Below are 55934 nucleotides of genomic sequence, written 5' to 3'. Positions count from 1 at the left end.
TCCAAAGCAAATCAAGAACAATGGTTTGAAAAAGGATGAATTAAAGATTGAAGAGAGCGCTGTACGCAATATGATTCGCTACTACACCCGTGAAGCTGGTGTGCGTTCCCTTGAAAGAGAAATTAGCAAGATCTGCCGTAAAGTAGTTAAGCTTTTGCTCTTGAAAAAAGAAGCTGCGCCAATTGTTGTCAATGCAGATAATTTAGAGAAGTTCTTATCTGTCCGCATGTATGACTTCGGTTTGGCTGGTAAAGAGAATCAAGTTGGTCAAGTGACTGGTTTGGCGTGGACAGAAGTAGGCGGCGATCTTCTGACAATTGAGGCTGCAACGATGCCCGGTAAAGGTGTTATTACTCGTACCGGCTCGATTGGCGATGTCATGAAGGAGTCAGTCGAGGCTGCACGTACTGTGGTTCGCTCTAGAGCAAAACGTCTGGGTATCACAGATGAGGCATTTGAGAAGAAAGATATCCATATTCACTTCCCTGATGGCGCAACTCCTAAAGATGGCCCTTCAGCTGGTATCGCAATCACTACTGCGTTGGTATCCGTATTTACAGGAATTCCCATTCGATCTGATGTGGCCATGACTGGTGAAATTACTTTGCGTGGTGAAGTGCTTCCGATTGGCGGTTTGAAAGAGAAACTATTGGCTGCTCATCGTGGTGGTATTAAGTTGGCCTTGATCCCTGAAGAAAACGTCAAAGATCTGATTGATATTCCAGACAACGTTAAGAATGCGATAGAGATTGTGCCAGTTCGCTGGATTGATAAGGTTCTTGAGCTTGCTTTAGAGCGCATGCCAGAAGCGCTGCCTGATCCTACTCCTGAAGAGTTGGCTAAGAAAGTCACTGAGGCAAGTAAAGCCAGTGAAAGTGTCTCTTCCGGAGATATTCTTAAGCACTAAACTTAGTTAGGCAGAGGCCCGGTTATTCATCAATGCCACCCTGTAGTTTAGGGTGGTTTTGACGGGTTTCATGCGAAAACCTTCGCTTAGGTTACAATCTCACCAGTAATATTTTAGGGCGCTTAGCTCAGTTGGTAGAGCGTCTGCCTTACACGCAGAATGTCGGGAGTTCGAGCCTCTCAGCGCCCACCACCCATTTAGGTTTACTGGGTGCTTTAAAAAAGTAACGATTGCTCAAATCGTAGATGAATTTACTTCTTTTTTGCTAAAAGTAGTAGAAATATCTCCTGATTCTTCCAATTGACGCCCTCTAATTATTTTCTGCTCCATCAGTAGATTCTCTAGCTGTCATACATAGCTTGAAGAAGGGGTTTTGAGAATCTGGTTCTCATTTCACTGATAAAAATTGTCTTTAAATTTATAACCGATTCTCCTAGGTGAATAGTTTTTAAACCTGTATAAATGATTTCGCAAAATAACTTCACCCTAATTAGAGAATTTTTACTATTAATAAAAAACACGCTCTTTTAATAAATTACACTGCCAACTCTTACCATTGGGGTTGCTATGGCACATCAGTAGAAATTTTTGATACGCTGATTGAAAAAGGATATCTAGTAGAAACTATTAGCGTATCTGAGATTGCATCATTAGATCTTTATAGGTTTGATTCAAATGCTATTGATAGTGGTAAGCTGCTAATAAAAATTTTGCAAAAAAATGAAAGAATATACCGCTTAATTTTGGCGACTGATGTAGTAGTTGTTAATGGTGAAGGTACTCTTCATGGAGCTAATCAGGCTCCCGTTAATCTGCTGTATTTGATTTTTATTCTAAAAAGATACCTTAATAAAAAAGTACATTTAATTAATACTGCAATTTTCCCTAATAGCCTTACAGATTTTTCAGGAGACAATAATACTGCTGCAGTTATAAGCCAGCTCTATATGTTTTGTCTTCAAGATCTTGACTTAATTGCCACAAGGGATGAGTATTCGGCCTCAAATCTCAAGGCATTGAAGCTTAATTGTGTTGATAGCTTCGATTGTTTGCCACGTTTCATAGCAAGAAATCAATTAGTGAATAGCGCTACTAGACATCAAGGATATTTGATCTCTGGCGGAATAGCGCTTTCAAAAAAACATTGTGAAACTTTAGCTTTTATTCTTAACTCAAAAATTGATTTAGATAAGCCAATCTATTTTTTAAGTGGCGCAAAATCTTTACCAGTAGATTCTGATAAAACACAGTTTGAATGGTTTCAAAAGCATCTTCCAAATCTTAAATGGCTATATGCAAACTCAATGCAAGAATGGCTGTCTTTTATTGCTAGATCAGAATGGATAATTTCAGGTCGATTTCATCATTCTTTGGCAGCAGCAACCCTTGGAACACCATTTTTAAGCTTATCTTCCAATACTCCAAAGATTAAGGCTGCGTTGGCAATCTTAGGGTTACCCAACCAAATTAGCTTGGAAAATGAAGTTGAGATTAAGAAGACAGAAAATGAAATTTCAAAAATTCTGGTCGACCCCCGGTTTGCGTCGACAGAGAAGGTCAACATGGTTATTAAGTTGGCAGAATCTAACTTTATTGGTATTTAGACATGTAGTTTATGCAATCCCTTTTAATTGACGCAATAGCCATTGATACCCTGACATCTGTGGTTCAATTTCGAGCCGGGACGCTATGATATTTGAAACCACCTTCAGCTGGTTTATCCTTATTGATGCAGGTTTGCCTTGCGTCAGAGGCTAGAAGCTGACTAGCATTAACCCTAAACCTTTGCATAATAAAGCCCCTAAATACCCCGATAGAGCCTCTCAGCGCCCACCAAATATTCACCATCTATAGCCTTTTCTTGGCTTTCTGATTTATATCTCCCGTGCCTAGTAAACTCTTACTATCCCTGCTTATTTCTAATCTTTACTAGCGATCTAATTCATGTTTGATACCGTCCGTAAGCATCAAAAATTACTTCAGCTCGTGCTGATGTTGTTCATTGTTCCGTCATTCGTCTTTTTTGGTATTTCGAGCTATTCCAGCTTCATGGACAAAGAGACGGATTTGGTCAAAGTCAACGGCAAACCGATTACTGCGCAAGAAGTCGATAACGCTGCTAAGCGACAGGCTGAACGTGTTGGCGGTAATTTGCAAATTGCCCAAAGCTTGCCATTTAAACAGGCCATCTTGAATGAATTGTTGCAACAACGCATTCTCGGTTTTGCTGTAGTAGATCTTCGCCTGCAAGTTGGTAAAGAAGCTCTGATTAAGAGTCTGCAAGGCACTCCTCAAATTCGTGCCCTCTATCGTCAAGATGGCAGTTTTGATGACGTTCGCTTCAAGCAACTACTGGCTAGCAATGGTTTAAATGAAGAGCAGTTTTACGCAAGTCAGGCTTTTGATTTAAAGATTGGGCAATTAGTTAACTCTGTCGCACGGACTGAGATCGGCACGCCGAAACTATCTGAAATTGTTTCTACGCTCTATGAAACAGAGCGTCAAGTTCAAACCCTGTCGTTTACTGCTAAAGACTATTTGAGTAAAGTGAATCCCAGTCAAGACGAACTACAGGCTTTCTATAACGCGAATGCTAAGTTATTTGAAAGCCCTGAGTTTATTGACGTGGAATATATCGTTCTGAAGGCCGATCCCAAAGAAGATGCCAAAGCATTTAGTGAAAAGGCTGACCAATTTGCTAATATGACTTATGACCAATCTGATAGCCTGAAACCTGCTGCTGATAAATTGAAATTATCGATTCAGACGCAAAAGGGATTGGCCCGCTCTGGCCTCACTGGTGTTTCTAGAGAACATCCACTAGCAAATCCAAAAGTGGTCCAGTCATTGTTTGGTGATGAGGCATTGAAGAACAAACGTAATACTGAGGCGTTACAAACTACCCCTGGTGTTTTTGTTTCTGCTCGGGTAGTCACATTTCATCCTGCACAAATTTTGCCTTATCAAGATGTTGCCGCTGAAGTGAAGCGTCAGGTTAGTCAGCGTGCTGCAGAAAAATTAGCGGTGGCTGCTGCCGCAGAAAAATTTGGCACTTTACAAAAAGACCCAAAGAATTCCAGTGGCTTTGCCATCCCATTTTGGGTTTCACGTAATAAGCCCACTAATTTAGTTGGACCAGCATTAGATGACGTCATGTCTATTCATCCTGATCAATTTCCCAAAGTGGTTTCTGTCAGCGTTCCGGGTGTTGGCGCAACCTTATATCGGGTAGATCAGGCGCGACAGCCTACAGACGTAGATGCCAAGATTCACAAAGCTCAAGCACAGCAAATCCAGGCTTTAGCATCTCAATCTGAGTTTGCTGGTTTTATGGCTTACTGGCGTAATGCGGCTGTTGTAAAAGTGATCAACCCATTGAAGCCGCCATCAACTGGTGCTGGTAGTTAGCTCTAATAGCTAGCTATGAAAGTAGATCCAGAACGTTTGACTGGTCTTTACTGTGATGGTTGGAGAAGTTTTTGATATGGGGCCATAGCGCCCCATACGTTTTTAAAGAGGATGGCTTGTGCCGCAACATTGGGGTGAATGTTATCCGCTTGAAATAGTTCTTTATTGGCTGCAACGCCATTTAAAAAGAAGGGTAATAATTCAACCCCTTCTTGGACTGCGAGTGTTGAATAGAGTTCTTTGAATTGTTTGGTGTACTGTTGCCCATAATTGGGCGGTATTTGCATCCCTAATAGTAAAACCTTTGCACCAGTTTTTTTGCTCAATACAATCATTCTTCGAAGGTTATTTTGTGTTTGCTCAATTGATAGTCCGCGTAAGGCGTCGTTTGCGCCGAGCTCTAACAAAACCATTCCTGGTTTTTTAGACTCTAGGAGTGCGGGTAGGCGATTGAGACCCCCCGAAGTAGTTTCTCCGCTAATGCTGGCATTAAAGACTGTCCAAGGACTAGATTGTTTTTGTAATTGCCCTTCAAGAAGCTTGACCCAGCCTGACCCTTTGGGTAAGCCATATTCAGCTGAAAGGCTATCACCCATGACCAAGATCACAGGATTGGCGTGAATCGCTGTGGCAATGGGGATTAACAGGCAAAATAAGCTTATTGATAGCAATTGCTGTTTTTTGCAGGTCCACCAACTTTGAATCATTTATGAGCATTCCAACAAAAGTATTGAGCGCAAATCATCTCGGAAAACAAGTTTCATCTAGCGATGGCTCATTGACCATTTTGCACGACATTTGTTTTGATATTACACAGGGAGAAAGTGTCGCCATTACTGGAGCCTCAGGATCCGGTAAAAGTACCTTGTTAGGCTTGCTGGCTGGACTGGATCTGCCAAGCTCTGGAAACGTTTACCTGATGGGTCAAGACCTCAATACTCTAGACGAAGATGGACGGGCAAAGCTTCGCGCTTCCCATGTGAGCTTTGTATTTCAGTCCTTTCAGTTGTTATCTCATTTAACTGCCTTAGAAAATGTCTTATTACCAGCACAGATGAGCGGTCGCAAGGATGCTAAGGCTGAAGCGGTGGCTTGGCTTGAAAAGGTGGGTTTACAAGAACGTCTCAATCATTTCCCTAAAACCTTATCTGGCGGTGAGCAGCAACGGGTAGCCCTTGCTAGAGCCTTTATTGTCCAGCCTGACATTCTTTTCGCTGATGAGCCGACTGGCAGCCTAGATGAGGCCAGCGGAGAGAGGGTGATTCAGTTACTCTTTGAGCTCAATCAAGCCAGTCAATCTACCCTCATATTGGTCACCCATGATCCCGCCTTGGCCAATCGGTGCCAGCGCCAGCTACACCTTCAGGGTGGTCGCCTAGTGTAGGCAAAACCTTATAATCTAGGGATGTCTTGTTTCCATTTTTTGCCTGGCGCTGATGCGCTTTCCCCATTTCGTCAACAACGACTTTTAGCCTCATTAGCAGCCCAAGGTATTGAGCTGGAGTCTATTGAAGCCCAGTTTCTTCACTTCATTTGGTCTGAAGCACAACTGAACAGTCAAAATCAAGGAGCCCTTGCAAGTTTATTGACCTATGGCCAACCCTTTATTTCGAAAATCGGTGAAGGCAAATCTTGGTTTGGTTTAGCCAATAGCGGGCCCAGAGGTGAGCACAGCGCAATTGTGATTCCCCGTTTAGGCACGGTTTCTCCTTGGGCAAGTAAGGCAACGGATATTGCACAGCAATGCGGCTTACCTATATTACGAATCGAACGCGGAGTTCAATTTTCCTGGAAGAGTAAAAAAGGATTAAACCCAGAACAGTTGCAATCTGTTTTGACTGCAGTACACGATCGCATGACAGAAACAGTGATTGATGCGGTTGAGGCTGCAAATGATCTTTATCAAACTTTGGATGATCGTCCATTAAGCCGTATTCTTGTTCTGACCGAGGGTCGTTCGGCTCTAGATCAAGCCAATCAAGAATTGGGCTTAGCCTTATCAGATGATGAAGTTGCCTATTTAACAGAGAACTTTGTACGCCTTGAGCGTAATCCTAGCGATGTAGAGCTCATTATGTTTGCGCAAGCCAATAGTGAGCATTGCCGTCATAAGATCTTCAACTCCACTTGGACAATTGATGGGGATGATCAAGCGCGGTCTTTGTTTGCCATGATCCGCAATACACATCAACTTCAACCAGAAGGGACGATTGTTGCCTATTCTGATAATTCAGCAGTCATGGCAGGTTGTGAATCTGAAACTTGGAGTCCTCAAGGCGCTGATCATCGCTACGAAAAAGATACGCGCTTGGTTCATACCTTGATGAAGGTAGAAACTCACAATCATCCAACAGCAATAGCGCCTTTCCCTGGTGCCTCTACTGGTGCTGGCGGGGAGATTCGGGATGAGGGTGCCACTGGCGTAGGCGGTCGTCCTAAGGCGGGATTAACTGGCTTCTCAGTGTCAAACCTCAATATTCCTGGCACTGATCTTCCTTGGGAGAGCGAGCAATACGGCAAGCCTGAACGGATTGCCACACCTTTGCAAATTATGATTGATGGCCCACTAGGTGGTGCTGCATTTAATAATGAATTTGGTCGTCCAATTTTGGGCGGCTACTTCCGGGTATTTGAGCAAACCTTAGACGGTACGCGTCGCGGCTACCATAAGCCCATCATGATTGCAGGTGGTATTGGCAGTATTGATGCCATACATACTGCAAAAAAAGCAATTCAATCTGGACATTTGTTAATTCAATTGGGTGGTCCAGGCATGCGGATTGGCATGGGTGGCGCAACTGGTAGCTCAGTAGCTACTGGCACCAATACAGCAGATTTAGATTTTGATTCAGTACAGCGCGGTAATCCAGAAATGGAGCGACGTGCACAAGAAGTGATTAACGCCTGCCGAGCATTGGGTGAGAAGAACCCCATTGTGTCTATTCATGATGTTGGCGCAGGCGGCCTATCTAATGCCTTCCCTGAGTTGGCTGATGGTGCGGGTTTAGGCGCCACCTTCAAGCTGCGCAGCGTTCCGCTTGAAGAGAGCGGTATGAGCCCTGCTGAGATTTGGTGTAATGAGTCTCAAGAGCGTTATGTACTCGCGATTGAGGCCAAAGACCTCGATTTATTTAAATCTTTTTGCGAGCGTGAACGCTGCCCATTTGCCGCAGTTGGTGAAGCAACTACCGAGCGTCAATTGCAATTAGTCGATTCGAAACATCCGTCAGGTACAGATGCTGCACTGCCGATCGACATGCCGATGGAAGTTTTGCTGGGTAAGCCACCTCGCATGCATCGTGATGTGAAACGTGTTCACCAAGAATTTACAGAACTTGATGTTACTGATACAGATCTAGCGCAATGCATTGCTTGGGTGCTACAGCAACCTACAGTTGCAAGTAAATCGTTCTTAATCACTATTGGCGATAGAACTGTTGGTGGTTTAAATGCTCGCGATCAATTTGTAGGTCCATGGCAAGTACCTGTTGCAGACTGTGCTGTCACTTTGATGGACTACAAGGGCTACCGTGGCGAAGTGATGTCTATGGGTGAAAGAACCCCATTGGCAGTTATTGATGCCCCAGCAGCAGCGCGTATGGCAGTTGGTGAGGCGTTGACCAATTTATTGGCAGCAGATATTCGTCGTCTTGAAGATGTCAAACTATCTGCTAACTGGATGGCTGCTTGCGGTGCACCAGGCGAAGACGCGAAGTTATATGACTCTGTTAAAGCTGTTGGTATGGAATTGTGTCCCGCCTTGGGTATCTCTATTCCAGTAGGAAAAGATTCATTGTCTATGGCAACCGAATGGCGTGATGGTAGCGAGTCCAAGAAAGTGGTCGCCCCTGTTTCTCTCATTATTTCTGCATTTGCTGCTGTTCAAGACGTTCGCAAAACAGTAACGCCATTATTACAATTAAAAAATCAAGATGGGTCAGTATTAGAAACTGAGTTGATTCTGATTGACCTGGGTCGCGGTCAGAATCGTATGGCTGGCAGTATCTTGGCACAAGTACTCAATCAATCTGGTAAGTCAGCGCCCGATTCAGATCATCCAGAAGATCTCAAGTCATTTGCTAAAGCGATGATTGAATTGCGCAAAGAAAATAAATTGCTTGCCTATCACGATCGTTCTGATGGTGGCTTGCTGGCTTGTGTAGCCGAGATGGCATTTGCATCGCATACGGGTGTTTCTATCAATGTCGATATGATTGCAGTCGATGCAGGTCAAGAGCCTGATTACGGTGATGCGAAAAACTGGTCGCAGCAAGTATCTGGTCGTCGACATGAACAAACCATACGCGCTCTATTTAATGAAGAGCTCGGCGCCGTTATTCAAATTCGTAGGGAAAATCGCGATGAAGTCTTTGCAATTTTGCGTCAATTAGGTCTGAGTGCTTATAGCCATGTGATTGGCAAGCCTAATACCAATGGGCGGATTGAGATTTGGCGCGATGCTAAGAATATCTTTGCAGAACCGCGTGAAGTATTGCAAAAGTTGTGGAGCAATACGAGCCATCAAATAGCCCGTTTACGCGATAACCCAGCCTGTGCGGACTCTGAATTTGCACTCTTGGATAACTTATCTGATCCTGGCATGTCGCCAAAGCTTACGTTTGATGCTGCAGAAAATATTGCCGCACCATTCATCGCAAAAAATGCGAGACCAAAAGTAGCCATTTTGCGTGAGCAAGGCGTTAACTCCCATGTAGAAATGGCTTATGCCGTCAATTGGGCTGGATTTGATAGTTACGACGTTCATATGTCAGACCTACTCAGTGGTAAGGCGAAGCTGGATTATTTCCGTGGTCTTATCGCGTGTGGGGGATTTAGCTATGGTGATGTTTTAGGTGCCGGTGAAGGTTGGGCAAAAACCATTTTATTTAATCAAAAATTACGAGATCAATTCTCCGACTTCTTTAATCGCCAAGATAGTTTTGCCTTAGGCGTTTGCAATGGCTGCCAAATGATGAGCAATCTTGCAGGGATCATTCCTGGTGCTGAGGCTTGGCCGAAGTTCACCCGCAACCAGTCTGAGCAATATGAAGCCCGTTTAGTCATGGCAGAAGTGCTCTCTTCACCTTCGATCTTTACTCAAGGCATGGAAGGTAGCCAACTCCCAATCGCAATTGCACACGGCGAAGGATTTGCCAATTTCAGTCAACAGGGAAGCTTAGATCAGATTACCCAGGAGGGCTTAGCAGCATTACGCTTTGTTGATCACCAAGGCAATCCAACCGAGATCTATCCAATGAATCCCAATGGATCGCCAGGGGGCTTAACTGGAGTCACTACCGCTGATGGTCGCTTTACAGTGATGATGCCTCATCCCGAGCGGGTATTTAGAGTAGTACAAATGAGTTGGTACCCACCAGAGTGGTTGGATACGCCAGATGGCGCTAGCCCTTGGTTGCGTTTGTTCCGCAATGCACGTCGCTGGGCTAATTAAACCCCACTAGATGATGTTGATGGAGCCAGTGACCTTTTCAGAAAGTGGGGGAGTACGCTATCTGCATTTTGGAACTGAACTCATTCAAGGGGCAATGCGTATTCGAGATCCTGATGAAATCTATCTTGAATATAACCAGCAAATGATGGCTTGGTTACTATTTTTAGAGACCAAACCTGGTATGAAGGTGGCGGAATTAGGTTTGGGTACGGGTGCATTGGCAAAGTTTCAACATCGTCACTGTCCGGCAGTAAAAACAACGGTAGTTGAACTCAATCCTGCGGTCATAGTGGCTGCTCGATCTATGTTTTTTATGGCGAATGATGATCGTAGGCTGGAGACACTGCAGGCTGATGCTAAGACGTTTGTTCAATTGAACCGATATAAGAATCAATTTGACGCAGTTCAGGTTGACCTGTATGACGCCATATGTGATGGACCTGCCGCAAGCTCATTGGAGTTTTATCAAGGTTGCTTTGACATTCTAAATAGTCCTGGCGTTATGACGGTGAACTTGTTCTCACGTCATCAAAGTTTTGATATCAATCTTCAGAATATCTGTGAGGCCTTTGATGACCGTGTTTTATTGTTTCCAGAATCGCATGATTGCAATGTTGTCGCAATCGCATTCAAAGGTCCTCAGTTAGAAGCTGAATGGCAGGATGTTTCAAAACGTGCAAAGCTCATTATGGAAAAGACGGGCTTACCCACCAATAAGTGGGTAACTGGTATCAGTCGCGAAAATGCACGCCAAGAAAATAAACTCTCGATTTAATCGTTCGGCATCTAAAAGAAAAAGGCGATCGCTTGATCGCCTTTTTCTATTTTCCAACTTCTTGCTAGCTTGGGATGTTGAGTATTACACCGCTACAGTATCAGCAACGTCGCTAAATGACTTAATCTTATCAAAGCTCATATATTTATAAACATCGCCAGCCTTAGCATCAAGCGCTTTTACTTGTTCCAAGTATTCAGCAGGAGTGGGTAAGCGACCCAAGAGGGCGGCTACAGATGCTAATTCGGCAGATGCCAAATACACACGGGTATCAATACCTAAGCGATTAGGGAAGTTGCGGGTAGAAGTTGATACCGCTGTAGAACCCTTACGAATCTGCGCTTGATTGCCCATGCACAATGAACAACCTGGGCTCTCCATGCGTGCACCAGCCGCGCCCAGCATGCCGTAATAGCCTTCTTCCATCAAGATCATCGCATCCATCTTGGTAGGAGGTGCTACCCATAAACGGGTTGGCATATCTTTCTTGCCTTGTAATACCTGTCCAGCAGCGCGGAAGTGGCCAATGTTTGTCATGCATGAGCCAATGAAGACTTCATCAATCTTATCGCCAGCAACTTCAGATAATATTTTCACATCATCTGGGTCGTTAGGGCAGGCAAGGATAGGCTCTTTGATTTCATCGATATTGATTTCGATGATCTCGGCATAGTCTGCATTCGCATCAGCTTTCAGTAATTGTGGATTTGCAATCCAAGCTTTCATGGCTTTAATACGACGTCCAAGAGTACGCTTGTCTTCATAACCATTGGCAATCATCCACTTCATCAAAGTGATGTTGGACTGCATGTACTCAATGATAGGTTCTTTATTCAGGTGAACGGTGCAGCCGCCAGCAGAGCGTTCAGCAGAAGCATCAGACAATTCAAAGGCTTGCTCCACTTTCAGATCAGGTAAGCCTTCGATTTCTAAAATGCGACCAGAGAAAATATTCTTCTTACCTTGCTTCTCAACTGTCAGCAAACCCTTTTTGATTGCGTACAAAGGGATTGCATTTACTAAGTCACGCAAGGTGATACCAGGTTGCATCTTGCCTTTAAAACGCACCAATACCGACTCAGGCATATCTAATGGCATGACGCCAGTAGCAGCTGCAAAGGCAACTAAGCCTGATCCAGCAGGAAAGGAAATGCCGATTGGGAAACGGGTGTGGCTATCGCCACCAGTACCGCAAGTATCGGGAAGGAGTAAACGGTTTAACCAACTGTGAATCACACCGTCACCTGGGCGTAATGCAACGCCACCACGATTTGTCATGAATGGTGGTAATTCGTGTTGTGTACGAATATCCACTGGCTTTGGATAAGCGGAGGTGTGACAAAAAGACTGCATGACCAAATCAGAAGAGAAACCCAAGCAAGCCAAGTCTTTTAATTCATCACGCGTCATCGGACCGGTGGTGTCTTGTGAGCCAACAGTGGTCATACGTGGTTCGCAATAGGTTCCAGGACGAACGCCTTGACCTTCTGGTAAGCCACAGGCACGACCCACCATCTTTTGGGCCAAGCTGAAACCTTTGTTGTTATCAGGCGGACTCACTGGGAGGCGGAATTCAGTGGAAGCAGGTAAACCCAATGCCGCGCGAGCTTTAGCTGTCAAGCCTCTACCAACGATCAATGGAATACGTCCACCCGCACGGACTTCATCCAAAATTACTGGGGATTTAAGGGCAAAAGTAGTGATCTCTTGACCGTTCTTAAATACTTTGCCTTCGTAAGGGCGGAGTTCAATCTCATCACCCATATTCATTTGCGATACATCCAATTCGATTGGGAGTGCGCCAGAATCTTCCATGGTATTAAAGAAGATTGGAGCAATGTTGCCACCCAAACAAACGCCACCAAAGCGCTTGTTTGGTACGAATGGAATATCCTGACCAGTCCACCAAAGAACAGAGTTAGTTGCAGACTTACGTGATGAGCCAGTACCCACCACATCACCAACATAAGCAATTTGATTGCCTTTTTTCTGGAGGGTGGCGATTTGCTTCATCGGGCCGCGAACACCAGATTCATCAGGCTCGATACCTGGACGTGGGTTCTTTAGCATGATCGTTGCATGCAAGGGGATATCTGGACGACTCCATGCATCAGGCGCAGGAGAGAGATCGTCAGTATTGGTCTCACCAGTGACTTTGAATACTGTGAGCTTCAGGCTTTCTGGAACAGCAGGGCGACTCGTAAACCACTCTGCATCAGCCCAGCTTTTCATTACTGTTTTAGCGTTAGCGTTACCTTTTTCGGCTAGCTCATGCACGTCATTGAAATAATCAAACATCAAAAGTGTTTTCTTGAGGGCTTCGGCGGCAGCTGTACCGCATTCGGCATCCGTCAACAACTCTACCAATGGTTTGATGTTGTAGCCACCAAGCATGGTGCCCAACAATTCAGTTGCTTTGACACGCGAAATCAAAGGAGACTTTTCTGTTCCTTTAGCAACGGTATCTAAAAATTCTGCTTTGACCTTAGCGGCATCATCAACCCCTGCTGGAACGCGATTGGTAATAAGCTCTATTAGTTCAGCCTCTTTACCTGCAGGAGGACTTTTGAGTAGCTTTACTAATTCAGCAGTTTGATCCTTGGTCAGGGGAAGAGCTGGAATCCCAAGAGCTGCTCTTTCAGCAACTTGTGCGTTATAGGCTTCTAACATTGTGTTTCCTATGAGGTAAAAGTAATCAATAGAAAGGCCAAAAGGGCATTTTCACCCGAATCTTTCAATTATAGTGACTAATTCAAGTCTTATATAAGAGTTTAAACCCTATTGATCATCAAAACCGACCGTTTTGACCAAAACTAGATCACTTGCTCTTCTTTCAGAGCCCAAACTAGAGCAACAACCCAACCAATGAGTGACCATCCTAAAAACAGGTTTAAGGCAAATATGGCCCCTGTGTTGGCCCGTTTCTTATTAAAAGCGATGGCAAAAGGCAAAAAGTACAAAAGGGATAGCAGGGTCATTAGGACCGAAAATAGAAGACGCATGGCGCTTATCTTTCACGAATCCAAGTCTGGGTTCTGCCCAGCAAGGGAATTCCAATGTAGGCGCGCAGATCTAACTTGGTCCCTTGGTCCTTAAGCTTCATCTCAGCGCGGTAAATTTCACCATCGTCTGGGTCCAATATATGACCGCCAGAATAGGAATCTCCCGTCTTTTTTAGGCCAGATAGAATTTCCATCCCAATGACTGCTTTGCCTTTACGGTAATCAATGCATTTTTCGCAGGTAGGGAGCGCACTTGGATCTAGTAATTTGGTAACCACCCCTGAAAATAGGCCATTCTTCTCGGTGATGAGGACAATAGCTGCCGGCTGATTGGTGTCATCGTCAAAAGTCTTCCAAGACCCTGCAATCGAGTCTGTTGTCTGAGATGAGATGACATTGACCCCTAGACACAAAATACTTGCGGCAAAGAGGAAAAATAGAGGTTTTTTCATAGATTTTTTCAATATAACCTTCTTTAGATTTCTGTAAAAGAGGATTGCTATCGTTATAATTACTTTTTCCAACAGAGCTTAAGCGATGACTAAATACGTTTTTGTCACTGGTGGTGTGGTTTCTTCTCTAGGGAAAGGAATCGCAGCTGCCTCGCTTGCCGCGATTCTTGAATCCCGCGGCCTGAAAGTCACCCTCCTAAAATTAGACCCTTATATCAACGTTGATCCTGGCACGATGAGTCCTCTCCAGCATGGTGAGGTTTTCGTGACTGAAGATGGCGCAGAGACTGATTTGGATTTGGGTCACTATGAGCGTTTCGTATCGGCAAAGATGCGTAAAAGCAATAATTTCACTACTGGTCAGATTTATGAGTCAGTAATCAGTAAAGAGCGTCGCGGCGAATACCTTGGCAAAACAGTTCAGGTTATTCCGCACATTACAAATGAAATTCAAGCTTTTGTAGAGCGTGGCGCTAAAGCAAGTCACGATGGCAAAGCGGATATTGCTATTTGTGAAATTGGCGGTACTGTGGGTGATATTGAATCACTTCCTTTTTTAGAGGCTGCGCGGCAGATGAGCCTGCGTTTGCCGACTCATAGTTGCGCATTTGTGCATTTAACTTTGGTGCCCTACATTAGCAGTGCGGGTGAGTTAAAAACCAAGCCCACTCAACACTCGGTTCAAAAATTACGTGAGATAGGCATCATGCCAACGGTATTACTTTGCCGTGCTGATCGACCTATTCCAGATGATGAGCGTGCCAAGATTTCTTTATTTTCGAATGTGCGCGAAGAAGCAGTGATCTCGGTATGGGATGTCGACACGATCTATAAGATTCCAGAAATGCTTCATGCCCAAGGTATGGATGATTTGATTTGTCGTGAATTACAAATTGATGCAAAACCAGCCAATCTGGCTGTGTGGGCTAAATTGGTTTATGAGTTGGCCAATCCCAAGCATGAAGTGACTATCGGCATGGTTGGTAAATATGTAGAGCTAACTGAATCCTATAAATCTCTCATCGAGGCTTTACGCCATGCAGGTATTCATACGCATACTCGCGTGAACATTAATTACATCGACTCCGAAGTGATTGAAAAAGATGGGGTTGACTGCCTTAAAAAGCTTGATGCAATTTTGGTTCCAGGCGGCTTTGGCAAGCGTGGTACAGAAGGAAAAATCGCTGCAATCCGTTATGCCCGAGAAAACCATGTCCCTTATTTAGGTATTTGCTTGGGTATGCAATTGGCCGTGATTGAGTTTGCGCGTCACGTGGCAAACATTACGAAAGCCAATAGTACTGAATTTGACCCCGACACGGATAGCCCTGTTGTTGCTCTCATTACTGAGTGGCTGGATAGAGAAGGGCGTGTTGAGAAGCGCACCAACGATTCTGATCTTGGTGGTTCCATGCGTCTTGGTTCACAACGTTGTCCAGTAAAAGCGGATACCTTAGCGCATCGCATCTATGGCGCGGAGGTCAATGAGCGTCATCGCCATCGCTATGAAGTAAACAATATCTATGTACCAAAACTTGAGCAGTCGGGTTTGATTATTTCTGCGCGTACTCCAAACGAGTCTCTGCCAGAAATGATGGAGCTTCCAGAATCCATGCATCCCTGGTTCTTTGGCGTGCAATTTCACCCAGAATTCACCTCGACGCCGCGGGATGGTCACCCTTTGTTCTCAGCGTTCATCAATGCCGCGCTTGCGCATCAAGATGCTGCATTAAAACAAGTTGCCTAAGAGGAAACGATGAGCAAATTTAAGCTTTGTGGTTTCGACGTTGGTCTAGAGCATCGATTCTTTCTGATCGCAGGCCCTTGTGTCATTGAGTCTGAACAATCGGCCATCGATATCGCTGGTCAATTAAAAGAAATTACCGCTACTTTAAAGATCCCATTTATTTACAAGTCTTCCTTTGATAAAGCCAATCGCTCATCAGGAACTTCATTCCGTGGCCTAGGTATGGAAAAGGGTCTTGAGATATTGGCGAAGGTAAAAAAGGAAATTGGCGTTCCGGTACTAACAGATGTGCACGATATTAGTGAAATTGCAGCGGTAGCTCAAGTGGTCGATGTCTTGCAAACACCAGCATTCCTGTGCAGACAGACTGACTTTATTCGCGCTTGCGCCCAAAGTGGTAAGCCAGTGAATTTCAAAAAAGGGCAATTTCTTTCTCCCCATGAGATGCTCAATGTCATTGAAAAAGCCAGAGCGGCGGCAGCTGAGAGTAATCTGCCGGATCAATTTATGGTCTGTGAACGCGGCGCTTCTTTTGGTTATAACAATCTAGTTTCCGATATGCGTAGCCTTGCCATCCTGCGCGAGTCCCATGCGCCCGTGGTATTTGATGCGACTCACTCGGTGCAGTTACCAGGTGGCCAAGGAAATTTTAGTGGTGGTCAGCGTGAATTTGTTCCCGTGTTGGCACGTGCCGCCATAGCCGTTGGCATTAGCGGCCTCTTCATGGAAACCCATCCAGATCCTGCAAAGGCATTATCTGATGGGCCTAACGCTGTGCCACTGAATCGTATGAAAGAATTATTAGAGTCACTAGTGGCAATCGATACAGTGGTTAAATCTAGCGGCTCTTTTTTAGAGAATAGTTTTCAGTAATTAAGTAATTTTTAATACGCCCCATTTCAAATTGTTTTAAGGAGAAGGTGCATGAGCGCCATTGTTGACATCATCGGTAGAGAAGTTCTGGATTCACGCGGTAACCCAACAGTAGAGTGCGATGTATTACTCGAGTCTGGTGTAATGGGTCGTGCAGCAGTTCCATCTGGAGCATCCACGGGTTCACGTGAAGCTATTGAACTACGTGATGGTGATATGTCACGTTACTTAGGCAAAGGCGTTCTTAAAGCCGTTCAAAATATCAATGTTGAGATTGCTGAAACTATTCTTGGTTTAGATGCTAGCGAACAAGCCTTCCTAGATCACACCCTGATTGATTTGGATGGTACTCATAACAAAGCTCGGCTTGGTGCTAATGCAACGCTGGCTGTTTCTATGGCAGTAGCTAGAGCTGCCGCTGAAGAAGCAGGTTTACCTTTATATCGTTACTTTGGCGGCTCTGGTGGTATGCAATTACCTGTGCCGATGATGAACATTGTGAATGGTGGTGCGCACGCCAATAACAGCTTAGACATCCAAGAATTTATGGTGATGCCGGTAGGCGCAGAAAACTTCCGTGATGCCCTACGCTGCGGCGCTGAAATTTTCCATGAGCTTAAAAAGATTATTGGTGCTCAAGGCATGCCGACAACAGTTGGCGATGAGGGGGGCTTTGCACCGAATTTCAAGAGCAATCAAGAGTGCTTGCAAACTATCATGAAGGCTATTGAGGGTGCCGGCTACCAAGCTGGTGAAGATGTTCTCTTGGCTTTGGATTGCGCCGCTAGTGAGTTTTATAAAGACGGTAATTACCATTTATCTGGTGAGGGCCTGCAACTAAGCTCAAGCGAGTTCTCAGACTACCTAGGCAATTTAGCGGACCAGTTCCCAATTGTCTCCATTGAAGATGGCATGCATGAGAGTGATTGGGATGGCTGGGCTGATATTACCCAGAAGTTGGGCAAAAAGATTCAGTTAGTAGGCGATGATCTCTTCGTAACTAACACCCGCATCCTCAAAGAAGGTATTGAAAAGGGAATCGCTAATTCGATTTTGATCAAAATTAATCAAATTGGCACCTTGACTGAGACCTTCGCTGCTATTGAGATGGCTAAGCGCGCTAATTACACCGCTGTGATTTCTCATCGATCAGGTGAAACTGAAGACAGCACGATTGCCGATATCGCTGTTGGTACTAATGCTGGACAGATTAAGACGGGTTCCTTGTCACGCTCAGACCGGATTGCTAAGTACAACCAACTATTGCGCATTGAAGAAGATTTGGGTGATGTAGCAAGCTACCCTGGGAAGTCTGTGTTCTACAACTTGAAACGCTAAGCATTCAGTTTTTATGCGCATTGTTATCTACTCGATGCTGGTATTGCTGATTGCAATTCAGTACCCACTTTGGTTGGGAAAGGGTGGATGGTTAAAGGTTTACGAGATGGAAAAACAAGTAGAGCTTCAAGAGGCTAAAAATAGCCTCTTGGCTTTGCGTAATGCAAAGCTTGCAGGCGATGTCAAAGATTTAAAAGATGGAACCCGTGCCATTGAGGAGCGCGCTCGGGTTGAGCATGGTCTTATTAAAGATGGTGAGTTTTTTGTGCAAATTCTGCCTGCTGATAAGTCTTCAGGTACTCAAGTTACCAAGCAATAAGATTTCAATGGCCGCTTGAGGGCGGTCTGGTGGCGTCACTCAACAAATCTGTTTTAAATACTTGCAGACAATCTACCGCATCAAAACGGTAAGGTTTTGCACAGAAGTCACAGATGGTTTCTACAGAGCCTTGTTCTGCCAAGATGCTTTGCACTTCCTCTTCACCCAACATTCTCAAGATATCAGCCACTTTTGTACGAGAGCAACGGCACGCAAAGCGAATAGGGCGTGCGGGAAAGCTCCTGACGCCATTCTCTGCAGACTCTTCAAGGAATAAGCGTCTCAAGATGGTTTCTGGAGGAAGAGTCAATAGTTCTTCATCAGTAATTGTTTCGCCTAAAGTTTGGATGCGTGACCAGCCTTCTGCAGCGACCTGAGGATCTAAGTGAATATGGCCCCCAGAGTTTGGAAGACGTTGTAATAAAAGACCGCCAATATGACTTTCATTCGAGGCCAGCCAAATACGGGTATCTAACTGTTCAGAATTTTGCATATATAGCGCTATTGCTTCAGCTGCGCTAGCAACAGGCTGAAGTACTTCGCCCTGATACTCTTGAAGGGCGACTATGCCTTGATAAGGCGCTTGGCCAGGCTCACGGTCTGCAGGATCTAGAGTGATCACAAGCCTGCCTGAATTACCGGCATCTAGTAATTCTCCCAAGCTTGCGCCTTCGGGTATTTCGGAGGGATCAACTGATAGTTTTACAGTGGCACGCATTGAGAGGTCGGATTTACATTCGACCACGAGTAGCTGAATAGGGCCCTTACTTTGAGCCTGGATGATGAGGGTGCCATCAAACTTTAAACTGGCACTCTGGAGTGTTGCAGCACCAACGAAGTCTCCGAGGATGCGACGTACCGCCGGAGGGTCGTTACGACGCTCCAAAACTGCCTGCCAGGCAGTGCCGATAGAGACAATTTCCCCGCGAACTGGGGCACCATCACACATAAATACAAGCAATTCATTCATAGATCAAAGTATCCATGTTTTTTGATTTGGGTGCCCATTTGGCCGACCTGAGATAATACTCACTATGCATATTCGTACACGATTCGCCCCCAGTCCCACGGGCTTCATTCATTTGGGAAATCTTCGCAGCGCACTCTATCCTTGGGCTTTTGCGCGTCACAATCAAGGCGATTTCATTCTTCGCATTGAAGATACGGATGTTGAGCGCTCCACGCAAGAGGCCGTAGACGTCATCATTGAAGGTATGGCGTGGTTAGGCATGGATATCGACGAAGGTCCTATCTATCAAATGCAGCGTATTGATCGTTATCGTGAAGTGATTAAGCAAATGGTGGCATCTGGATTGGCATATCCCTGCTATATGAGTGAGGATGAACTCAACAAACTCCGTGACCAGCAGATGGCTAATAAAGAAAAGCCGCGTTATAACGGATTGTGGCGACCAGAGCCAGGCAAAACTTTGCCGGCCATTCCGGAAGGTGTTCTACCGGTGATTCGTTTTAAAAACCCGCTTGGTGGATCTGTAATTTGGGATGATGCCGTCAAAGGTCAAATTGAAATTTCGAACGACGAGTTAGATGACCTAGTCATTGCGAGGCCGGATGGCACTCCCACCTATAACTTCTGCGTAGTGGTGGATGACTTGGATATGAAGATTACTCACGTCATACGCGGTGATGATCATGTGAACAATACGCCACGCCAAATCAATATCATGAAAGCTCTCGGCGGGACTCCGCCTGTCTATGCCCATTTACCCACAGTCTTAAACGACTCTGGTGAAAAGATGAGCAAACGCAATGGCGCCATGAGTGTGCGGGATTATCAAAAAGCAGGGTATCTACCGGACGCTATCTTGAACTACTTGGCGCGTTTGGGCTGGTCACATGGTGATGCAGAGGTATTTACTAAGGAGCAATTTGTCAATTGGTTTGACCTTGATAGTCTGGGTCGCTCACCAGCTCAACATAACCCTGAAAAGCTCCTTTGGCTTAACCATCAATATATTCAAAATACAGATCCAGCTAGCTTGGCACTAGCAACGAAGCTTTTTGCTCATGAACTAGGTATCGATACTGAAAGTGGTCCGAACTTTATTCAAGTGGTTGCTTTATTAAAGGATCGCGCCAATACCTTGATTGAGATTGCGGAAGGAGCAAAATTATTTTATCTGCCAGCGCCGCAACTCAATGCGCAACAAATTGCAGAGAATATTCCTCAATCTGTAGTTCCTGCATTAAAAGATTTGATTGAAGCCATTCAAAATGTAGAGCCAAGTAAAGAAGCTTATAGCGCTGCATTCAAACAAGTCCTAGCAAAGCATCAACTCAAAATGCCAGCCTTAGCAATGCCTGTTCGTTATGCATTATTTGCAACTACTCAGACTCCAGCCATTGATTCTGTATTAGTCGTTTTAGGTAAAGAAGAGGCTGTAAATCGGCTCTCGAAGGTCGTCCTGTAGACAATTTGCGTGCTTACGCAAAAATAGGCTAAAATCTTGGATTGTTTTGATTGTCTTGTGGTTTTATTGCGAGATTTCGGGGGTATAGCTCAGCTGGGAGAGCGCTTGCATGGCATGCAAGAGGTCAGCGGTTCGATCCCGCTTATCTCCACCAAAAATTCAAGACATTTGTAGTTTGTAGTAGTCCAGGTCCCCATCGTCTAGAGGCCTAGGACATCACCCTTTCACGGTGAGTACGGGGGTTCGAATCCCCCTGGGGACGCCAGATCTTTTTGGTAGTAGTTTTTTTGATTCACTTGTTGTAATTTGGAGCGGTAGTTCAGTTGGTTAGAATATCTGCCTGTCACGCAGAGGGTCGCGGGTTCGAGTCCCGTCCGTTCCGCCAAATTCATTAAAAAAGCCCTTGTTGAAAGGGCTTTTTTATTTTTCCATAATTGTTTAGGGCATTACTGGCTAGTAGGAGAAGTGCCGAGATAATTGCCACCATCAGTAGGTCCTCCAGCATTACCAGGTTGAATGGAAGATTTGCTGCCTTCGGCATGACTAATGACTTGCTGATTATTCGAAGATAGGACGTTACTCCTCGCGACTGATGTACTAGCGCCACTACTTGTGCTAGCTGAGGTCTTACTCGAAGTAGGTGTGGTACCTGTAACACCATTGCTGCTCTTCGAAGCAGACAATGTTGATGTTGTTGGATTAGCTTTAGTTGATGCAGTAATCGCTGCAGCTTTAGAGGCCGCTGCAGTTGCTGCAGCTTTAGAGGCAGCTGCAGTTGCTGCAGCTTTAGAAGCCGCTGCAGTTGCTTGCTGCTGCGCTTGAGTTTGCGCTGCGTAAACAGGTATTGATAACGTAAGTAAGGTTGAGATTAATACAAAAGCTGGTAAAGATTTCTTGATGATCTTCATAGTGACCTCTAGTCGGACTTAATATAAATTGGGGTTTTCAAAGTTCCCACTTAATCTTTGCAACAGTATCAGAGTTTTTGCGTGAACAGTGCGGGCATCTATCAATTCGTATTCCACATCTCGAAATTTTAATAATCCCTGAAGGCCTGAGTTTTGTAATAATTTTGCTTGATTGTAGGCGCTTGTCGCAGTTTCAAGACGTTCCCGAGCAGACTGATATTGTAAGTAAGTTTGATTAATTTCAGTAACAATTTTTGATTTTGCAGCTCTTAAATTTACTTCTTGCTCTGTCACGCTATTTGAGGCCGAGATTACGTCAGAATTATTTAACATGCCATTACCCAGAGGAATAGAGAGTAAAAAGCTTAATGATTTTTGAGCTCCATAGCCAACTCCACTTGAAGTGTATGGGGGTGTTTCGGTGTAATAAATCCCCGGCAAGAAATCTGTATTTTTGCTAGCCCTCACAACTTCTAAATTAGCGTTAGCAGATTCAACAAAGGCTTTATTAGAAATGATCTCTACTCTGTTGTTTTGTGCCTGCTCAACGAGTTCCTCAACTTTAAATTTTTGTGGTGCTATGTTGAGCGTGCCTAAGGGAAGAGGCAACTGCTGATCTTGCGCTCCAAGTAACCCTAATAAACCATATGAGTAGTATTTCAAATCATTAGCAAGAACTTTTTGAGCTGCTTGGAATTCCGCTTTTTGAGCTGTTATATCTGAAGACTTTATGGTGCCTAGCTTATCAAGGGCAAATTGATAGGACTGCCATAGTAATTTTGTTCTTAGCGCATCGATATAGTTAAAAATTGCTTGAGTTTCAAGAGTCCTAGTTTCAACAACCGTCTCTGCTAACAGTCGGTTTGCTTCGGCTTGAGCATAAGCCTCACGGGCAGAACGCTTACCCCAACCCTCTACAGTAACTGTAGCCCCAAAAGTATTCGATGACGGATTGGTATAGCCAGTATAGGGCGCCTGAGTATAAATACTACCGCGTGCATAAGTTAGGATAGGACTTAAATTCGGCATTCCAGCTTGTTTGGCAGTGGATAACGCAGAATCTGTATTTAATTTCTTTACTTTTAAGGAAGCATTTTTTTCATTAAGTTCACTAAGGTAAGCACTTAATGGAATAGCTTGATAGTTCGTATCGGATGACTTGAAAGGAGGGAGTGTTTGTCCATAAGAGAAATGGGACAGAAGGCAGGTTGAAACAAAAATCCCACCAAATACCAATTTTATCTTAATAAGCTTAGCCTTCATGTCGATTTTTAATGATGAGAATGGGGGATTCAAGATCGTAATGATTAAGCGCTTCTTCCTTTTGGATAGATAGCCCAATAAATTTAATGACTTCGTTGGCTACGACTTCCCGTTCATTATCCACAGTAATCATATGGTATGAGTTACCCAACCAGATTACTCGACAGGTTTCAGAGGCAATTTTGCTTATTAAGAAGTCAGGATTTTTAGGTGAAGCAGTTTCATCATCAATAGCATGGATGATTAACACGTCTGATGTAATGTCTTCGAGATTTTTTTTCGTAGCTGCAACTAATTGCAAGGACTGATAGAGGTGTTTTGCCGGAAGATGAGCTGCTCCTAGCTCGCTTACAGAATTAGCCATAACGGCTTTTCGAATGTGTCGGCGTAAATCTTTATTTTTAACGCCAAATGGTTCAGATTCCTTGTAATGCCAATTTCGAACTCCTAATTTATATATAAAGGATAAAAACGGGTAGTACCAGGGCACAGACCAGCCATCAAAAAAAATGACTGTGGAAAGCAGCGAAAGGCATTTTATATTTGCATTTCTTTCAGAAACCGCTAGGGCAAGGGTAGCCCCCATGCTTAACCCAACAAGTGATACTGATTTGTAGCTAGAATTTAAATCATAAACAAGCTGATCTACCGTTTCAATCCATTCTTGATAGTCTTTTAAACCAGTGTGTGCAGAGTAGCCGGGTATTCTTGGGATTACGTAGGAGTGGTCAGATTGACGTAAGAGTCTAGGAATAACACCCATCTCCAATTCAGAACCACAAAGACCAGGTAAAAGAATCACTACGTGACCTGAATTACCTTGATAGAATGTTTCGTAACGATCTTGCTGATCTATTGGGACTGTCATTGGGTGTTTCGGGTACCTATATATATAACGTCATTATTACTCATGAAAATACAAAATTCGAAGCGTTGGGCAAGAAATGGGCCTCAAGCCTATTTTTTGGCTGTATTTGGAGTGTTTGTGGCTTTTTCCATACGCTATAGCTTGCATACATTTTTACAGGCCAATCTCCCGATGACCTTTTTTATTCTGAATACGATCTTGACAGCACTTTTTTTTGGTTTTCTGCCAAGTGTCGTAACAATTATTCTTTCTATTCCCTTAGCCTTTTTTTTCTTCGTTCCACCTTTTGACTCATTTGATATGCCAACACCCCAGGATTCTTTTGTATTTATCTCTTACATCTTGATAGCTTTTATTGCCGTTGGAATTGTTGAGTGGTTACAAAGAGAGCGATATAAGGCGATATTATTAACCCGCGTAAGTTACAGTAATTTTCAGCTTTTAAGCGATGCCAGTAGAAGCTTGAAAAATGCAATGAACCTCATTTCAAAAGATAAAGAAACTCAAAATAAGCTTTGAAGATCACTCTTGGCACTCACTAGGCCATAAATAGGTGACTTTTATGCTGCAATGTGTCAGAATCGAAGGATGTACAAGATATTGGCCATATTTCTTAGTTTTGCGACACTGCCTGCAGGCGCTGCCGGCTTGGGTTTTAATCCTTTTGAAAAAGCTTCACCTACATCTCCAGGTGGCGCTCAAAGTGGCCGTCCAGCCAACCCATCTGCTGCACCGGCTCCAAAACCTCCTTCACCATTAGTTGTGCCACAGCCAAAGCCGGTAACTCCTCCAGTAAATAACACCGTGCCACAACAATCTAAAAAATAACATTTATTTTTTAGATTTGTCGGCATTTAAATTGGTAGATGGTTTTACTGCTGTTATGTAAAGCGGCTCTACTGCAGGCATGAGTTCTGACAGTTGCTCAATTCTGGTTTCACCAGAAGGGTGGGTCGACAAAAACTCTGGCGTACCTTTACCTTGAGTTGCCTTATTCATCTTTTGCCAAACACTAATGGCAGCTTGTGGTTTAAAGCCAGCTCTAGCAGCCAGTTCCAGTCCAATTGCATCCGCCTCTGATTCGTTTTGTCTAGAGTTAGGTAATATCAAAATATATTGAGCCGCTTGATTGGCTGCGCTAATCGCTGAACCATAAGCTCCTGCCGCAGCCATAGCAATATTAGTAACAGCGCTCTGAGCCATGGCCTGTGATAAACGTTCTCGACCATGTTCACGCAAGGCATGGGCAATTTCATGGCCCATGATGGCCGCAATCTCATCATCAGTCAGATTCAGTTGTTCAATTAAGCCCGTATAAAAGGTGATCTTTCCGCCCGGTGCGCAAGTAGCATTCAGAATCGGCGCATTGATTAAAACCAATTGCCAATTCCACTGGCGGGTATCGTCACGAAAGACTCCCGTTTGAGAAATTAATCGGTTGGAAATTGCCTTAAGCCTATCGTATTCAGGGCCAGACGTAAGCAGAATATTTTTTTCTTTGGCTTTTTGATTCTGCTCGTTGTAACTAACAGCAGACAAACGATCCACTTCAGAAGCAGATACTACTAAAAACTGAGACCGGTTTACACCTACCGCTCCTGACCTGGTGGTATTAGCACAGGCCAAGAGGAGTGAGATAAGCGCAAGAGTAGTAAGTACCTTAAAACAAACTGCCGTTAGTTGCATCTACAGGTCTTATTTTTTTGGAGAGGTAATTGAGGCAGCCATGGCATCGTAATAAATGACTTTAACTTGCTCGCCAACATTCACATCAGCTAAAAGAGCGGGGTTCTTGACCATCACGGTAGTGATCTTGCCGCTAGGGCCCTTAACAGAAACCAATTTCTTATCACGATTGACTTCGACTATATCGGCAATGATGGTGGTTTTGTTGGAAATGGTTTCGGTAGGCTTTTCATTGCCTTTAGAGGTTGTTACTGTATTAGTTTCAACTTTGCTACGAACGCCATCACTCTTGGTTTTAATCAATTCGATAGCTACTGCTAATTGATAGGTAACGCTGAGACGATCCCCTTTTTTGATTTGATCAAAATTGGTGATTTCAGAGCCGGCAACAAATTTTGATTCTCCTTCTTTATTTTTGAAGGTGATAGTGCGCGTCTTTTTGTCTACTTTTAAAACATTACCTTCATAGAGTAGGTAGCTGTTATCCACTACTGCGGCATCGATTACCATGGGCTGATTAGCAGATGAAGGAGAACTACCGGCTTGAGCAAAAGCAGTGCCTAAGCCTGCAAGGCTGACTGCAAGAGCCAGGGAGATTTGGATAAATTGAGTATTCATTGTTTTTCTTATGGGATAGCGTTTAATTTCAATATTAGCCTACTTTCATTAACTATTAAGCTCTAATCAAGCCCTATTGCATTTCGGGAAGAAAATTGGCTTCTTTGTTAAGATTCGTTATCAGTTCTTCATTCTTCTAAAGGTTTGCGATGCCACAATTTGCTGCTAACTTAACCATGCTATTTAATGAGGTACCATTTTTAGAGCGCTTCGAAAGAGCCAGTAAAGCCGGATTTAATGCGGTTGAGTTCCTTTTCCCTTACGCCTATTCTGCTGCAGAGATCAAACAACAATTAGATCAACACCAACTGACATTAGTGCTGCATAACCTGCCAGCTGGAGATTGGGATGCAGGAGAGCGAGGCATTGCGTGTCATCCTGATCGCGTAGAAGAATTCCGCCAGGGTGTTGCTAAAGCCATTGAATACGCCAGAGTATTAGGAGTTCAACAACTGAATTGTTTAGCTGGGAAGACCCCTGTGGGAGTCGATCCAAAACTTCTTCATGCAACCTTAGTAGAAAATCTTCGCTATGCTGCAGCGGAGCTCAAAAAAGCAAATCTTCGTTTATTGATCGAACCAATTAATACCTTTGATATTCCTAGATTCTTTTTAAATACTACCAAACAGGCTGCAGATATTTTGGCTGAAGTTGCTGCCGATAACCTCTTCATTCAATACGATATCTATCATGCACAGCGCATGGAAGGTGAGCTAGCAAATACCATTGAAAAAAATCTTTCCAAAATTGGCCATATTCAACTAGCTGACAATCCTGGTCGCAATGAGCCTGGCACTGGAGAAATCAATTACCCATACTTGTTCAAGTTCCTTGACCGAATTGGCTATCATGCTTGGATAGGTTGTGAATACAAACCTGCCACCAATACTGAAGCGGGTCTTGGCTGGATGAAGCATCTCAATTCATAAAAAACGATTTATAACGGAGACTCTATGAGCAATCAATTGAAATTAGGATTTGTTGGTTTAGGTATTATGGGTGCCCCTATGGCTGGGCATCTTGTGAATGCAGGACATCAGGTATTTATTAATACTCGCACCAAGGTTCCTGCCGATCTTGCTAGCTCTAAAGCCATTCAGTGCAAAAGCCCTAAAGAGGTTGCTGAGAGTGCAGACATCATCTTTACGATGGTTCCCGACACTCCAGATGTTGAGAAAGTCCTATTTGGCGAGAACGGAATCGCCTCTGGATTATCCAAAGGCAAAGTTGTTGTCGATATGAGCTCTATTTCGCCAATCGCAACGAAAGAGTTTGCTAAAAAGATTAATGCCTTGGATTGTGACTACCTGGATGCCCCGGTATCTGGTGGCGAGGTTGGCGCTAAGAATGCCACTTTATCCATCATGGTTGGTGGTGATGAGTCTGTATTTAACAAGGTAAAGCCGATTATGGATTTAATGGGCAAGAACATTAACTTAGTTGGCGCTAATGGTGACGGTCAAACTGCTAAGGTAGCTAATCAAATCATTGTTGCCCTCAATATTGAAGCTGTTGCTGAGGCACTATTGTTTGCATCTAAAGCAGGTGCTGATCCCGCTAAAGTTCGCCAAGCATTGATGGGCGGCTTTGCGAGTTCAAAGATTCTTGAAGTGCACGGCGAACGTATGGTCAAGCGTACTTTTGACCCTGGATTCAGAATCGAGTTACATCAAAAAGATTTAAACCTAGCGCTCAATAGTGCTCGCGCTCTTGGAGTTTCTTTACCTAATACCGCGACTGCGCAAGAATTATTCAATGCTTGTGCGGCTCATGGTGGCAAAGCCTGGGATCACTCAGCGATGGTCAAAGCCTTAGAGAAATTAGCAAACTTTGAAGTAGGGCAAAAGTCTTAATTTGCATGTCTTCAACCCTGCTGGTTTACCTTCACGGATTTCGCTCTTCTCCTCGATCTAATAAGGCGGTGATGACGGGCGAAGCTGTGAGGGCTCTAGCCACTAAAGCAAATCCATATGAATGGTATTGCCCTCAGTTGCTGGCCTCTCCGAAGGAAAGCATGGAGATGGTGATTTCCCACATTGATCAATCTATGGCTGATCGTGTTGTTGTGGTTGGTTCATCTCTGGGCGGTTTTTACGCCAACTATCTTGCAGAGAAGTATGGCTGCAAAGCGATCGCCTTGAATCCTGCGGTACATGCAGCACGTGAGCTTGCACCACATGTAGGGATGATGACTGCATATGATAGCGATGAACCTTTTGATTTTCGTCCAGAATATATCGACGAACTCAAGGCGCTACAGGTTGAGAAAATTTCTGATCCATCCCGTTATTTTCTAATAGCGGCTAAGGGTGACGAGCTTTTAGACTGGCATGAAATGGTAGACTTCTATCCAGGTGCCCAGCAACTTGTTTTGGAGGGTAGCGATCATGGAATTGCAGACTATGCCGATCACCTGCCCAAAGTTCTTCAGTTCATTTCCACCAAATAAGCCCTTTTATTGATTGCTTGCAGCTTCTTCTGTAAGATGATCTAAACGATCGTAGCTACTTGCTGCGACCTAGAAAGGAGAGTTTGTGCTGAGCATCTTGAAATTGGACGCAGGTGGAATTCCCCAGGGTTGGGTTAACGCTGAGGATGCAACAAAGCACTACGCCGACAGTAGTGTCTTATGGACCCTCGGTGATCCCATTATGAGAATGCGCGGTGGCATTTCTCGCGCAAGCGGCTTGCAGTCAGTGATAGAACTTCACTCCATCATCGCCATCAAAGGAACATCAAAGATTAATTTATTTGATGTTGTTCCAGTGATTACTAAGCACAAATTATTCAAGCGTGATCGAGGCTTATGCGCCTATTGTGGTGTTGCAATTCATGAGAATCACGCTGAGGCAGAGCACATCATTCCCAATAGTCGGGGTGGTAAATATTCTTGGATGAATTTAGTCATATCCTGTCGCCCTTGTAACCAACGCAAAGGTAACCGTACGCCAGAACAAGCGGGCATGGGTCTGCTTTATACCCCCTATATGCCTAGTCTCTATGAGGACATGATCCTTAAAGGCCGTAATATTTTGGCTGATCAAATGGACTTTCTGGCAGCCAATCTCCCTAAAAATAGCCGCTTGCTAGAGGGCTTCTCCTGAGACATGGTTTAGTGCCACAAAGTTTTAGCCCAAAAATCCGCACACACTCGTTGCGGATTATTTTCTTTGCGATTCTGCTTTCCTTAATAGGGCATCTACTGCTTTTTTTCGGTATGCCGTTTATTTCATTCGGAAACCCCCCAGAGATTGCTGAAGATCTCATCATTAATACCGAGCTTAAGCTTGAACCTCCCAAAAAAATTCAAATGGTTAAGGCGCCGAAGAACAGGGTTGCTAAAGATAACTCATCAATGAGCCCGCTCGATAGCAACAGTGCAGATGCAGGAGAGCAGGGTGGAAGCTCTAATCAAACGGGCGTTGCTTTCAAATTGCCAGGATCAGGTATTCTCTACTACGACGCTTATGTGGATGGTCAGCAATATCAAACAGCAGAAATTGATTGGATTGTGGAAGGTAACTCCTATCGACTCTATATCAATATTCCTTATGCCTTTGTTGGCCCCTTTGTTTTTGAATCTAGAGGTTCGGTCGATGCGTATGGGATTGCGCCCGCGATTTATTGGACGCAGCGGGGAACCAAGCCACCACGTTATTCACGCTTTGATCGTGATGAAAAGGGAGGGGGGCAAATGTACTTCTCAGAAAAGCCTGAATTTACCCCTACTATTGTTCCTGGCACCCAAGATCGTTTTAGCCTGATGTTTCAATTGGCTTCACTTTTAAATGGCGATAGCAAAATAGATGAAGCTGGTAGCATTCGCTCGATACCTGTGATTGATTACAACACCCTAGAAAATTGGCAGTTTAAGAGTTATGGAGAGGCTCTCAATGCTGATATCCCTAGCCTTGGAAATACAGTCAATCGGCGTTACGCCTTGATGCAACGAGAAAAAGACCCATACAAGCGTCAGGTAGATATATGGCTGGCAAAGGACTTGGAGTGGCTCCCCGGCAGAATTCGCTCACTGGAAGCCAATGGCCGAGTATTAGAGCTGGTATTTAAGCAAAAGAACCCGATTTCAGAAGGTAAATCGCTCTAATCGTTAGGATCCTGGCTTTGTACTCTGATTTTGGCCGTTGTGTCCCAATAAGGCGCCCATCATCGTGTACAAAGCTGCCCCTGACATGGATACGGCAAAGATCCCTGAGAAAGAGATGATGATAGGCAATATGCGCCATTGCTCAGATAATTTGTAATCTCCATAACCGACGGTTGTATACATTTCACCTGCAAAGTAAAAGGTCTGGGGATTGGTCGGGAATACCTTTAAGGCTACACAGATATAAGCCCAAACTACGATTTCGCTTAGATGAATGGCGATGACCAATAATATGGCTATGAAGTAAGACAAAAAGCTGGCGCCAAAGATTCTGCGTTTTGTCATGACATCATCAATCCAGTGAAAAGCTCCAGCAATGCCGAGAACAGCTACTGAATGAACAGCCAGCATCAAACAGGCAGATACAACCATAATCCAAATTTGACCATTGCCCATATCAGCATTGATCTCGCCAAAAAGAGTTGTAAAGCTGGGTAGGTCGGTATTGTTAAATAGATTGATCATGTTAGTTTAGTTTGAATTTCCTACAGAAATATCTTATTTGACATAATAATGATTATACGCAAATATGTTAAATCAAGAAGCGGCTGACCGGACCTTGGCGGGCCCTGGATATGGCTCCTTATAAAGGCGCTGCCAGCGTGATTTGAGCCCATCCGCTATCCAAGGCTTCTGGTAAATCTCCGCAATATCTATGGCTGAAAAACCATTCAAATTACGCATGCGTAGGTCAGCGCCTTTATCAAGCAGCAATTTGATTAGCTCCTCATTGCCTGCTTGAGTGGCCATCATCAATGGTGTGGTGCCATTCGGAGCTCTAGAATCGATCATCGCTCCGTTGGCGATTAAAAATTGAGCCACATTCAATTGACCCTTTGCACAAGCATAATGCAACGGTGTCCAGCCAATATGATCAATTTTGGCCTTATTTTGCAGCACTAAAGTCTTAACCACTGGTAAATCACCTTCTATAGAGGCCAACATGAGGGGCGTTTCACCAAAAGAATTGGATAGATCTACATCTGTTTTCTTATCTTTGAGTAAAAAATCAATCACTTTTGCGGATTTATCTCGAATGGCGATGACGAGCATTGGATCGCCTTTAGAATCGACTGCATTTGGACTCACACCAGCCGCAATGAGTGCTTTCACCTCTGAGATGTCATCAAATTTGGCTGCTTTAGTGAAATTGGCAATTTGCGCTTCACTTTGCCCATAAGAGTTGATTGATGCACTCAAAATAGCTAATAAAGCTAATGATTTAAAAGTAAACTTTGACATTAATTAGCCACTCTATCTATCTGAAAACATTGATAAAAATTATCACTTGTACTACTAGCAAGCTTCTCTATGGGGACGCCCTTAAGATTGGCAATAAATTCACCAACTTTAGATACCCAAGCAGGTTCATTAGTCTTGCCACGATAAGGAATTGGAGCTAAATAAGGCGAGTCTGTTTCTATGAGCATGCGCTCTAAAGGAACCTGTTTACAAGTCTCTTGCAGGTCTTTAGCACTCTTAAAGGTGACAATGCCCGAGAAGGAGATATAAAAGCCCATATCCATCGCTTTCCGGGCCACCTCTAAGCTTTCGGTGAAACAATGCATCACTCCACCAATCCCATCAGCACCCTCATCCTTCAGAATATTGATGGTGTCTTCGGAGGCAGAACGTGTATGAATAATTAACGGTTTCTTGGCTGAAAGTGCGGCCCTAATGTGGGTTCTAAAGCGCTCTCTTTGCCACTCCATCGATTCATAGCTACGCTCGCCCATGCGGTAGTAATCCAAGCCAGTTTCACCAATGGCAATTATTTTGGCTTGCTGTTTAGCTGTTTCAACCAAAAATTCGACGCTTGGCTCGGGGGTATCCTCATAGTCGGGATGAACACCGACGGAAGCATATAAATGCGGGTGATCCTGAGCAAGCTTCAAAACATTCGGAAAATCTGGCAAATCAACTGAAACACAGAGCGCATGACTGACTTTAGCTGCCTTCATATTTGCTAAGACTTCCGGCAAGCGGGCTTGAAACTCCGGGAAATCCAGATGGCAGTGTGAGTCGATAAACATACCTACATTTTAGTCTGCCTGAGAACCCTAACCTTCAAAGACTTGCTGATATTGAGAAAGTAATGCTTCTAGTTGAATGCGGCTGGCGAGAGGATGATTTTCTGAACGACAAGCTTGCACTAGCGATTTCCAAAACTGATGGAGTTTGAGGCTTCTGGCGCTTTGCGCCAGACCCTTCAGAGTTACAAGATGTTTGGGGTAATAACGAGGACTTCCACCCTGTGAAACCAACTGGAGATCTGAAACCCAACGTTGCATAGTAGCTAGTAAAAATGAATATTGCGCTTTATGAATCTTTTCAGCTGTTTCTAGCCAGGCAATCCGACCGCCCTGTGTCATCGATTGCAATAAAATACGAGAAGCCGCAATGGCGATAGTTAGCTCATCTTTATCGTCTTGATGATGACGAGCGATTAAGGAATCCAACACAGAATAGGGTGCCCCGCCCTGCTCGTCATAGATCGTTTCGATATCCCCATCAATGACTTTAAACCCTGCGATCTGTGGTAGCTGATCTTTTAGCCATGCCAAGCCCTCGCTGCGATTTGGGCGAGGTGCTGTCAACAATCGACAGCGTGATCGTATGGTTGGTAAGACTCGATCAACACGATCCGCTAATAAGATAAAAATAGTATTGGCCGGAGGCTCTTCTAGTGATTTCAATAGAGTATTAGCTGAATCAGAGCGCAGCATTTCAAGTGGGTAAATTAAGATGATGCGATTGCCACCCCGATGCGAGCCTATTGAAAGACTTTCGATCGCACTACGGGTTTCTTCAATCGAGATATTTTTCTTTTCTTTTTTCTCGGCTGGTTCACTATCAGAATCGTCGCGAGCAACTTTGCCTTTTTTTGTTACTTCATCTGCCTCATAATCAGCTTGGGGCAAAAGTTTGCGGTGGGTTTCCGGTACCAAAGCAATAAAGTCAGGGTGGTTGCCAGTATTAAACCAATGACATGCTTCACATTGATTACAGGGCTTGCTCGATCCTGGACTGGATTCGCACAGCAAAGCTTTTGCTAATTCAACTGCAAAAGCAAATTTACCAATACCTGATTGACCATGTAACAAAATCGCATTGGGAAATTGCTGAAAGTCTAATCCTTCCCATAAGGGTTGCAGCCATGGTGCAACCTTACTATGTTGCTTCGCCGGAAACATCAAGTCATTCATTTAGAAGTTAATCTTGAGAGCTTGTAAGCCATTCCAAATAGCCTCTGGCGTTTGGGTCGCATCAACTAAGTGAAAGCGCTGAGGATCTTCTTTAGCCCGTCGCAGATATTCTTGGCGTACTTTTTCAAAGAAATTCAGATCCATTTTTTCAAACTTATCCGGCGCCCTTACTTTAGAGCGACGCGCCTCTGCCACTTCGCCAGGTAAATCAAACAAGATGGTTAAATTGGGTTGAAGTAATGCACCGTCTTCACGACCTTGTACCCATCGTTCCAGGTCATTTAATTTCGCGATGCTAAGACCTCGGCCGCCGCCTTGATAAGCAAAACTTGCATCGGTGAAGCGATCTGAAATCACAATCTTTCCGGCCGCTAGTGCCGGCTCAATCACTTGCGCTAAATGCTCTCGGCGGGCTGCAAACATTAAGAGCGCCTCAGTTTCTAGATTCATCGGTGCATCCAATAGGAGTCCACGCAATTGCTCGCCTAAGGGGGTTCCACCTGGTTCACGAGTCACCACCACTTCATGATTTGGGTAGCACTCTTGCATCAGCTTGCAGAATGCATCGATATGCGTACTCTTACCAGCACCATCAATACCTTCAAAGCTAATGAAATATCCAGGAAAATTTGCAGTCATATTATTTCGATTTGGGGGCGAGTTTGCGCTGATAGCGATCAACGGCAGATTCATGTTCGCCTAAGGTTTGTGAAAAATGACTCGTTCCATCCCCCTTGGATACAAAATACAGGGCCTTGCTTTGAGCAGGTCGAACAGCTGCTATCAACGATTCTTTGCTGGGCATAGCGATAGGCGTAGGCGGCAATCCTTTGTTCATATAGGTATTGTAGGGACTATCTTTGCGCAGGTCTGTCTTACGCAAGTTGCCATCGAATCCTTTGCCAATGCCATAAATCACTGTAGGGTCAGTCTGCAGCTTCATGCCTTGATTGAGTCGATTCAGAAACACTGCCGCTACTAAGCCTCGGTCACTAGATCGGCCTGTTTCTTTCTCAATAATCGAGGACAAAATCAAGAGTTCATAAGGCGTTTTGAGAGGGGAGCTGGGATCTTTTTGATCCCAAGCTTGTAAAAGTTGTTTTTGCATTGCCACAGAAGCGCGCCGGTAGATATTGATATCGGGTTCATCGGGATCAAATACATACGTATCCGGAAAGAAGATGCCTTCATCGCCAGGATAAGTAAGATTCAGGCTTTGCAATAAAGCTTTTGAGTTAATGCCTTTGGTTTGATGTATCAATGCTGGGTGAGAATCAACTAGAGCGCGAAGTTGCCATATAGTCATGCCAGGAATAATGGCGATACTTTCCCGCACTCGATCACCGCGCGCAATCTGTAACAATATTTTTCCAAGGCTCGCCCCTGTCGGCAATAGATAAGTTCCTGGCTTTAATTTTGAACCAACAAATAATGCGCGGGCACTGACTTGAAATGGCAGCACAGGGGTTGATAGACCCTGCTCTTGCAATTGTTGAGCAATACTGCCCAAGCTAGATTGCGGAGAAATTTTGACTTTATAAAGCAATGCCTCTTGAGTATTGGTCTGGCTTGGCACAACAGGCCATAAAAAAATCCCACCATAAATAAATACCAGGGCACCTATCAATAGCAGCAGGTAGGATCGTAAGCGACGACCCCAAGTCTTTTTCTGGCTAAAAAAGGATCTTCCCTGAATTTTTCTGCGCATCAGGCTATGATAAAAGGAGATGACACAGACTAATCAAAACACGCAAATTCAAGCACAAGTCCCCTCTTTTGGGCTCACTCCACTCTCGAAATGGGGCCTCATCTTTGTTGAGGGTCCAGATGCTGCCAGTTTTCTGCAAAATCAGCTCACGAATTCTGTTTTAGGTCTAAACCGCACTATATCGCCTCAAATTGCTTATTCCTATCCATCAGCAAGACTGTTGGGATACTGCAGCCCTAAAGGCAGATTACTTGCCAGCGCATGGGGTGCGTTAATGCCTAGAGATGCAAGCGCTGATGACCGATTCGCGCTCTTTATTTCTAAGGATAACGCTGCCAGTACTGCCAAACGGTTGGCAATGTTTGTATTGCGCTCTAAGGTCAAGGTAACTGATGTGTCGGCGCTCTGGAATATTTCTGGATACTTTGGTTTGAGTGATGCGATCTCATCTTTCACAATTAATGACTCTCAAATTGGATTGCGCTTGCCTGATGTGCTCGCCAGCAATCAATCCTATGGCCGTGTATTAATTGCTCAAGAGAGGGTCAATGAATTATGCGATCAGGCTGCACTTGATGTGTGGAATGATTTAGAAGTTTTAAGTGCTATTCCCCGTATCGTATTGGCGACGCAAGAACAGTTTGTCCCGCAAATGATTAATTTTGAATCGGTTGCCGGGGTCGACTTCAAAAAAGGTTGCTATCCAGGACAAGAAATCGTGGCCCGTAGCCAATATCGTGGCGCCATCAAAAGACGTCTATTTTTGGCCCATATTTCAGAAAAAGACCTACCATTAGACTCAACTCAGCCTGGTACTGAGTTATTTCATAGTCAGGACCCCAGTCAGCCAGCGGGGATGGTTGTTCTATCAGCCGCTAGCCACTTAGAGCCTGGCAGAATCGATTTTCAGATGGAGTGCAAATTAGAAGCGCTCGAACATGGGGAAATTCATCTAGGAAGCCCCCGGGGACCTGTGTTAAAAATAGACTCATTACCTTATCCCTTAATCGAAATCTAATTCTTCCTAACCCATTTCATGTGCCTGATTCTTTTTGCCTGGAACTCACATCCTGACTACTCTTTAGTAGTTGCGGCGAATCGTGATGAGTTTTATGAGCGCGACACTGAAGGCATCGCCTATTGGCAAGAACACCCCCATGTTTTAGCGGGTAGAGATCGTGCCGATGTCTTGGGTAGTCCTGGTACTTGGCTGGGCTTTACGAAAACGGGAAAGTTTGCCGCCTTAACGAATGTGCGCGCGCCTAGCGAAAAGAATCCTGATGCTAGAACACGCGGTGAGCTTTCCTTGATGTATCTCACCAGTAAAGATAAGCCGGCCGAGTTCATGGGAGAAAACTCGAAACGCTTTAATCAATACAACGGCTTTAATTTATTGATGGCAGATTTAAGCGATCCACAAAATGCAGAAATGTATTGGGTCAGTAATCGCATGTTAGTAGGTCAAAATATTCGCCCTCGTAAAGTCTTTCCGCATCAACCGCTTAACCCTGGCGTGTATGGTTTATCTAATGCGATGCTGGATACTCCTTGGCCTAAAGTCAATCATCGGGTAGCCGCTTTTGCCCAAGTATTGGCAATGGATCATGGTCAGCTCAAAAGTGCCGATCAATATCTCAAGCTATTAGCCGATACCCACCATGCTAGCGATCATGAATTACCCAGCACCGGTGTTAGCAGAGAGTGGGAAAAAGCACTATCCCCTGCGTTCATCAAAACACCCTCTTATGGAACTCGTTCCAGCACTGTTTTAAGAGTCCGTAAAGATGGGCAATTTGAGATGGTGGAACGTCGCTTTGATGCTAGCGGTACTGTTGGCCATGATGTCGTCACCGGCGCATTAAGTACCGCGCCTGGCTCAAATCTATCAGTTTAAAAACGCGTTCATTTTATTTTGAACGAAGGTCTTCGTTCACTACCCGCTCACCGCTGCTATCGCGTGTTGGCAGACGCTTAATGTATTGGAATGTTCCCGTTGCCATGCAACAGACTTCCCCTTGATCGTTGTAGAGCTTTGCTTCACAAAATGCCATAGTTGCTGTTCTACGAACTGTATCTGCTTTCACTCGCAAGACTCCATTAGCAGCTTGCATAAAATTATTCTTGAGCTCAATGGTGACTACACTACGATCACTCGGATCGCCAGATCTAGCAGCAACAGCCATCGCGACATCCATCAAGGTTAATAACACCCCGCCATGAGCCACTGCCCAGGTATTGGTATGCTCTGGCTTTAGGGCCAAAAGGATTTCTCCCTTTCCCATCTCAGCGCTGAGAAAGCGAACGCCCAATAGTTTTAAAAAAGGAACATTTAACTCCTCACCTAAATTGGCGAGTTGAGTTTGGGGATTAATTTGTACATGTTTAGTCATACTGCCAATTTTAGAGGCTTGAGCACCATTTTGGGAATACCCCTAGAATAGCTTGATGGCCTTTACTTTAAGTGGCGATGACGTCTGCCAGATCACCTTTCCGAGCCCAATTCCAGATCCTTATTGGGTAGCATTTTCACCTTCTGCGGCCAATCTTATTCAGCTCTCGGTTTCTCAGGATGGCCTGCCTTCTGATCCATCATGGCTAGAGCTTCTAGCGGGAAACTCCTTAAGTACCGGCATGCATGATTTTGCTAAGCCAATTTCAACAGTCTATAGCGGTCATCAGTTTGGGGTCTGGGCTGGTCAATTGGGTGATGGCAGAGCAATTTTGCTTGGCGAGGCTAATGGCCAAGAAATTCAACTCAAAGGTGCCGGCAAAACTCTGTATTCCCGTATGGGTGATGGACGAGCCGTCCTCAGATCTTCTATCCGTGAATTTTTATGTAGCGAGGCCATGAATGCACTCGGCATCCCAACAACTAGAGCGCTTTCAGTTGTTGGTTCAGCATTACCAGTTTTCCGCGAAATGATGGAGACTGCTGCTGTTTGTGCGCGCTTAGCGCCTAGCTTTATTCGAGTCGGTCATTTTGAGCACTTCGCTTCTACACAAAGCATCGTGCGGCTCAAAGAGCTAGCCGATTTATTAATTCAGGATCATTACCCTGAATGCAAAAACAATGTTGAACCCTATCTCGAGCTATTCAAACACATCAGCGTTCGTAATGCCAAGCTAGTGGCGCGATGGCAGTCTGTTGGTTTCTGCCATGGGGTCTTAAATAGTGACAATATCAGCGCACTTGGCCTGACGATGGACTACGGACCATTTGGGTTCTTAGATCATTTTGAAATTGATCATATCTGCAACCATAGTGATCATGGCGGTAGATACGCATACCATCGCCAACCTCAAATCATGCATTGGAATATGGCCTGCTTAGCCAGCGCCTTCTTACCACTCCTTGAGCTTACTCACGATGAAAGCCAAGCCCAATCAATATTACGCGAAGCTTTAGAAGAATTTCCTGTTACCTATGCACAAGCATGGCAATCTATATTCAGACAAAAATTAGGGTTACAAACCTCTCAAGATAGCGACATCCAACTGATAGAGCGCTTATTGCAGGCAATTCATGATTCAAGCGTGGATTTCACCAGCTTCTTTAGACAACTTAGCCAAGTTAAATTAGATCATGCCATTGAGAAAATCACGCTAAGAGATCAATTTGTGGATCGTGTGGCAATAGACCAGTGGTTTACAGATTATCTTCAGCGCCTCACATCAGAATCTAGTCAAGATATTACAAGAATGCAGGCGATGAACCTAGTGAATCCTAAATATATTTTGCGCAATCATTTAGCACAAGCGGCTATTGATAAAGCACAACAACATGACTTTTCAGAAGTCACGCTATTAATGAATATCCTCAGCAAGCCTTATGATGAGCAGCCTGAGCATGAAGTGTATGCAGCGCCACCACCTGCAGATCTGGAAAGAGTTGCAGTGAGTTGCTCTTCTTAAGAGTTTGGAATAGATAATACTTATCGGAGAATAGATGAAAAAAACGGATCAAGAATATAAAAAAATCCTCAGCGATATTGAGTATCGAGTTACTCGTGAAGCGGCAACTGAGAGGCCTTTTAGTGGCAAGTATTGGGATCATTGGGCTCAAGGCAAATACACTTGTGTGTGCTGTGGCACCCCCCTCTTCTTGTCTGATACCAAATTTGATGCTGGTTGCGGATGGCCAAGCTATAACGCCCCTCAAGAGACATCATCCATCAAGGAAGTGCGTGATACAACTCACGGCATGATTCGTACCGAAGTACGTTGCGCCAACTGTGATGCCCATTTAGGGCATGTCTTTGATGATGGCCCCATGCCTACTGGTCTACGTTACTGCATCAACTCTGCCTCTTTGAGCTTTGATCCTAGTGAGAATGCCCAAGCAAGTAAAAAAGACTAAGGCCTTAAAAAGGCTTGTGAGCTAAATAGCGGGATAATCCTACCTATGAAATTTTTATTTGACCTCTTCCCCATTATTCTGTTCTTTATCGCCTTTAAATTTGGTGATATCTATACGGCGACTATCGTAGCCATGGTTGCCACCATAGGACAGATTCTCTGGGTCTATTATCGCCATCGCAAAATCGATGCGATGCAATGGGTCAGCCTGGTGATGATTATTGTCTTTGGAAGCCTAACGATTTTCTTGCACGATAAGACCTTTATTCAATTGAAGCCAACCGCCCTCTATTGGCTCTTTTCAGGCGCTTTGCTTATCAGTGCACAGTTCCTTAATAAGAATTGGATTGAAGTATTAATGGGTAAGCAGGTAAGCCTCAAACCAGAGAGTTCCCACTCTGTATGGCATCGACTCAATCTAGCATGGTCAGCCTTCTTTTTCTTCATGGGCGCCCTCAACTTATATATTGCATTTGAATATTCTGAGGAAACCTGGGTCAATTTCAAACTCTTTGGCAGTACTGGGCTGCTGGTAGCCTTTGTCATCATCCAAGGTGTTTGGCTATCACGCCATATGGAGCATCCAGAACAATGACCCTTAACCAAAAACGCATTGCCCTATTTGAAGAAGATTTAAATAAGGCTTTTGATATTCAACGGCTACAGATCGAAGACGAGAGTCATCTGCATGCGGGGCATGCGGGCGCAGCCTCAGGCGGTGGACACTTTAAGGTCACCATCGTTACACTACAATTTCAGGGATTAACTCTGGTTGCTCGTCATCGGGCAATTTATGCCGCTTTGCATCGCCATATTCCTAGCGAAATCCATGCCTTAACGATTACTGCCCAGACTCCACAGGAAGCCAACATCTAGCCTGCTTTACACTCTTGCAATCCATTACTTTTACTTGATAGTCGCCATGTTAAATACCCTTCACCTGATCTCTTTTAGCCTAGCCGCACTCCTGATTTCTGCGCCAGCTTTTGCGCAAAATGCAGCCATCGTGAATGGCAAGTCCATCCCTAAAGCTCAGCTAGATAAATTGGTGCAAAAGTCAGGGCAAGGAGACAACCCTCAGGTACGCGATCAAGCACGTGAAATGCTGGTGACTAAAGAATTAATTCTGCAAGAGGCTGATAAACGTGGTGTGATTCAAAAAGAATCTGTGCGTGAACAGTTAGAGCAATCGCGCGTAGGCATCTTAGTTGCTGCTGTATTTGAAGACTATATCGAAAAAGAAGGTGTCACTGAGGCTGAACTCAAGGCTGCTTATGAATCGGTTAAGACGCAATATACTGGCAAGGAATACCATGTCGAGCATATTTTGGTTGAGAAAGAAACTGATGCAAAAGCCATCATTGCTCAAATCAAAGCCGGCGGCAACTTTGGAGAGATTGCTAAAGCCAAATCAAAGGATCCGGGTTCAGCGACGAACGGCGGCGACCTTGGCTGGGTAAATGACAAAGCACTTGTTCCAGAGTTCTCTAAGGCAATGGTGCAACTAAAGAACGGTCAAATGACTGATAAACCAGTGAAATCACAGTTTGGCTGGCATATCATTAAGACAGTTGACTCTCGAGATATGAAGGCGCCTAGCTTTGACGAACTCAAGGCAGAGTTGAAACAGATGATTGCCTCTGATCAAAATTGGCAGAAAGCTAAATTTACCGAGATGATGCAAAAACTTCGTGCGAAGGCAAAAGTTCAGTAAGAATTGCTGAGTAAGGGCTCTTGGCTTCTTAACTACCAACCTTTTCAGTTGGATGGTGATGAGGTCTCATTTTCTGAATTGCCATCCCCGCTATTCCACAAGCAAAAGCGGACATCACAAAGACATCTCGAGGTTGAGAAAGATCCCAAATCCAACCGGCACATAGTCCACCAATAGTGCCACCTAAACCGTAAGAAACGGTAGCCATAATGGCTTGCCCCCTTGCTTGTAAAGGACCGGTAAACCAGCGCTGCAGTAATTTTGTGGCAGCACTGTGGTGAGCTGCAAAAGTAGCGGCGTGCATCAACTGCGCAACAATCAATACAGAAGTGATTGGTAAAAAGGCAATCAGAATGAAGCGGATCACACCAATTCCAAATGCGCCTTGCAATATCACCTCGGCATCCAAACGGCTCAGCAATTTATTTTGGAAGTAAAAGAAGATTACTTCTGCGGCAACTCCTAAAGCCCAAAATAAGCCAATTTGAAATTTGTCGTAACCAAGGTCTGCCAAATACAGCGAATAGAAAACATATAAAGCAGCATGGGCAAAGATCATGAAAAAGCCAGAGATCAAAAACCACCTTACGTCTGGATTAAAAAGCACAATGAGTAACTCGCCTTTCACCATTTTGCGACGCTCCATCTTGGGCTCGTGCAAGAAAAAAGTAATGAGCGCCAAAGCAAATAACACAATGACGCCAACTATTGGATATAACTCAATGCCTTTACGTTGAAATAATTCACCTGCAAATAAAACCATGGTGATGAACCCGATTGAACCCCATAAGCGCAGGCGTCCATAACGCTGATCAAACGAATTGTCTTTGTATAAAGCATGAATAGTTGCCGTCTCGCCCAAAGGCATTTGACTACTCAAGATCGTATGTAATACAAACATCCAAATAAAGAAGCTGAAGTAGCTATGTAAAAAAAAGATGCATACAAAGACTAAAGCGGCCAAACAAGCGCAAACACGAATAATGCCGATGCGATTAGAGAGGTAATCTGAAAGCCAGCCCCAACTAAATGGACCAACGATACGGGTAATTTGTAGCATCGACATCAGTACAGCAATCTCGATGACATTAAAACCATGATCTAAGAAGAAAAGGCTGGCATACGGTGAAACCAAGCCAACATAAGCAAAATATAAAAAGAAAAAGGACCCGAAGGCCCAGCGAAGCGAAGGCGTCATCTTAGTGGGATTTACTAATCGCTTTTGGAGCCAGGTCGTGCCGCAGGAATAGGCGATACCTCAAGCTTGACATCAGCGCACTGAGCGCGATGACGCAATGCATGATCCATGAGGACTAAAGCCAGCATCGCTTCAGCGATTGGGGTTGCTCGTATACCAACACAAGGATCATGACGTCCCTTAGTTTGAACAGTCATTGGCTTGCCATGGAGATCAATGGATTGCTTAGGGCTCATGATGCTTGAAGTTGGTTTGATCGCAATCGATACTCGCAGGTCTTGACCAGTGCTGATGCCACCCAATGTACCGCCGGCATGATTGCTAGCAAAGCCATCAGGAAATAATTCATCACCATGTTCACTGCCGCGCTGCGCCACTGACTGAAAGCCAGAACCAATTTCAACTCCTTTTACAGCATTGATCCCCATCATGGCATGGGCAATATCTGCATCAAGCTTATCAAACAAGGGCTCTCCAAGACCAATAGGTACATTACGAGCACGCACCTCAATTCGAGCCCCGCAAGAATCTCCTGCTTTGCGCAGTTCATCCATATAATTCTCTAATTGCGGAATGATCTTGGCATTCGCAGCAAAAAAAGGATTTTGTTCAATCTGTGCAACATCCTCGAACGGAATTTCGATATCGCCGAGTTGGCTCATATAGCCGTAAAACTCTGTGCCGTATTGTTGCTGCAGCCATTTTTTTGCAATAGCTGCAGCTGCCACAACAGGTGCTGTGAGGCGAGCTGAAGAACGGCCGCCGCCCCGTGGATCACGCAGTCCATATTTATGGTGATAGGCATAGTCGGCATGACCAGGTCGGAATGTTTGCAATATATCGCCGTAGTCTTGACTCCGTTGGTCGGTATTGCGTATCAATAGACCAATGGGCGCACCGGTCGTTTTGCCTTCAAAAACACCCGACAAAATCTCAACCCTATCTTCTTCTTTGCGTTGAGTGACGTGACGAGAGGTGCCAGGCCTACGACGATCTAGGTCAGTTTGTAGATCAGTCTCACTCAAAAGCATACCGGGAGGGCAGCCATCAACCACAGCCCCGATCGCGGGACCGTGTGATTCACCAAAAGTGGTAACAGTGAAAAGAAGGCCTAAAGTATTTCCTGACATAACCACATTATGTCATTTGTCCTGAATATTCGACTAGAAATCCTTAATTAGCGGCCTTTTCAGTATCTTCTGGCCAGTCGCGAATATAGGCCTTGAGCATCGAGTTCTCGAAGTCTTGAGCTTCTACAACAGATTTTGCTACATCATAAAAAGAGATTACACCCATCAACATTTTTTGATCAACTACTGGCAGGTAACGAGCATGATCAACTAACATCATGCGACGCACTTCATCGATTTCAGTTTCCATATTGCAGGTCAAAGGCTTCTGATTCATTACTGCATTGACTTGCAAATCATCTAATTTGCCATGATGGCTTGCTAATGCTGCAATCACTTCACGAAAAGTGAGGATCCCAACTAGCTTGTCATACTCCATCACAACCAAAGAGCCAATGTCATGCTCGCTCATGATCAGCACTGCCGTTTGCAACGCAGTCTCGGGAGCAACGGTAAATAAAGTGCCGCCCTTCACACGCAGAATGTCATGAACTTTCATGTCGTCTCCAAAACAATCAATATCTCAGTTCAATATAGACCCAAGCAAGCACCGAATCAAGATTTATTGTTTGTTTTAGTAACGAATAACCCTAATGACGCCACTTCGAATGCTTGGTAGATTCGCTACTAGGACGGCTCCAGCCAAGGTAATCCACCAAGTCAAGTAGATCCAAAGCAAGGCTAGCGGAAAGATAGCAAAGGCCCCATAAACCGTTTTATAAAAAGCGGTATGGGTTAAAAAGACTGCAAATCCAAATTTCATGATTTCAAAGCTGAGGGCGGCAAAGAAAGCACCAAAGATGGCATCTTTCCAAAAAATTTGAGAATACGGCAGGATCTTGTAAACAACCGTATAAACCAAGACAGCCAACATTAGTGGTGTCACTGTGGCAATGAGACGAAAACCAATGGAGACTGCCTCCGTCCAGCCCTGAGAAGCGCTGAATAAGACGCCACTTAAGTAAATACCTAGTCCTAATAATATGGGGCCCAAAATTGTCGCAGCCCCATAAATCACAATCTTTTTATGAAGTGGGCGATTTCTTTGTACCTTGAAGATTTGATTAAATGCCCCTTCAATGACTGACAAAGTCATGATGGCAGTAATAAATAAGCCAGCTAAACCCAAAAGAGTTAAGCCCCTGGCTTGCGCAGAAAACTGATCCAAGTAAATAAAGAACTGTTGATTAATCCCGCCTGGCATATAAGTATCTAATAGCCAAGTCTTAAAGGCATTTTTAATCTGAATCACCTTGGGTAAATAGCCAATCAGCATGGTTGCAATCGTGACCATAGGAACCAAGGAGAGAATCGTTGTGTAGGCTAAGCTGGCTGCGATTTGGTTCAGTTTTTGGTCTCGATTACCCTCCCAGATCTCTTTAGCAAGAGAGAGCCATAATTGGGGGTTACGAAAAAGGCGCATCGCCGTATCATAAGAGAATATGAACCAACACGATATTTTAGTTTTGTACTACTCCCGCTATGGGGCCACCAGAGATTTAGCGCGACTCATTGCCGAGGGTATTGAAAGCGTTCCGGGGGTCAATGCTCGTCTCAGAACGGTTCCTCCGGTTTCCACCGTTTGCGAGTCTAGCGAACCTGCGGTCCCAACCGAAGGCGCCCCGTATGTTGAGTATTCTGATTTACAAGAATGCATAGGATTGGCACTCGGTTCGCCTACCCGTTTTGGCAATATGGCCGCTCCCATAAAATACTTTTGGGATGGCAGCTCTTCCCAATGGTTAAGTGGTGCACTCATCGGTAAACCAGCTTGCGTCTTTACCAGCACCGGCAGCATGCACGGCGGACAAGAAAGTACTCTGTTAACGATGATGATTCCCCTGCTTCATCACGGCATGATGATTCTCGGTTTGCCTTACAGCGAATCCGATTTAATGTCCTCTGCCACAGGTGGAAGCCCCTATGGCGTGACTCATCTTGCCCATGCCGATGGGAATGCTCCGATTAGTCCTGAAGAACAACGCTTAGCAAAAGCGCAAGGTAAACGTCTCGCACAAACCGCACTAAAACTTATCAAGACTTAATGAATGATGGCTAAGAAAATTCTGGATAAAAATCCCTATCAATTAATTGCTACCGCTGCATTTATTGATTTGTTCATTTTGTGTGTTGCTTGGGAGTGGTTTATCTCGCCTCTGCGACTTGGTGGCTCTTGGCTGATTCTGAAAGGCATCCCATTGCTATTTGCCATTCCAGGCCTCTGGAAAGGTAAGGTTTACACCATGCAATGGGCTTCCATGTTGATCTTGCTCTATATCACCGAAGGCTTAGTTCGCATCCTCGAAACTGGTGCCAATTTTTGGATGGCTGTCTTAGAAACTCTATTAGCAACGATTGGTTTCATTTGCCTGTTAATGTATTTAAAGCCCATTAAAAAAGAAGCGAAGAGCTTAGCTAAACAAAAGTTACAAGCAGCGCAAAAATGAATCAGATCCTTGGCGAGCTCCATCAAATTCTGGAGCAGAAATTTATTCTGACCGCAGATCAAGATAAGGCACCTTATCTCACTGATTGGCGCAAGCGTTACACGGGCAGAGCCTTGGCCGTGGTCTTACCTAAAACAGCCCAAGAAGTAGCCAAGATTGTGCAACTGTGTGCAGCCAACCAAATTGCTGTGGTTCCCCAAGGTGGTCATACTGGATTTTGTGGGGGCGCTACGCCAGATGACTCTGGTAAACAGATTGTGCTCAACTTAAAGCGTATGAATACCATTCGAGAAATTGATGTTGCTAACCAAACGATTACTCTTGAAGCAGGTTGTATTTTGCAAGCGGTTCAGGAAAAAGCTGCCGAGCAAGACTTCTTATTTCCTTTGAGCTTAGGGGCAGAAGGCAGCTGTATGATTGGCGGTAATTTAGCTACCAATGCTGGTGGCACTAACGTACTGCGTTATGGCAATACCCGCGATCTGTGCCTTGGTCTTGAGGTAGTTACCGCGCAGGGTGAAATCTGGAATGGCTTAAAAGGTTTACGCAAAGACAATACTGGATACGATTTACGAGACCTCTTTATTGGCTCTGAGGGTACTTTAGGCATTATTACTGCCGCTGTCATGAAGTTATACCCGCTGCCAATCTCTCAATGGACAACCTTAGTGGCAGCTAATAGCGTTGCCTCAACCATCGCTCTATTAAATTTATTTCAAAAGCGTGCCACTTCCCTTTTGACCGGATTTGAGATGATGACCCAAGAATCCTTGGCCCTCAACGAAAAGCATTTTCCGCAGATGGCAAATCCCCTAAAGGGAAATCCACCCTACACCGTCTTGATTGAATTATCAGATCATGAAAGTGAAGCCCATGTGAGGCAACTGCTAGAAACTATCCTGGAAGAGGCATTTGAGGCAGGATTGATTACCGATGCCGTGATTGCAAATAGTCTAGCTCAGGCCAATACCTTCTGGCAGATGCGAGAGCACATCACCCTCGCTCAGGCTCAAGAAGGCGCCAACCTCAAACATGACATCACCATTCAGCTTTCAGCCTTGGAAAGCTTTATTCAGGAAACAGATACTTTGATGCGCTTGAAATACCCGGGGGTCAGAATTATCAATTTTGGCCACTTAGGCGATGGCAACCTTCACTACAACATTGCTCCCCCATTAGGAGTAGACCCAAAGGCATTCAATTTGGTCAATGAAAAGCCGATTCATGAGTTGATCTATGCTCAAGTTGAGCGCTGCCAGGGCTCTATTTCTGCTGAACATGGGGTTGGCCAGCTTAAATTAGATGGTTTGCGGGCTCATAAGGGTGAAGTTGCCCATGACCTGATGAAGACCTTAAAACGGGCTTTGGACCCTCAAAACATCCTCAATCCACATAAAGTCGTGTCTATTTAAGAAATTTCTGATTTTTTAGGAATTTTTTGTATTTTCTGTCATCTAGACTTCTTTCTGATGCGTTGTATGGCCATGGAGGTGACAAATATGTCAACAAGACTCAAACGTTGGGCCCGCGCTATTCAGCAAAATGATGTATCCAAAAGAACGCCTGAAGTGGCTATTGGCTACTTAGACAGCAAATATCGCGATATTGCATGGCGTTATATCCGCATTCTTGGCTTTGAACGTACTATCAGCTTCATGGCTAGCAATAACTTCCATCCAGAATAAGTAACACCTTAAGAAATAAACCTAAATACTTGATGTATTTAGGTTTTTTCTTTTATAGGCCTATATACCCAAAAGATTAATAGGAGCACTGCGAAAGCTGAGCAGGCTCCTGAAAAAAGGAATGCGGTAGTTGGGCTACTAGACTCATAAAGCCAACCAAAGATTAAAGAAGCTGGAAGTAGCATGATTCCAGAACTCAAATTGAACCAACCAAAGGCTGTCCCAGTTAATCCGCTAGGGGCTAAATCTGCTACAAGGGCCTTTTCTACCCCTTCGGTTGCCGCTTTAAATAGGCCATAAAGCGCGAATAAACCAAAAAGCCAGCCAACTGTCAGGTTGGAGTAGCTCATACCGGCATAAATCAGGGCATATGCAGCCCAAGCGAAGGCTATGAAATATCGACGACTAAATCGATCCGATAGCGCAGAAAGAGGAGTTCCAAAAACAGTCGTTATCAGGGAAATCGTCGCCCAAAGCAAGGGTATTTGCTCTTGAGGCACTCCAAGCTCTCTAGCCCTTAATAGTAAGAACATGTCTGAAGAATTGCTCAATGCAAAAAGGCCAACTACCAATATATAGCGCTTAAATTCAGGGGGTAGACCTGCCATAGACCAGGTAAATTTCAAAGGGGCATCGCCAGCAACCCTTGGAGGCTCTTTTAGGCACAACGCAAGCATTACGGTAATGACCCCGGGAATAATGGCCCAGAAAAAGATCTCACGCAGTGGTACATGTTGCGCAAGCAAGAAAGCTGCCAAGATCGGTCCAACGACCGCACCAGCATTATCCATAGAGCGATGCAAGCCAAAGGTAATGCCTCTCTGATTAGCGGGAACACTTTCCGCTAGAAGCGCATCCCGGGGAGAGCTTCTGAGCCCCTTACCCAGACGGTCAGTAAATCGAATCATCAGGACCACTAGCCATGAATTAGCAAAAGCAATGAGCGGCCTTCCAATGCCAGCGAGAAGATAGCCAAACACAATCCAAGGTTTTGTTTTTTTGGTTCTGTCTACGATGACTCCAGATACCAGTTTGAATAAGCTTGAAGTGGCCTCAGCAATACCTTCAATAATGCCAATCGCTTTAGGCCCTGCCATTAAGACCGAAGCTAAATACAAAGGCATCAAGGGATAGAGCATTTCACTGGCCGAGTCATTCACAAAACTAATGAGGCCTATTAACCAAACAGTCTTGGGTAATGTAGACAGGGTTTTGAACATATCTAGCCAATGTAGCACTATTCAATAGCTTTAGAAATTATTTCCAATAGCGTCACAATTGCTTGAAACTGAGCCTAATAAGACGTAGGATGAGTGATGCATTTGTGAAAATCACATCTAATAGGAAATATCATGAGTCAAAAGAAATTAGTAAAACAGCTGATGAAAAAGCTTGATAAGCTCGAATCTGATCGTGAAAAATTGATTGATAAGTTGGCTAAAGCACTCGATAAATTGGAAAAGAAAGAGGTCACCAAAAAACCTCCTGTAAAAAAGACCGCCGCCAAGAAAACCCCGGTCAAGAAAGCGCCCGTTAAAAAAGCCGCCGCTAAGAAAACGCCTGCACGAAAAGCGCCAGCTAAAAAGAGTTCAGCTTCTCCGCCGGCCTCACCGAGTTCTGCAGCCTAAAGGGTGAGCAAGGACGATAACAATGGTGATCATCATGGTTACTATCGGCTTTTACAGATTGAATTAGTCAAACTTCAGCGAGAGATCATTGCAGGTAGTTTGAAACTTTTAGTCATTCTTGAAGGTCGCGATACCGCTGGCAAAGATGGCACGATCAAACGGCTCACAGAAAATCTGAGTCCTCGCGAAACCCACGTTGTTGCTCTTGGAAAACCCTCCTCTCGCGAGGAAGGCGAATGGTATTTCCAACGTTATGTAGCAGAGCTACCTTCTGCTGGTGAATTTGCAATCTTTAATCGTAGTTGGTACAACCGTGCCGGCGTTGAAAAAGTCATGGGATTCTGTACTGAAGCCCAGTACAAACACTTTATGGGCTCAGTGAATGATTTTGAGTCTTTATTGACGGGCTCTAACATTCAAATCATGAAGTACTATTTAGATATTGATAAAAAAGAACAGGCCGATCGGTTAGAAAGTCGTAAGACTGATCCACTGAAGCAATGGAAGGTCAGTCCTATTGATGAGCAAGCTCAAAAGAAATGGGAGGCTTATAGCATTGCCAGAGATCTCATGTTAGAGCAAACCAGCTCGAAAGATGCACCTTGGACTGTGGTGAATGCTAATAGCAAAAAAGAAACTCACCTAAATCTGATCGCCGATCTTCTATCTCGAATGCATTACCACGGCAAAGACGCAAAATTATTATCAGTGAATCCAGAAATAGTGATGCCCTGCCCACCATTAGGTACTAAGGCACCAAAATTAGCCTATTAATTAGCTTGAGTAACTTATTTAGCTACAGGCTTAGTTACAGCTAGAGTTACCCTTCTCTTTGAAGAATTTTTTCGCTTCGACTATTAATTCGTCAGGCAATTCTTCTGGGATGTAATGTCCAGAAGTTACGGCTCTGCCTGATACTTCATCTGCGACCTCTTGCCAATCCTCTAGAGGCTTAAAGCATTTATTTACGAGACCATGCTCGCCCCATAAGACATGGATCGGCATTTGTAATTTCTTGCACGACTCGCGGTCTGCTCGATCATGAACGAGATCAATAGTGGCAGCAGCCCGATAGTCTTCACACATGGCATGCATACTTTGGGGGTTGCTGGCTCCTGCCAAATATTCCGCCCAACGGTCTGGACTAAAAATTCCAGTACCTGCATGGCGACCCATGTGATTTTTTAACCAATACTCGGGGTTTGCGCCAATCATGGTTTCTGGCACGGGTTCTGGTTGAATGAGGAAAAACCAATGCCAATACCCTTTGGCAAATTCCATAGTGGTGTTTTCATACATGGTTAGTGTTGGGGAAATATCCAAGACCATTAGCTTCTGAATACTGCTGGGATAGTCCATAGCCATGCGATGCGATACTCTTCCGCCACGATCATGCCCCAACAAATAAAACTGCTCGTGACCTAAAGCCTTCATCAAGGCATGCTGATCCGCTGCCATGGAGCGTTTTGAATATGTGGAGTGGTCTGACTTGCCGTGTGGTGCAGATGACCCACCATAACCTCGCAAATCTGAGGCAATGACTGTGTAATGTTTAGCAAGTGCAGGAGCAACTTGCTGCCAAATTGCCTTGGTTTGTGGAAAACCATGCAATAACAATAGCGCCGGACCACTGCCACCAACTAAGTAAGCAATCTCAATCGGACCATCATCTGATGGAACAGTCATAATCTTTTGGTCGAATGCTGGTGGGAATGTGACGCTCATAGTGTAGATACTTATCGATCTGCTGCTGCCTGAATCTCAGCAACAGTTAAGTAGCCTTTATTGCCAGAATCAAGATAGTTAAAGTGATCATAGATACGTGGCATACAACCTTTTGCCTCAATCTGAGTCAATTTGCCATCATGATTGATGTCACACTTAGCAAACCGCTGCGCAATCTCTTGATTGCGGGATGCATCGTCTGCATAACTCAATGCAGGAATGACCGCCAAGGCGGCAATACAAGAAAATCTGGAGACATAAGAACGTTTCATAGAAAAGTCTTACTTCCCAGTTGGGGTTGGATTGGCAGAGGTTTCCATGGCAACACGCACTACCTTCTTAGCCATCTCAATAAAGGAGTCTACTGAACCCGAACCAGTTCTAAATGACTCGCCCTGGATGGTAACCAAGCCTTCGCCTAATAACTGCTTAGACAAACTATCGGTTATCTTACTTTCTACCAGTAAGGCAGGAGTTTTGGAGTTCACACCACCAGCATAGGCAGCGGCATTCACCGCCAAGCCAATGGGAGTGAAATTCCAAGGTTGTAGGCTATCGGCTGAATTTTCTGCGCCTGTAATGCCAACGGTAATTCGGGCAACACCCGGCCCAGGGCTAGTGACAATGCGAATATTCCCACGAGAATTAATAGCGGCCACCATCGAGTCTTGCAGAGTAACCTGCGCTTGAGAAATGGCCTCAGCACTAACCTCTCTCGTAGCGCTTTGATTTAAGTAAATGGGATCCAAAATAACCGCGGTATAGCTGGCAGGATTAACGCCTGCAATCCGGTATCGCCAAATCCGAGTATCCGATTGGCTGGTAGCCATTGGCACGAGCAAGGAGTAATTGGGCAAAAAACCTGATCTAGGCATCGGTTCAGAAGCCAGTTTTGGAGTATTGCTACAAGCAAGCAAACCAATAGCAACAAGTGCTGAGGCAATAACGACATTCAATTTACGCATGATGCTTTCTTTTTAGATACAGATTAGTCCGGAGATGGACACGGTAACATACCGCCAGTTTTTTTATGAAGCTGTGGTTTGCAATCGACTTGCGGTGTTACCTGAACTGCAGGGGTCGACTTTGTTGTGGTAGTTGCGATTGGTATTGCTGCTGTACCAGCATTAGAAATGGTTGGTGGAGCAGCAACGGCTGTAGTTGAACTAGTTGTCGTGGCTCTAGGTGGCTCCAGACCAACAGAGCGATAGAAAGATTTATCCGTACCTGGGCAAGGCATGACAGCACCAGTCTTTGGATTAATGACATCTTTACACTGAGGATTCGCCTCAAGCCTAGACTCTAATTTGGCTACAGTACAAGCTGAGAGCATCAACATACCAAGCGTTGTAGTGATGCATAACTTAGTAAACGAAACATTCATTAGCAGTAGTGTTTTCTTTAGTGATCTAATATTTTTGAGAGGAAGTCTTTTGCACGATGGGATCTCGCATCTGGGTTCCCGAAAAATTCATCTTTGCTGCAATCCTCCAGAATACGCCCTTGATCCATAAAGATCACGCGATTACTGACTTTACGAGCAAAACCCATCTCATGGGTAACGCAGCACATGGTCATTCCTTCATTTGCAAGCTTCACCATAACATCTAAGACCTCACCAACCATTTCAGGATCTAGGGCCGAGGTTGGCTCATCAAAAAGCATCACAATCGGATCCATACTCAAGGCACGTGCAATGGCAACACGCTGTTGTTGACCACCTGAAAGTTGCCCAGGAAACTTATCTTTCTGAGCAGTTAAGCCAACACGCTCGAGATACTTTAAGCCATGCGCATTAGCCTCGTCAGCAGAACGACCAAGCACTTTCATTTGCGCAAGCGTTAAGTTCTCGGTAATGCTCAGGTGCGGAAACAGCTCAAAGTGCTGAAACACCATTCCCACTCTGGCCCGTAACTTTGGTAGATTTGTTTTAGGATCATGCAAGCGCACCCCATCCACAGTAATCTCACCAGCCTGAAAAGGCTCTAGAGCATTAATGGTTTTAATCAAGGTCGATTTACCTGAGCCTGAGGGTCCGCAAATCACAACTACTTCCCCTTTTTGAATATTGGTAGTGCAGTCGGTGAGGACTTGAAAGTCTCCGTACCACTTCGAAACGTTTTGCAGTTCTATCATAAGGATTTGGAAATAGTCAGTATTAAATAAATAAGGGATAAATTACAAATGTATTAACGAATAATCGCCACTTTGGAGTGAACTGCTCTGACGATCTTCGATAGCGAGAAACAAATAATGAAATAGGTAAAGGCAGCTAAGAGATAGGTCTCCATAGGACGGCCATAGTTCTTACCGGCAATCTCAAAGCCCTTTAATAAATCATAAGCACCGATGGCATAAACCAAGGAAGTATCCTGAAACAGAATGATGGTCTGCGTCATGAAGACGGGAATCATGTTTCTGAAGGCTTGGGGCAATACGATAAAACGCATATTTTGACCATAGGTCATGCCTAAGGCTTCCGCAGCATATCCTTGACCTTTAGGAACCGACTGAATACCAGCGCGCACAATTTCAGAGAAAAATGCTCCTTCAAAAGCAATGAAAGTGATGGTGGCAGATAAGTCAGCACCGATGGGCCTGCCAATCAACATGGGTATCAACAAAAAGAACCACAAGATCACCATCACCAACGGAATGGAGCGCATGGTGTTCACGTAAATGGTTGCTGGGTAGACTAAGCTGGGTCTACCAGATAAGCGCATCAAAGCTAAGAAGGTACCAAAGATAATTCCGCCAACGGTCGCAATGACTGTCAGTTGCACACTAAACAGCATGCCCTTTAGAATGTAATTCGTGAATAGTTCCCAGTTATAAAAACTGAGGTCTAGGCTGAGCATAAAACCACCATGAAATGATTCATAGCATTCATTTAATGTGCTGCCACTTCTGTATTAGCAACAATGAAGCCAGGAATGCGAGAGCGCTTTTCAATATAGGTCATCACACGATTTACTGCGAATGCCGATAAAGCATAAAGCAAGGTTACGGCTAAATAGATTTCGACTCCATGCGAAGTTTCTTCTTGAGCCTGCATAGCGAATAGTGTGAGTTCAGGTACCGAAACTGCAAACGCTACTGAAGAGTTTTTGATGAGATTCATGCTCTCAGAAGTAAGAGGTGGAATCACTATGCGCAACGCCATTGGCAAAATAATGTAGCGATAGCTTTGAAAGGTAGTTAAACCCAAAGCAGTTGCTGCTGCTTTCTGACCGGAGGGAAGTGACTGAATACCTGCCCTTATCTGCTCTGCAATCCGTGCAGAAGTAAAGAAGCCTAAAGCAATGCTGACTAATAGATAAGATGGAAATGCTTTTAAAGGCTGAAAGAAGGCTGGTATCACGTGATACCAAAGAAATACTTGAACCAAAATCGGAATGTTTCTAAAGAGTTCTACCCATGCGGTAGAAAAGCGTATCAAGAAACGGTTCAATGTCGTTTCTGTGGGTAAGGTACGTAAGGTGCCCATGACAGCACCAAGTGACATAGCGATGATTAGACTAAGAGCGGCGACAGCCAGTGTCCAGCCCCAAGCCTTCATGAGCCAGTCTAAATAACTGGGATCAGCGTTTTGACCAATACCTAATAAAGCGGAGAAGCAGTGATCAACTACTTCTCCGTCTAAGGTACTTTTACAAAAGATTCCTAAATCCATAAATCCGATCGCATAAACATTAAAGCATTCAGATTAATTAACTTGCGATCTCAATTATTTGTTGTAATCTTCTGCCGGTTTGTCGTTCAAGTTTGCCCAAGCATTCTTGGTTGCTGGAGACAGCTCAAGACCTACTACGATATTTTTCGGTGGAATTGGTGACAAGAACCACTTGTTCCATAAGCCAGGCATTTTGCCGTTTGCAACAATCTTGGCAATTGCTGCGTTTACACCGGCCTTAAATTCTGGATCATCTTTACGAACCATGATGGCGATAGGCTCTGTACTCAATACTTCACCAACGATCTTGTAATCTTTTGGATTCTTCGAGTTAGCAATGTTGCCGGCCAAAATTGAACCATCCATCACGAATGCATCAGCGCGGCCAGACTCAAGCAATAAGAAGCTATCCGCATGGTCTTTACCGTATACCTCATCAAAGTTTACGCCATTGGCTTTTTCATGCTTGCGGAGCAACTGAACAGAGGTTGTACCAGTAGTAGTAGCTACTTTCTTGTTAGCCAATTGAGAAATAGAAGTAATGCCAGAATTTGCTTTTACAGCAATCCTGACTTCTTCTATATATAAAGTGTTCGCAAAGCCCACATCCTTAGCGCGATTAGAATTATTAGTTGTTGAGCCACACTCAATATCAACAGTGCCGTTTTGCACTAAAGGCACACGGTTTTGGGAAGTCACTGGCTGATAATTAATACGCAAAGTGCTCAAGCCAAGCTTATCTTTGATATCACCCAAAATCATACGGCACACTTCCACATGGTAACCATCAAAGCGGCTGTCGCCAGTCGTGTAGGACATTGGGATAGAGGATTCGCGCACACCCATCGTGACAGCGCCAGTAGATTTAATTTTGTCCATCGTCGCACTTGCAGCGTGAACGCTCATGGTGCTCATGAATAACCCAGCAATCAGGCCAGCTTTAATTAAAGACTTGTTCTTCATCGTTTTCTCTAGTTTTTACTTATATTGGTGATCAGTGTTTATCAATAAATAGCTATAACTGTATTTATAGCAAATTTATGAGTGTCTTATGCTGAATCAGGTCTACTTTTCAGACTTTTTATGACCTTGTGCATCGAGCAGAGATAAAACTAAGGGTATTGTGTCCTACCCGAGACATAGTTTACGTTTTATACCGGGCACATACTTTACAGTTTTTGGCATAGGAGGGACCACTCTATGCCGTGGAATGAAAGTACGAAGATGGACGAAAAGCTCAAATTTGTGTCT

The 55934-nt window shown here is 44.5% G+C and carries 61 protein-coding genes and 4 tRNA genes (1 of these 65 running past the window's edge); 35 read left to right on the top strand and 30 right to left on the bottom strand.

The window, feature by feature from the left end:
* The 4 genes from lon to ICN21_RS02015 form a co-directional block, all read left to right on the top strand.
* Window positions 1-907 carry the 3' portion of an endopeptidase La gene (gene lon, locus ICN21_RS02030; protein ID WP_216123753.1) on the top strand. The gene continues 1526 nt to the left of window position 1, outside the view, so the window shows 907 of its 2433 coding nt (coding positions 1527-2433); its start codon lies off the left edge, out of view; its stop codon occupies window positions 905-907.
* Window positions 908-1023: 116 nt separating this feature from the next.
* A tRNA-Val gene (locus ICN21_RS02025) sits at window positions 1024-1099 on the top strand.
* A 305-nt stretch (window positions 1100-1404) separates the two neighbouring features.
* Window positions 1405-2511 carry a polysaccharide pyruvyl transferase family protein gene (locus tag ICN21_RS02020; RefSeq protein ID WP_216176728.1) on the top strand — a complete coding sequence of 369 codons (1107 nt, stop codon included), beginning with the start codon at window positions 1405-1407 and terminating at the stop codon, window positions 2509-2511.
* Between the two features lie 340 nt (window positions 2512-2851).
* The gene (locus ICN21_RS02015; RefSeq protein ID WP_216176388.1) at window positions 2852-4315 is read left to right on the top strand and encodes a peptidylprolyl isomerase; all 1464 of its coding nucleotides are present in this window, start codon (window positions 2852-2854) and stop codon (window positions 4313-4315) included.
* A 47-nt stretch (window positions 4316-4362) separates the two neighbouring features.
* Here ICN21_RS02015 and ICN21_RS02010 read toward each other — a convergent pair whose 3' ends face one another.
* Window positions 4363-5022 carry an arylesterase gene (locus tag ICN21_RS02010; RefSeq protein WP_216176387.1) on the bottom strand — a complete coding sequence of 220 codons (660 nt, stop codon included), beginning with the start codon at window positions 5020-5022 and terminating at the stop codon, window positions 4363-4365.
* Between the two features lie 8 nt (window positions 5023-5030).
* Between ICN21_RS02010 and ICN21_RS02005 the strand changes: the two genes are divergently transcribed.
* Genes ICN21_RS02005 through ICN21_RS01995 form a run of 3 tightly spaced genes read left to right on the top strand, consistent with a single transcriptional unit; the run spans window position 5031 to window position 10542 of the window.
* A complete protein-coding gene (locus ICN21_RS02005) occupies window positions 5031-5699 on the top strand; it encodes an ABC transporter ATP-binding protein (RefSeq protein WP_370624041.1) in 669 nt (222 codons plus the stop codon).
* Between the two features lie 21 nt (window positions 5700-5720).
* The gene (purL, locus tag ICN21_RS02000) at window positions 5721-9767 is read left to right on the top strand and encodes a phosphoribosylformylglycinamidine synthase (protein ID WP_216176384.1); all 4047 of its coding nucleotides are present in this window, start codon (window positions 5721-5723) and stop codon (window positions 9765-9767) included.
* A 10-nt stretch (window positions 9768-9777) separates the two neighbouring features.
* Window positions 9778-10542 (top strand): spermidine synthase, encoded by a 765-nt coding sequence (locus ICN21_RS01995; protein WP_255534170.1) that lies wholly within the window; start codon window positions 9778-9780, stop codon window positions 10540-10542.
* An 84-nt stretch (window positions 10543-10626) separates the two neighbouring features.
* On the opposite strand, the gene ICN21_RS01990 is transcribed toward ICN21_RS01995, so the two are convergent.
* The 3 genes from ICN21_RS01990 to ICN21_RS01980 form a co-directional block, all read right to left on the bottom strand.
* Window positions 10627-13212, bottom strand: coding sequence for a bifunctional aconitate hydratase 2/2-methylisocitrate dehydratase (locus ICN21_RS01990; protein ID WP_216176382.1), 2586 nt, complete (start codon window positions 13210-13212; stop codon window positions 10627-10629).
* Between the two features lie 143 nt (window positions 13213-13355).
* A complete protein-coding gene (locus ICN21_RS01985) occupies window positions 13356-13520 on the bottom strand; it encodes a superinfection immunity protein (RefSeq protein WP_255534183.1) in 165 nt (54 codons plus the stop codon).
* 29 nt (window positions 13521-13549) lie between these two features.
* Window positions 13550-13996 carry a DUF2147 domain-containing protein gene (locus tag ICN21_RS01980; RefSeq protein WP_216176378.1) on the bottom strand — a complete coding sequence of 149 codons (447 nt, stop codon included), beginning with the start codon at window positions 13994-13996 and terminating at the stop codon, window positions 13550-13552.
* 85 nt (window positions 13997-14081) lie between these two features.
* Here ICN21_RS01980 and ICN21_RS01975 point away from each other — a divergent pair, with 85 nt between their 5' ends.
* From ICN21_RS01975 to ftsB, 4 genes are read left to right on the top strand one after another with little or no spacing between them, the layout of a single operon-like run.
* Window positions 14082-15743, top strand: coding sequence for a CTP synthase (locus ICN21_RS01975; RefSeq protein ID WP_215297167.1), 1662 nt, complete (start codon window positions 14082-14084; stop codon window positions 15741-15743).
* A gap of 9 nt (window positions 15744-15752) precedes the next feature.
* On the top strand, window positions 15753-16616 hold the full coding sequence (gene kdsA, locus ICN21_RS01970; protein WP_216176376.1) for a 3-deoxy-8-phosphooctulonate synthase: 864 nt from the start codon (window positions 15753-15755) through the stop codon (window positions 16614-16616).
* A 51-nt stretch (window positions 16617-16667) separates the two neighbouring features.
* Window positions 16668-17954: a phosphopyruvate hydratase gene (eno, locus tag ICN21_RS01965; protein WP_216176374.1), complete on the top strand. Its 1287-nt coding sequence runs from the start codon at window positions 16668-16670 to the stop codon at window positions 17952-17954.
* Between the two features lie 13 nt (window positions 17955-17967).
* Complete coding sequence (ftsB, locus tag ICN21_RS01960) at window positions 17968-18273, top strand: cell division protein FtsB (RefSeq protein WP_215297162.1); 306 nt, start codon at window positions 17968-17970, stop codon at window positions 18271-18273.
* A gap of 4 nt (window positions 18274-18277) precedes the next feature.
* On the opposite strand, the gene ICN21_RS01955 is transcribed toward ftsB, so the two are convergent.
* On the bottom strand, window positions 18278-19243 hold the full coding sequence (locus tag ICN21_RS01955; RefSeq protein WP_216176371.1) for an Hsp33 family molecular chaperone HslO: 966 nt from the start codon (window positions 19241-19243) through the stop codon (window positions 18278-18280).
* Between the two features lie 64 nt (window positions 19244-19307).
* Between ICN21_RS01955 and gltX the strand changes: the two genes are divergently transcribed.
* From gltX to ICN21_RS01935, 4 genes are all read left to right on the top strand, one after another.
* Entirely contained in the window at window positions 19308-20705 is a 1398-nt protein-coding gene (gene gltX / locus ICN21_RS01950; protein ID WP_216176370.1) for a glutamate--tRNA ligase, read from the top strand.
* A 78-nt stretch (window positions 20706-20783) separates the two neighbouring features.
* A tRNA-Ala gene (locus ICN21_RS01945) sits at window positions 20784-20859 on the top strand.
* A gap of 35 nt (window positions 20860-20894) precedes the next feature.
* A tRNA-Glu gene (locus ICN21_RS01940) sits at window positions 20895-20970 on the top strand.
* Between the two features lie 43 nt (window positions 20971-21013).
* A tRNA-Asp gene (locus ICN21_RS01935) sits at window positions 21014-21090 on the top strand.
* A 61-nt stretch (window positions 21091-21151) separates the two neighbouring features.
* Here ICN21_RS01935 and ICN21_RS01930 read toward each other — a convergent pair.
* The 3 genes from ICN21_RS01930 to ICN21_RS01920 are packed head-to-tail and all read right to left on the bottom strand — an operon-like array spanning window position 21152 to window position 23744.
* Window positions 21152-21613 carry a hypothetical protein gene (locus tag ICN21_RS01930; RefSeq protein WP_216176368.1) on the bottom strand — a complete coding sequence of 154 codons (462 nt, stop codon included), beginning with the start codon at window positions 21611-21613 and terminating at the stop codon, window positions 21152-21154.
* An 18-nt stretch (window positions 21614-21631) separates the two neighbouring features.
* A complete protein-coding gene (locus ICN21_RS01925; RefSeq protein ID WP_216176365.1) occupies window positions 21632-22876 on the bottom strand; it encodes a TolC family protein in 1245 nt (414 codons plus the stop codon).
* Window positions 22866-23744, bottom strand: a complete 879-nt coding sequence (locus ICN21_RS01920; protein ID WP_216176363.1) for a carboxylesterase — start codon at window positions 23742-23744, stop codon at window positions 22866-22868. The genes ICN21_RS01925 and ICN21_RS01920 overlap by 11 nt, the downstream gene beginning before the upstream one ends.
* A gap of 42 nt (window positions 23745-23786) precedes the next feature.
* Between ICN21_RS01920 and ICN21_RS01915 the strand changes: the two genes are divergently transcribed.
* The gene (locus ICN21_RS01915) at window positions 23787-24263 is read left to right on the top strand and encodes a DUF4118 domain-containing protein (RefSeq protein WP_216176362.1); all 477 of its coding nucleotides are present in this window, start codon (window positions 23787-23789) and stop codon (window positions 24261-24263) included.
* Between the two features lie 69 nt (window positions 24264-24332).
* Entirely contained in the window at window positions 24333-24572 is a 240-nt protein-coding gene (locus tag ICN21_RS01910) for a hypothetical protein (protein ID WP_215320653.1), read from the top strand.
* A gap of 3 nt (window positions 24573-24575) precedes the next feature.
* On the opposite strand, the gene ICN21_RS01905 is transcribed toward ICN21_RS01910, so the two are convergent.
* Window positions 24576-25430, bottom strand: coding sequence for a M48 family metallopeptidase (locus tag ICN21_RS01905; RefSeq protein ID WP_216176360.1), 855 nt, complete (start codon window positions 25428-25430; stop codon window positions 24576-24578).
* A gap of 9 nt (window positions 25431-25439) precedes the next feature.
* Entirely contained in the window at window positions 25440-26048 is a 609-nt protein-coding gene (locus ICN21_RS01900; RefSeq protein ID WP_216176358.1) for a hypothetical protein, read from the bottom strand.
* A 149-nt stretch (window positions 26049-26197) separates the two neighbouring features.
* Here ICN21_RS01900 and hyi point away from each other — a divergent pair, with 149 nt between their 5' ends.
* The 5 genes from hyi (at window position 26198) to ICN21_RS01875 (ending at window position 30153) form a co-directional block, all read left to right on the top strand.
* A complete protein-coding gene (hyi, locus tag ICN21_RS01895) occupies window positions 26198-26977 on the top strand; it encodes a hydroxypyruvate isomerase (RefSeq protein ID WP_216176356.1) in 780 nt (259 codons plus the stop codon).
* Between the two features lie 24 nt (window positions 26978-27001).
* Window positions 27002-27901 (top strand): 2-hydroxy-3-oxopropionate reductase, encoded by a 900-nt coding sequence (glxR, locus tag ICN21_RS01890; RefSeq protein ID WP_216176354.1) that lies wholly within the window; start codon window positions 27002-27004, stop codon window positions 27899-27901.
* A 5-nt stretch (window positions 27902-27906) separates the two neighbouring features.
* A complete protein-coding gene (locus ICN21_RS01885) occupies window positions 27907-28497 on the top strand; it encodes a YqiA/YcfP family alpha/beta fold hydrolase (RefSeq protein ID WP_216176352.1) in 591 nt (196 codons plus the stop codon).
* Window positions 28498-28582: 85 nt separating this feature from the next.
* Window positions 28583-29152, top strand: coding sequence for an HNH endonuclease (locus ICN21_RS01880; protein WP_370624037.1), 570 nt, complete (start codon window positions 28583-28585; stop codon window positions 29150-29152).
* A gap of 113 nt (window positions 29153-29265) precedes the next feature.
* Complete coding sequence (locus ICN21_RS01875; RefSeq protein WP_216176350.1) at window positions 29266-30153, top strand: DUF3108 domain-containing protein; 888 nt, start codon at window positions 29266-29268, stop codon at window positions 30151-30153.
* Window positions 30154-30156: 3 nt separating this feature from the next.
* Here ICN21_RS01875 and ICN21_RS01870 read toward each other — a convergent pair whose 3' ends face one another.
* From ICN21_RS01870 to mltG, 6 genes are all read right to left on the bottom strand, one after another.
* Window positions 30157-30678 (bottom strand): ion channel, encoded by a 522-nt coding sequence (locus ICN21_RS01870; RefSeq protein WP_216176348.1) that lies wholly within the window; start codon window positions 30676-30678, stop codon window positions 30157-30159.
* A 72-nt stretch (window positions 30679-30750) separates the two neighbouring features.
* Window positions 30751-31455: an ankyrin repeat domain-containing protein gene (locus ICN21_RS01865; protein ID WP_216176347.1), complete on the bottom strand. Its 705-nt coding sequence runs from the start codon at window positions 31453-31455 to the stop codon at window positions 30751-30753.
* The gene (locus ICN21_RS01860) at window positions 31455-32246 is read right to left on the bottom strand and encodes a TatD family hydrolase (RefSeq protein WP_216176345.1); all 792 of its coding nucleotides are present in this window, start codon (window positions 32244-32246) and stop codon (window positions 31455-31457) included. Before ICN21_RS01860 ends, ICN21_RS01865 begins: the two co-directional genes overlap by 1 nt.
* Window positions 32247-32273: 27 nt before the next feature.
* Complete coding sequence (locus ICN21_RS01855; RefSeq protein WP_255534169.1) at window positions 32274-33419, bottom strand: DNA polymerase III subunit delta'; 1146 nt, start codon at window positions 33417-33419, stop codon at window positions 32274-32276.
* Window positions 33420-34058, bottom strand: a complete 639-nt coding sequence (gene tmk, locus ICN21_RS01850; protein WP_216176343.1) for a dTMP kinase — start codon at window positions 34056-34058, stop codon at window positions 33420-33422.
* A gap of 1 nt (window position 34059) precedes the next feature.
* Entirely contained in the window at window positions 34060-35127 is a 1068-nt protein-coding gene (mltG, locus tag ICN21_RS01845) for an endolytic transglycosylase MltG (protein WP_216176341.1), read from the bottom strand.
* 19 nt (window positions 35128-35146) lie between these two features.
* Here mltG and ICN21_RS01840 point away from each other — a divergent pair, with 19 nt between their 5' ends.
* Both ICN21_RS01840 and ICN21_RS01835 read left to right on the top strand, forming a co-directional pair.
* Window positions 35147-36145: a folate-binding protein YgfZ gene (locus tag ICN21_RS01840; RefSeq protein ID WP_216176339.1), complete on the top strand. Its 999-nt coding sequence runs from the start codon at window positions 35147-35149 to the stop codon at window positions 36143-36145.
* An 18-nt stretch (window positions 36146-36163) separates the two neighbouring features.
* Window positions 36164-37021 carry an NRDE family protein gene (locus tag ICN21_RS01835; RefSeq protein WP_216176337.1) on the top strand — a complete coding sequence of 286 codons (858 nt, stop codon included), beginning with the start codon at window positions 36164-36166 and terminating at the stop codon, window positions 37019-37021.
* 13 nt (window positions 37022-37034) lie between these two features.
* Here ICN21_RS01835 and ICN21_RS01830 read toward each other — a convergent pair whose 3' ends face one another.
* On the bottom strand, window positions 37035-37517 hold the full coding sequence (locus ICN21_RS01830) for a PaaI family thioesterase (RefSeq protein WP_216176335.1): 483 nt from the start codon (window positions 37515-37517) through the stop codon (window positions 37035-37037).
* 55 nt (window positions 37518-37572) lie between these two features.
* Between ICN21_RS01830 and ICN21_RS01825 the strand changes: the two genes are divergently transcribed.
* From ICN21_RS01825 to ICN21_RS01805, 5 genes are read left to right on the top strand one after another with little or no spacing between them, the layout of a single operon-like run.
* Window positions 37573-39039, top strand: coding sequence for a YdiU family protein (locus ICN21_RS01825; protein ID WP_216176333.1), 1467 nt, complete (start codon window positions 37573-37575; stop codon window positions 39037-39039).
* Between the two features lie 34 nt (window positions 39040-39073).
* A complete protein-coding gene (gene msrB, locus ICN21_RS01820) occupies window positions 39074-39484 on the top strand; it encodes a peptide-methionine (R)-S-oxide reductase MsrB (RefSeq protein ID WP_215297121.1) in 411 nt (136 codons plus the stop codon).
* Between the two features lie 45 nt (window positions 39485-39529).
* Window positions 39530-40078, top strand: coding sequence for a septation protein A (locus ICN21_RS01815; RefSeq protein WP_216176331.1), 549 nt, complete (start codon window positions 39530-39532; stop codon window positions 40076-40078).
* Window positions 40075-40359 (top strand): BolA family transcriptional regulator, encoded by a 285-nt coding sequence (locus tag ICN21_RS01810; protein ID WP_216176329.1) that lies wholly within the window; start codon window positions 40075-40077, stop codon window positions 40357-40359. The genes ICN21_RS01815 and ICN21_RS01810 overlap by 4 nt, the downstream gene beginning before the upstream one ends.
* Before the next feature lie 46 nt (window positions 40360-40405).
* A complete protein-coding gene (locus ICN21_RS01805; protein WP_215320618.1) occupies window positions 40406-41197 on the top strand; it encodes a peptidylprolyl isomerase in 792 nt (263 codons plus the stop codon).
* Between the two features lie 28 nt (window positions 41198-41225).
* Here ICN21_RS01805 and ICN21_RS01800 read toward each other — a convergent pair whose 3' ends face one another.
* From ICN21_RS01800 to ICN21_RS01785, 4 genes are all read right to left on the bottom strand, one after another.
* A complete protein-coding gene (locus ICN21_RS01800; protein WP_216176327.1) occupies window positions 41226-42395 on the bottom strand; it encodes an MFS transporter in 1170 nt (389 codons plus the stop codon).
* Between the two features lie 14 nt (window positions 42396-42409).
* Entirely contained in the window at window positions 42410-43525 is a 1116-nt protein-coding gene (aroC, locus tag ICN21_RS01795) for a chorismate synthase (RefSeq protein ID WP_216176325.1), read from the bottom strand.
* A 43-nt stretch (window positions 43526-43568) separates the two neighbouring features.
* Window positions 43569-44024 (bottom strand): CBS domain-containing protein, encoded by a 456-nt coding sequence (locus tag ICN21_RS01790; RefSeq protein WP_215297111.1) that lies wholly within the window; start codon window positions 44022-44024, stop codon window positions 43569-43571.
* 75 nt (window positions 44025-44099) lie between these two features.
* Window positions 44100-44948 carry a YhjD/YihY/BrkB family envelope integrity protein gene (locus ICN21_RS01785; protein ID WP_216176323.1) on the bottom strand — a complete coding sequence of 283 codons (849 nt, stop codon included), beginning with the start codon at window positions 44946-44948 and terminating at the stop codon, window positions 44100-44102.
* Between the two features lie 19 nt (window positions 44949-44967).
* Here ICN21_RS01785 and wrbA point away from each other — a divergent pair, with 19 nt between their 5' ends.
* The 4 genes from wrbA to ICN21_RS01765 all read left to right on the top strand — a co-directional run bounded on the left by wrbA (window position 44968) and on the right by ICN21_RS01765 (window position 47657).
* Entirely contained in the window at window positions 44968-45570 is a 603-nt protein-coding gene (gene wrbA, locus ICN21_RS01780; RefSeq protein ID WP_216176321.1) for an NAD(P)H:quinone oxidoreductase, read from the top strand.
* Window positions 45571-45573: 3 nt separating this feature from the next.
* On the top strand, window positions 45574-45972 hold the full coding sequence (locus ICN21_RS01775; protein ID WP_255534168.1) for a DUF2069 domain-containing protein: 399 nt from the start codon (window positions 45574-45576) through the stop codon (window positions 45970-45972).
* The gene (locus ICN21_RS01770) at window positions 45969-47384 is read left to right on the top strand and encodes an FAD-binding oxidoreductase (protein ID WP_216176319.1); all 1416 of its coding nucleotides are present in this window, start codon (window positions 45969-45971) and stop codon (window positions 47382-47384) included. Before ICN21_RS01775 ends, ICN21_RS01770 begins: the two co-directional genes overlap by 4 nt.
* Before the next feature lie 87 nt (window positions 47385-47471).
* Window positions 47472-47657, top strand: a complete 186-nt coding sequence (locus tag ICN21_RS01765) for a hypothetical protein (RefSeq protein ID WP_215297104.1) — start codon at window positions 47472-47474, stop codon at window positions 47655-47657.
* 38 nt (window positions 47658-47695) lie between these two features.
* On the opposite strand, the gene ICN21_RS01760 is transcribed toward ICN21_RS01765, so the two are convergent.
* Window positions 47696-48877 carry an MFS transporter gene (locus tag ICN21_RS01760; protein ID WP_216176317.1) on the bottom strand — a complete coding sequence of 394 codons (1182 nt, stop codon included), beginning with the start codon at window positions 48875-48877 and terminating at the stop codon, window positions 47696-47698.
* Between the two features lie 132 nt (window positions 48878-49009).
* On the opposite strand from ICN21_RS01760, the gene ICN21_RS01755 reads away from it, so the two are divergent.
* Both ICN21_RS01755 and ppk2 read left to right on the top strand, forming a co-directional pair.
* Complete coding sequence (locus ICN21_RS01755; protein ID WP_216176315.1) at window positions 49010-49285, top strand: serine/threonine protein kinase; 276 nt, start codon at window positions 49010-49012, stop codon at window positions 49283-49285.
* Between the two features lie 3 nt (window positions 49286-49288).
* Complete coding sequence (gene ppk2, locus ICN21_RS01750; RefSeq protein ID WP_216176313.1) at window positions 49289-50059, top strand: polyphosphate kinase 2; 771 nt, start codon at window positions 49289-49291, stop codon at window positions 50057-50059.
* Between the two features lie 30 nt (window positions 50060-50089).
* Here ppk2 and ICN21_RS01745 read toward each other — a convergent pair whose 3' ends face one another.
* From ICN21_RS01745 to ICN21_RS01710, 8 genes are read right to left on the bottom strand one after another with little or no spacing between them, the layout of a single operon-like run.
* Entirely contained in the window at window positions 50090-51010 is a 921-nt protein-coding gene (locus ICN21_RS01745; RefSeq protein ID WP_216176311.1) for an alpha/beta fold hydrolase, read from the bottom strand.
* An 11-nt stretch (window positions 51011-51021) separates the two neighbouring features.
* Window positions 51022-51282, bottom strand: a complete 261-nt coding sequence (locus ICN21_RS01740; protein WP_216176309.1) for a hypothetical protein — start codon at window positions 51280-51282, stop codon at window positions 51022-51024.
* A gap of 9 nt (window positions 51283-51291) precedes the next feature.
* Entirely contained in the window at window positions 51292-51975 is a 684-nt protein-coding gene (locus ICN21_RS01735; protein ID WP_216176307.1) for a DUF3313 domain-containing protein, read from the bottom strand.
* A 23-nt stretch (window positions 51976-51998) separates the two neighbouring features.
* Entirely contained in the window at window positions 51999-52394 is a 396-nt protein-coding gene (locus ICN21_RS01730) for a hypothetical protein (protein ID WP_255534167.1), read from the bottom strand.
* Between the two features lie 17 nt (window positions 52395-52411).
* Window positions 52412-53146 carry an amino acid ABC transporter ATP-binding protein gene (locus tag ICN21_RS01725; protein WP_215297091.1) on the bottom strand — a complete coding sequence of 245 codons (735 nt, stop codon included), beginning with the start codon at window positions 53144-53146 and terminating at the stop codon, window positions 52412-52414.
* A gap of 53 nt (window positions 53147-53199) precedes the next feature.
* Window positions 53200-53868: an amino acid ABC transporter permease gene (locus tag ICN21_RS01720; RefSeq protein WP_216176305.1), complete on the bottom strand. Its 669-nt coding sequence runs from the start codon at window positions 53866-53868 to the stop codon at window positions 53200-53202.
* A gap of 32 nt (window positions 53869-53900) precedes the next feature.
* Window positions 53901-54683: an amino acid ABC transporter permease gene (locus ICN21_RS01715; protein ID WP_216176303.1), complete on the bottom strand. Its 783-nt coding sequence runs from the start codon at window positions 54681-54683 to the stop codon at window positions 53901-53903.
* 54 nt (window positions 54684-54737) lie between these two features.
* Window positions 54738-55646, bottom strand: a complete 909-nt coding sequence (locus ICN21_RS01710; RefSeq protein ID WP_216176302.1) for an amino acid ABC transporter substrate-binding protein — start codon at window positions 55644-55646, stop codon at window positions 54738-54740.
* Window positions 55647-55934: the final 288 nt, after the last annotated feature.

This window comes from Polynucleobacter sp. AP-Feld-500C-C5 (assembly GCF_018882265.1).
In the GTDB taxonomy this organism is placed as follows: domain Bacteria; phylum Pseudomonadota; class Gammaproteobacteria; order Burkholderiales; family Burkholderiaceae; genus Polynucleobacter.
The sequence above is the reverse complement of the archived record's forward strand: the minus strand, read 5'-3'. Positions and strand labels throughout refer to the sequence as shown.

Coding starts and splice junctions, on each gene's coding strand:
- ICN21_RS02015 (WP_216176388.1), top strand. CDS start 2,852: ATGTTTGATACCGTCCGTAAGCATCAAAAATTACTTCAGCTCGTGCTG.
- ICN21_RS02010 (WP_216176387.1), bottom strand. CDS start 5,022: ATGATTCAAAGTTGGTGGACCTGCAAAAAACAGCAATTGCTATCAATA.
- purL (WP_216176384.1), top strand. CDS start 5,721: ATGTCTTGTTTCCATTTTTTGCCTGGCGCTGATGCGCTTTCCCCATTT.
- ICN21_RS01995 (WP_255534170.1), top strand. CDS start 9,778: ATGATGTTGATGGAGCCAGTGACCTTTTCAGAAAGTGGGGGAGTACGC.
- ICN21_RS01990 (WP_216176382.1), bottom strand. CDS start 13,212: ATGTTAGAAGCCTATAACGCACAAGTTGCTGAAAGAGCAGCTCTTGGG.
- ICN21_RS01985 (WP_255534183.1), bottom strand. CDS start 13,520: ATGACCCTGCTATCCCTTTTGTACTTTTTGCCTTTTGCCATCGCTTTT.
- ICN21_RS01980 (WP_216176378.1), bottom strand. CDS start 13,996: ATGAAAAAACCTCTATTTTTCCTCTTTGCCGCAAGTATTTTGTGTCTA.
- ICN21_RS01975 (WP_215297167.1), top strand. CDS start 14,082: ATGACTAAATACGTTTTTGTCACTGGTGGTGTGGTTTCTTCTCTAGGG.
- kdsA (WP_216176376.1), top strand. CDS start 15,753: ATGAGCAAATTTAAGCTTTGTGGTTTCGACGTTGGTCTAGAGCATCGA.
- eno (WP_216176374.1), top strand. CDS start 16,668: ATGAGCGCCATTGTTGACATCATCGGTAGAGAAGTTCTGGATTCACGC.
- ftsB (WP_215297162.1), top strand. CDS start 17,968: ATGCGCATTGTTATCTACTCGATGCTGGTATTGCTGATTGCAATTCAG.
- ICN21_RS01955 (WP_216176371.1), bottom strand. CDS start 19,243: ATGAATGAATTGCTTGTATTTATGTGTGATGGTGCCCCAGTTCGCGGG.
- gltX (WP_216176370.1), top strand. CDS start 19,308: ATGCATATTCGTACACGATTCGCCCCCAGTCCCACGGGCTTCATTCAT.
- ICN21_RS01930 (WP_216176368.1), bottom strand. CDS start 21,613: ATGAAGATCATCAAGAAATCTTTACCAGCTTTTGTATTAATCTCAACC.
- ICN21_RS01925 (WP_216176365.1), bottom strand. CDS start 22,876: ATGAAGGCTAAGCTTATTAAGATAAAATTGGTATTTGGTGGGATTTTT.
- ICN21_RS01920 (WP_216176363.1), bottom strand. CDS start 23,744: ATGACAGTCCCAATAGATCAGCAAGATCGTTACGAAACATTCTATCAA.
- ICN21_RS01915 (WP_216176362.1), top strand. CDS start 23,787: ATGAAAATACAAAATTCGAAGCGTTGGGCAAGAAATGGGCCTCAAGCC.
- ICN21_RS01910 (WP_215320653.1), top strand. CDS start 24,333: ATGTACAAGATATTGGCCATATTTCTTAGTTTTGCGACACTGCCTGCA.
- ICN21_RS01905 (WP_216176360.1), bottom strand. CDS start 25,430: ATGCAACTAACGGCAGTTTGTTTTAAGGTACTTACTACTCTTGCGCTT.
- ICN21_RS01900 (WP_216176358.1), bottom strand. CDS start 26,048: ATGAATACTCAATTTATCCAAATCTCCCTGGCTCTTGCAGTCAGCCTT.
- hyi (WP_216176356.1), top strand. CDS start 26,198: ATGCCACAATTTGCTGCTAACTTAACCATGCTATTTAATGAGGTACCA.
- glxR (WP_216176354.1), top strand. CDS start 27,002: ATGAGCAATCAATTGAAATTAGGATTTGTTGGTTTAGGTATTATGGGT.
- ICN21_RS01885 (WP_216176352.1), top strand. CDS start 27,907: ATGTCTTCAACCCTGCTGGTTTACCTTCACGGATTTCGCTCTTCTCCT.
- ICN21_RS01875 (WP_216176350.1), top strand. CDS start 29,266: ATGCCGTTTATTTCATTCGGAAACCCCCCAGAGATTGCTGAAGATCTC.
- ICN21_RS01870 (WP_216176348.1), bottom strand. CDS start 30,678: ATGATCAATCTATTTAACAATACCGACCTACCCAGCTTTACAACTCTT.
- ICN21_RS01865 (WP_216176347.1), bottom strand. CDS start 31,455: ATGTCAAAGTTTACTTTTAAATCATTAGCTTTATTAGCTATTTTGAGT.
- ICN21_RS01860 (WP_216176345.1), bottom strand. CDS start 32,246: ATGTTTATCGACTCACACTGCCATCTGGATTTCCCGGAGTTTCAAGCC.
- ICN21_RS01855 (WP_255534169.1), bottom strand. CDS start 33,419: ATGAATGACTTGATGTTTCCGGCGAAGCAACATAGTAAGGTTGCACCA.
- tmk (WP_216176343.1), bottom strand. CDS start 34,058: ATGACTGCAAATTTTCCTGGATATTTCATTAGCTTTGAAGGTATTGAT.
- mltG (WP_216176341.1), bottom strand. CDS start 35,127: ATGCGCAGAAAAATTCAGGGAAGATCCTTTTTTAGCCAGAAAAAGACT.
- ICN21_RS01840 (WP_216176339.1), top strand. CDS start 35,147: ATGACACAGACTAATCAAAACACGCAAATTCAAGCACAAGTCCCCTCT.
- ICN21_RS01835 (WP_216176337.1), top strand. CDS start 36,164: ATGTGCCTGATTCTTTTTGCCTGGAACTCACATCCTGACTACTCTTTA.
- ICN21_RS01830 (WP_216176335.1), bottom strand. CDS start 37,517: ATGACTAAACATGTACAAATTAATCCCCAAACTCAACTCGCCAATTTA.
- ICN21_RS01825 (WP_216176333.1), top strand. CDS start 37,573: ATGGCCTTTACTTTAAGTGGCGATGACGTCTGCCAGATCACCTTTCCG.
- msrB (WP_215297121.1), top strand. CDS start 39,074: ATGAAAAAAACGGATCAAGAATATAAAAAAATCCTCAGCGATATTGAG.
- ICN21_RS01815 (WP_216176331.1), top strand. CDS start 39,530: ATGAAATTTTTATTTGACCTCTTCCCCATTATTCTGTTCTTTATCGCC.
- ICN21_RS01810 (WP_216176329.1), top strand. CDS start 40,075: ATGACCCTTAACCAAAAACGCATTGCCCTATTTGAAGAAGATTTAAAT.
- ICN21_RS01805 (WP_215320618.1), top strand. CDS start 40,406: ATGTTAAATACCCTTCACCTGATCTCTTTTAGCCTAGCCGCACTCCTG.
- ICN21_RS01800 (WP_216176327.1), bottom strand. CDS start 42,395: ATGACGCCTTCGCTTCGCTGGGCCTTCGGGTCCTTTTTCTTTTTATAT.
- aroC (WP_216176325.1), bottom strand. CDS start 43,525: ATGTCAGGAAATACTTTAGGCCTTCTTTTCACTGTTACCACTTTTGGT.
- ICN21_RS01790 (WP_215297111.1), bottom strand. CDS start 44,024: ATGAAAGTTCATGACATTCTGCGTGTGAAGGGCGGCACTTTATTTACC.
- ICN21_RS01785 (WP_216176323.1), bottom strand. CDS start 44,948: ATGCGCCTTTTTCGTAACCCCCAATTATGGCTCTCTCTTGCTAAAGAG.
- wrbA (WP_216176321.1), top strand. CDS start 44,968: ATGAACCAACACGATATTTTAGTTTTGTACTACTCCCGCTATGGGGCC.
- ICN21_RS01775 (WP_255534168.1), top strand. CDS start 45,574: ATGATGGCTAAGAAAATTCTGGATAAAAATCCCTATCAATTAATTGCT.
- ICN21_RS01770 (WP_216176319.1), top strand. CDS start 45,969: ATGAATCAGATCCTTGGCGAGCTCCATCAAATTCTGGAGCAGAAATTT.
- ICN21_RS01765 (WP_215297104.1), top strand. CDS start 47,472: ATGTCAACAAGACTCAAACGTTGGGCCCGCGCTATTCAGCAAAATGAT.
- ICN21_RS01760 (WP_216176317.1), bottom strand. CDS start 48,877: ATGTTCAAAACCCTGTCTACATTACCCAAGACTGTTTGGTTAATAGGC.
- ICN21_RS01755 (WP_216176315.1), top strand. CDS start 49,010: ATGAGTCAAAAGAAATTAGTAAAACAGCTGATGAAAAAGCTTGATAAG.
- ICN21_RS01745 (WP_216176311.1), bottom strand. CDS start 51,010: ATGAGCGTCACATTCCCACCAGCATTCGACCAAAAGATTATGACTGTT.
- ICN21_RS01740 (WP_216176309.1), bottom strand. CDS start 51,282: ATGAAACGTTCTTATGTCTCCAGATTTTCTTGTATTGCCGCCTTGGCG.
- ICN21_RS01735 (WP_216176307.1), bottom strand. CDS start 51,975: ATGCGTAAATTGAATGTCGTTATTGCCTCAGCACTTGTTGCTATTGGT.
- ICN21_RS01730 (WP_255534167.1), bottom strand. CDS start 52,394: ATGAATGTTTCGTTTACTAAGTTATGCATCACTACAACGCTTGGTATG.
- ICN21_RS01725 (WP_215297091.1), bottom strand. CDS start 53,146: ATGATAGAACTGCAAAACGTTTCGAAGTGGTACGGAGACTTTCAAGTC.
- ICN21_RS01720 (WP_216176305.1), bottom strand. CDS start 53,868: ATGCTCAGCCTAGACCTCAGTTTTTATAACTGGGAACTATTCACGAAT.
- ICN21_RS01715 (WP_216176303.1), bottom strand. CDS start 54,683: ATGGATTTAGGAATCTTTTGTAAAAGTACCTTAGACGGAGAAGTAGTT.
- ICN21_RS01710 (WP_216176302.1), bottom strand. CDS start 55,646: ATGAAGAACAAGTCTTTAATTAAAGCTGGCCTGATTGCTGGGTTATTC.